The organism is Arthrobacter sp. 05T47 (assembly GCF_056395825.1).
This window is the reverse complement of the sequence record NZ_JBFTKG010000008.1, coordinates 1-57,671: the sequence shown is the minus strand read 5'-3', so window position 1 is coordinate 57,671 and position 57,671 is coordinate 1. Positions and strand designations below refer to the sequence as shown.

General features: G+C 67.2%; 51 protein-coding genes and 2 pseudogenes (1 of these 53 running past the window's edge). 15 read left to right on the top strand and 38 right to left on the bottom strand.

From position 1 onward, the window contains the following. The 6 genes in view from carB to pyrR are tightly spaced (at most 52 nt apart) and all read right to left on the bottom strand, a layout consistent with a single transcriptional unit that may run on beyond the window. Window positions 1–857, bottom strand: the 5' end (the start) of a protein-coding gene (carB, locus tag AC1DEY_RS08425; protein WP_476867554.1) for a carbamoyl-phosphate synthase large subunit. The gene continues 2,443 nt to the left of window position 1, outside the view; only the first 857 of its 3,300 coding nucleotides appear in the window; it begins with the start codon at window positions 855–857; its stop codon lies off the left edge, out of view. Next, entirely contained in the window at window positions 857–2,101 is a 1,245-nt protein-coding gene (gene carA / locus AC1DEY_RS08420; RefSeq protein ID WP_476867553.1) for a glutamine-hydrolyzing carbamoyl-phosphate synthase small subunit, read from the bottom strand. The genes carB and carA overlap by 1 nt, the downstream gene beginning before the upstream one ends. A gap of 52 nt (window positions 2,102–2,153) precedes the next feature. Next, the gene (locus tag AC1DEY_RS08415; RefSeq protein WP_476867552.1) at window positions 2,154–2,672 is read right to left on the bottom strand and encodes a PH-like domain-containing protein; all 519 of its coding nucleotides are present in this window, start codon (window positions 2,670–2,672) and stop codon (window positions 2,154–2,156) included. Next, window positions 2,672–4,042: a dihydroorotase gene (locus AC1DEY_RS08410; protein WP_476867551.1), complete on the bottom strand. Its 1,371-nt coding sequence runs from the start codon at window positions 4,040–4,042 to the stop codon at window positions 2,672–2,674. Before AC1DEY_RS08410 ends, AC1DEY_RS08415 begins: the two co-directional genes overlap by 1 nt. Beyond that, window positions 4,042–5,127 carry an aspartate carbamoyltransferase catalytic subunit gene (locus AC1DEY_RS08405; RefSeq protein ID WP_476867550.1) on the bottom strand — a complete coding sequence of 362 codons (1,086 nt, stop codon included), beginning with the start codon at window positions 5,125–5,127 and terminating at the stop codon, window positions 4,042–4,044. The genes AC1DEY_RS08410 and AC1DEY_RS08405 overlap by 1 nt, the downstream gene beginning before the upstream one ends. Beyond that, window positions 5,124–5,723 (bottom strand): bifunctional pyr operon transcriptional regulator/uracil phosphoribosyltransferase PyrR, encoded by a 600-nt coding sequence (gene pyrR, locus AC1DEY_RS08400; protein WP_441409020.1) that lies wholly within the window; start codon window positions 5,721–5,723, stop codon window positions 5,124–5,126. The genes AC1DEY_RS08405 and pyrR overlap by 4 nt, the downstream gene beginning before the upstream one ends. A gap of 136 nt (window positions 5,724–5,859) precedes the next feature. On the opposite strand from pyrR, the gene AC1DEY_RS08395 reads away from it, so the two are divergent. Next, entirely contained in the window at window positions 5,860–7,143 is a 1,284-nt protein-coding gene (locus AC1DEY_RS08395) for a PrsW family intramembrane metalloprotease (RefSeq protein ID WP_476867549.1), read from the top strand. Window positions 7,144–7,210: 67 nt separating this feature from the next. Here the strand turns inward: AC1DEY_RS08395 and nusB are convergent, their stop codons facing one another. From nusB to AC1DEY_RS08320, 15 genes are all read right to left on the bottom strand, one after another. Further along, entirely contained in the window at window positions 7,211–7,621 is a 411-nt protein-coding gene (nusB, locus tag AC1DEY_RS08390) for a transcription antitermination factor NusB (protein ID WP_476867548.1), read from the bottom strand. After that, on the bottom strand, window positions 7,621–8,184 hold the full coding sequence (gene efp / locus AC1DEY_RS08385; RefSeq protein ID WP_018773146.1) for an elongation factor P: 564 nt from the start codon (window positions 8,182–8,184) through the stop codon (window positions 7,621–7,623). Before efp ends, nusB begins: the two co-directional genes overlap by 1 nt. 154 nt (window positions 8,185–8,338) lie before the next feature. Beyond that, a complete protein-coding gene (locus AC1DEY_RS08380; protein ID WP_476867547.1) occupies window positions 8,339–8,857 on the bottom strand; it encodes a tetratricopeptide repeat protein in 519 nt (172 codons plus the stop codon). Beyond that, entirely contained in the window at window positions 8,857–9,948 is a 1,092-nt protein-coding gene (gene aroB / locus AC1DEY_RS08375; RefSeq protein ID WP_441409022.1) for a 3-dehydroquinate synthase, read from the bottom strand. Before aroB ends, AC1DEY_RS08380 begins: the two co-directional genes overlap by 1 nt. Next, the gene (locus AC1DEY_RS08370; RefSeq protein WP_476867546.1) at window positions 9,945–10,556 is read right to left on the bottom strand and encodes a shikimate kinase; all 612 of its coding nucleotides are present in this window, start codon (window positions 10,554–10,556) and stop codon (window positions 9,945–9,947) included. Before AC1DEY_RS08370 ends, aroB begins: the two co-directional genes overlap by 4 nt. Then, complete coding sequence (gene aroC, locus AC1DEY_RS08365) at window positions 10,556–11,755, bottom strand: chorismate synthase (protein ID WP_441409024.1); 1,200 nt, start codon at window positions 11,753–11,755, stop codon at window positions 10,556–10,558. Before aroC ends, AC1DEY_RS08370 begins: the two co-directional genes overlap by 1 nt. A gap of 26 nt (window positions 11,756–11,781) precedes the next feature. Then, complete coding sequence (locus tag AC1DEY_RS08360; RefSeq protein ID WP_441409025.1) at window positions 11,782–12,663, bottom strand: shikimate dehydrogenase; 882 nt, start codon at window positions 12,661–12,663, stop codon at window positions 11,782–11,784. Beyond that, entirely contained in the window at window positions 12,660–14,447 is a 1,788-nt protein-coding gene (gene mltG, locus AC1DEY_RS08355) for an endolytic transglycosylase MltG (RefSeq protein ID WP_476867545.1), read from the bottom strand. Before mltG ends, AC1DEY_RS08360 begins: the two co-directional genes overlap by 4 nt. Then, entirely contained in the window at window positions 14,444–15,028 is a 585-nt protein-coding gene (gene ruvX / locus AC1DEY_RS08350; RefSeq protein ID WP_476867544.1) for a Holliday junction resolvase RuvX, read from the bottom strand. The genes mltG and ruvX overlap by 4 nt, the downstream gene beginning before the upstream one ends. Window positions 15,029–15,039: 11 nt before the next feature. Next, window positions 15,040–17,718 (bottom strand): alanine--tRNA ligase, encoded by a 2,679-nt coding sequence (gene alaS, locus AC1DEY_RS08345; RefSeq protein WP_476867543.1) that lies wholly within the window; start codon window positions 17,716–17,718, stop codon window positions 15,040–15,042. Window positions 17,719–17,893: 175 nt separating this feature from the next. After that, on the bottom strand, window positions 17,894–18,160 hold the full coding sequence (locus AC1DEY_RS08340; protein WP_441409029.1) for a DUF6167 family protein: 267 nt from the start codon (window positions 18,158–18,160) through the stop codon (window positions 17,894–17,896). 20 nt (window positions 18,161–18,180) lie between these two features. Beyond that, window positions 18,181–18,555 carry a DUF948 domain-containing protein gene (locus AC1DEY_RS08335; RefSeq protein ID WP_390202822.1) on the bottom strand — a complete coding sequence of 125 codons (375 nt, stop codon included), beginning with the start codon at window positions 18,553–18,555 and terminating at the stop codon, window positions 18,181–18,183. Between the two features lie 164 nt (window positions 18,556–18,719). Then, the gene (gene rpsD / locus AC1DEY_RS08330) at window positions 18,720–19,346 is read right to left on the bottom strand and encodes a 30S ribosomal protein S4 (RefSeq protein ID WP_441409031.1); all 627 of its coding nucleotides are present in this window, start codon (window positions 19,344–19,346) and stop codon (window positions 18,720–18,722) included. A gap of 199 nt (window positions 19,347–19,545) precedes the next feature. Continuing rightward, window positions 19,546–19,944, bottom strand: a complete 399-nt coding sequence (locus AC1DEY_RS08325; RefSeq protein ID WP_441409032.1) for a cupin domain-containing protein — start codon at window positions 19,942–19,944, stop codon at window positions 19,546–19,548. 288 nt (window positions 19,945–20,232) lie between these two features. Next, window positions 20,233–21,759 (bottom strand): replication-associated recombination protein A, encoded by a 1,527-nt coding sequence (locus tag AC1DEY_RS08320; RefSeq protein ID WP_476867542.1) that lies wholly within the window; start codon window positions 21,757–21,759, stop codon window positions 20,233–20,235. 162 nt (window positions 21,760–21,921) lie between these two features. Between AC1DEY_RS08320 and AC1DEY_RS08315 the strand changes: the two genes are divergently transcribed. Then, entirely contained in the window at window positions 21,922–22,566 is a 645-nt protein-coding gene (locus AC1DEY_RS08315) for an acVLRF1 family peptidyl-tRNA hydrolase (RefSeq protein ID WP_476867541.1), read from the top strand. Window positions 22,567–22,654: 88 nt separating this feature from the next. Here the strand turns inward: AC1DEY_RS08315 and AC1DEY_RS08310 are convergent, their stop codons facing one another. Further along, window positions 22,655–24,355, bottom strand: coding sequence for an HNH endonuclease signature motif containing protein (locus AC1DEY_RS08310; RefSeq protein ID WP_476867540.1), 1,701 nt, complete (start codon window positions 24,353–24,355; stop codon window positions 22,655–22,657). An 815-nt stretch (window positions 24,356–25,170) separates the two neighbouring features. Here AC1DEY_RS08310 and AC1DEY_RS08305 point away from each other — a divergent pair. The 5 genes from AC1DEY_RS08305 (at window position 25,171) to AC1DEY_RS08285 (ending at window position 32,788) form a co-directional block, all read left to right on the top strand. Further along, window positions 25,171–27,684, top strand: coding sequence for a galactose oxidase-like domain-containing protein (locus AC1DEY_RS08305; RefSeq protein ID WP_476867539.1), 2,514 nt, complete (start codon window positions 25,171–25,173; stop codon window positions 27,682–27,684). Further along, entirely contained in the window at window positions 27,681–28,409 is a 729-nt protein-coding gene (locus AC1DEY_RS08300) for a hypothetical protein (protein ID WP_476867538.1), read from the top strand. Before AC1DEY_RS08305 ends, AC1DEY_RS08300 begins: the two co-directional genes overlap by 4 nt. A 126-nt stretch (window positions 28,410–28,535) precedes the next feature. Beyond that, window positions 28,536–29,825: a glycosyltransferase gene (locus AC1DEY_RS08295; RefSeq protein ID WP_476867537.1), complete on the top strand. Its 1,290-nt coding sequence runs from the start codon at window positions 28,536–28,538 to the stop codon at window positions 29,823–29,825. A gap of 37 nt (window positions 29,826–29,862) precedes the next feature. Then, the gene (locus tag AC1DEY_RS08290) at window positions 29,863–31,503 is read left to right on the top strand and encodes an ArnT family glycosyltransferase (RefSeq protein WP_476867536.1); all 1,641 of its coding nucleotides are present in this window, start codon (window positions 29,863–29,865) and stop codon (window positions 31,501–31,503) included. A 25-nt stretch (window positions 31,504–31,528) separates the two neighbouring features. Then, window positions 31,529–32,788, top strand: a complete 1,260-nt coding sequence (locus tag AC1DEY_RS08285) for a glycosyltransferase (protein ID WP_476867535.1) — start codon at window positions 31,529–31,531, stop codon at window positions 32,786–32,788. A gap of 19 nt (window positions 32,789–32,807) precedes the next feature. On the opposite strand, the gene AC1DEY_RS08280 is transcribed toward AC1DEY_RS08285, so the two are convergent. Together AC1DEY_RS08280 and aspS are read right to left on the bottom strand one after the other, a co-directional pair. Then, on the bottom strand, window positions 32,808–33,692 hold the full coding sequence (locus tag AC1DEY_RS08280) for a GNAT family N-acetyltransferase (protein WP_476867534.1): 885 nt from the start codon (window positions 33,690–33,692) through the stop codon (window positions 32,808–32,810). 92 nt (window positions 33,693–33,784) lie between these two features. Beyond that, window positions 33,785–35,569 carry an aspartate--tRNA ligase gene (aspS, locus tag AC1DEY_RS08275; RefSeq protein ID WP_476867533.1) on the bottom strand — a complete coding sequence of 595 codons (1,785 nt, stop codon included), beginning with the start codon at window positions 35,567–35,569 and terminating at the stop codon, window positions 33,785–33,787. A 143-nt stretch (window positions 35,570–35,712) separates the two neighbouring features. Here aspS and AC1DEY_RS08270 point away from each other — a divergent pair, with 143 nt between their 5' ends. After that, complete coding sequence (locus AC1DEY_RS08270) at window positions 35,713–37,071, top strand: APC family permease (RefSeq protein WP_476867532.1); 1,359 nt, start codon at window positions 35,713–35,715, stop codon at window positions 37,069–37,071. Between the two features lie 22 nt (window positions 37,072–37,093). Here the strand turns inward: AC1DEY_RS08270 and hisS are convergent, their stop codons facing one another. Further along, complete coding sequence (gene hisS, locus AC1DEY_RS08265) at window positions 37,094–38,437, bottom strand: histidine--tRNA ligase (RefSeq protein WP_476867531.1); 1,344 nt, start codon at window positions 38,435–38,437, stop codon at window positions 37,094–37,096. Between the two features lie 275 nt (window positions 38,438–38,712). Between hisS and AC1DEY_RS08260 the strand changes: the two genes are divergently transcribed. From AC1DEY_RS08260 to AC1DEY_RS08250, 3 genes are all read left to right on the top strand, one after another. Continuing rightward, window positions 38,713–39,519 (top strand): peptidylprolyl isomerase, encoded by an 807-nt coding sequence (locus AC1DEY_RS08260; protein ID WP_476867530.1) that lies wholly within the window; start codon window positions 38,713–38,715, stop codon window positions 39,517–39,519. A gap of 61 nt (window positions 39,520–39,580) precedes the next feature. Beyond that, window positions 39,581–41,365, top strand: a complete 1,785-nt coding sequence (locus AC1DEY_RS08255) for a DUF349 domain-containing protein (RefSeq protein WP_476867529.1) — start codon at window positions 39,581–39,583, stop codon at window positions 41,363–41,365. A gap of 260 nt (window positions 41,366–41,625) precedes the next feature. Further along, window positions 41,626–42,138, top strand: coding sequence for a hypothetical protein (locus tag AC1DEY_RS08250; RefSeq protein ID WP_476867528.1), 513 nt, complete (start codon window positions 41,626–41,628; stop codon window positions 42,136–42,138). On the opposite strand, the gene AC1DEY_RS08245 is transcribed toward AC1DEY_RS08250, so the two are convergent. The 9 genes from AC1DEY_RS08245 to pdxT form a co-directional block, all read right to left on the bottom strand. After that, complete coding sequence (locus tag AC1DEY_RS08245; RefSeq protein WP_476867527.1) at window positions 42,135–44,426, bottom strand: RelA/SpoT family protein; 2,292 nt, start codon at window positions 44,424–44,426, stop codon at window positions 42,135–42,137. The genes AC1DEY_RS08250 and AC1DEY_RS08245 overlap by 4 nt on opposite strands. A 298-nt stretch (window positions 44,427–44,724) precedes the next feature. Next, on the bottom strand, window positions 44,725–45,744 hold the full coding sequence (gene secF / locus AC1DEY_RS08240) for a protein translocase subunit SecF (RefSeq protein ID WP_476867526.1): 1,020 nt from the start codon (window positions 45,742–45,744) through the stop codon (window positions 44,725–44,727). After that, a complete protein-coding gene (gene secD, locus AC1DEY_RS08235) occupies window positions 45,745–47,520 on the bottom strand; it encodes a protein translocase subunit SecD (RefSeq protein WP_441409049.1) in 1,776 nt (591 codons plus the stop codon). It lies immediately after the preceding gene. A 105-nt stretch (window positions 47,521–47,625) separates the two neighbouring features. Then, window positions 47,626–48,048 carry a preprotein translocase subunit YajC gene (yajC, locus tag AC1DEY_RS08230; RefSeq protein WP_476867596.1) on the bottom strand — a complete coding sequence of 141 codons (423 nt, stop codon included), beginning with the start codon at window positions 48,046–48,048 and terminating at the stop codon, window positions 47,626–47,628. A 260-nt stretch (window positions 48,049–48,308) separates the two neighbouring features. Continuing rightward, window positions 48,309–49,457, bottom strand: a complete 1,149-nt coding sequence (gene ruvB, locus AC1DEY_RS08225) for a Holliday junction branch migration DNA helicase RuvB (protein WP_476867525.1) — start codon at window positions 49,455–49,457, stop codon at window positions 48,309–48,311. After that, window positions 49,450–50,103 (bottom strand): Holliday junction branch migration protein RuvA, encoded by a 654-nt coding sequence (ruvA, locus tag AC1DEY_RS08220; RefSeq protein WP_476867524.1) that lies wholly within the window; start codon window positions 50,101–50,103, stop codon window positions 49,450–49,452. The genes ruvB and ruvA overlap by 8 nt, the downstream gene beginning before the upstream one ends. Window positions 50,104–50,209: 106 nt before the next feature. Beyond that, window positions 50,210–50,788 (bottom strand): crossover junction endodeoxyribonuclease RuvC, encoded by a 579-nt coding sequence (gene ruvC / locus AC1DEY_RS08215; protein ID WP_441409052.1) that lies wholly within the window; start codon window positions 50,786–50,788, stop codon window positions 50,210–50,212. 34 nt (window positions 50,789–50,822) lie between these two features. Further along, the gene (locus AC1DEY_RS08210; protein ID WP_390202728.1) at window positions 50,823–51,578 is read right to left on the bottom strand and encodes a YebC/PmpR family DNA-binding transcriptional regulator; all 756 of its coding nucleotides are present in this window, start codon (window positions 51,576–51,578) and stop codon (window positions 50,823–50,825) included. Window positions 51,579–51,581: 3 nt separating this feature from the next. Continuing rightward, on the bottom strand, window positions 51,582–52,283 hold the full coding sequence (gene pdxT / locus AC1DEY_RS08205) for a pyridoxal 5'-phosphate synthase glutaminase subunit PdxT (protein ID WP_476867523.1): 702 nt from the start codon (window positions 52,281–52,283) through the stop codon (window positions 51,582–51,584). 103 nt (window positions 52,284–52,386) lie between these two features. On the opposite strand from pdxT, the gene AC1DEY_RS08200 reads away from it, so the two are divergent. From AC1DEY_RS08200 to AC1DEY_RS08185, 4 genes and pseudogenes are all read left to right on the top strand, one after another. Continuing rightward, window positions 52,387–53,676 carry a MurT ligase domain-containing protein gene (locus AC1DEY_RS08200; protein WP_476867522.1) on the top strand — a complete coding sequence of 430 codons (1,290 nt, stop codon included), beginning with the start codon at window positions 52,387–52,389 and terminating at the stop codon, window positions 53,674–53,676. Beyond that, window positions 53,673–54,470 (top strand): type 1 glutamine amidotransferase, encoded by a 798-nt coding sequence (locus tag AC1DEY_RS08195; RefSeq protein WP_476867521.1) that lies wholly within the window; start codon window positions 53,673–53,675, stop codon window positions 54,468–54,470. Before AC1DEY_RS08200 ends, AC1DEY_RS08195 begins: the two co-directional genes overlap by 4 nt. A gap of 5 nt (window positions 54,471–54,475) precedes the next feature. Next, complete coding sequence (locus tag AC1DEY_RS08190; protein ID WP_476867520.1) at window positions 54,476–54,964, top strand: GNAT family N-acetyltransferase; 489 nt, start codon at window positions 54,476–54,478, stop codon at window positions 54,962–54,964. A gap of 120 nt (window positions 54,965–55,084) precedes the next feature. Further along, window positions 55,085–55,390, top strand: a pseudogene (locus AC1DEY_RS08185) (methyltransferase family protein); the annotation flags it as partial. 70 nt (window positions 55,391–55,460) lie between these two features. Here AC1DEY_RS08185 and AC1DEY_RS08180 read toward each other — a convergent pair. The 4 genes and pseudogenes from AC1DEY_RS08180 to AC1DEY_RS08165 all read right to left on the bottom strand — a co-directional run. Next, window positions 55,461–55,889: a MarR family winged helix-turn-helix transcriptional regulator gene (locus AC1DEY_RS08180; RefSeq protein WP_476867519.1), complete on the bottom strand. Its 429-nt coding sequence runs from the start codon at window positions 55,887–55,889 to the stop codon at window positions 55,461–55,463. Further along, window positions 55,889–56,305: an SRPBCC family protein gene (locus AC1DEY_RS08175; protein ID WP_476867518.1), complete on the bottom strand. Its 417-nt coding sequence runs from the start codon at window positions 56,303–56,305 to the stop codon at window positions 55,889–55,891. Before AC1DEY_RS08175 ends, AC1DEY_RS08180 begins: the two co-directional genes overlap by 1 nt. A gap of 310 nt (window positions 56,306–56,615) precedes the next feature. After that, entirely contained in the window at window positions 56,616–57,455 is an 840-nt protein-coding gene (locus AC1DEY_RS08170; protein WP_476867517.1) for an alpha/beta fold hydrolase, read from the bottom strand. An 8-nt stretch (window positions 57,456–57,463) separates the two neighbouring features. Then, a pseudogene (locus AC1DEY_RS08165) lies at window positions 57,464–57,671 on the bottom strand (alpha/beta fold hydrolase); the annotation flags it as partial.

The following is a 57,671-nucleotide window of genomic DNA, read 5'->3' as shown; positions in this document are numbered from 1 at the left end:
AACTGGATGTTGCAGCCGCCGGTGTCGACGCCGACTTCGCGGATGACGGCGATGGAGATGTCGCGCAGCCGCTGGTATTCGCGGTCCGTCAGGGTCAGTGCCGGCGCGACGGTGATCGAGTCGCCGGTGTGCACGCCGACCGGGTCGAAGTTCTCGATGGAGCAGACCACCACGACGTTGTCGTTCTTGTCCCGCATCATCTCGAGCTCGTATTCCTTCCAGCCGAGGATGCTCTCTTCGAGCAGCACCTCGCTGGTGGGGCTGTACTGCAGGCCCTGACCGACGATCCGGCGGAGGTCAGCCTCGTCGTAGGCCAGGCCGGAGCCGAGGCCGCCCATGGTGAAGGAGGGCCGGACGACCATGGGGTAGCCGAGGTCCTCGGCCGCGGCGAGGGCCTCGTCGATGGTGTGGATGATGTGGCTGCGGGCCGATTCGGCGCCGCAGCGTTCCACGACGCCCTTGAACTTCTCGCGGTCCTCGCCGAGTTCGATCGCGGCGATGTTGGCGCCGATCAGCTCGACGTTGTACTTCTCCAGGACGCCGTTCTTGTCCAGTGCGATGGCCGTGTTGAGCGCGGTCTGCCCGCCCAGGGTGGGCAGGACCGCGTCCGGGCGCTCCTTGGCGATGATCTTCTCGACCACCTCGGGGGTGATCGGCTCGATGTAGGTGGCGTCGGCGAACTCGGGGTCCGTCATGATGGTGGCCGGGTTGGAGTTCACGAGGATGACCCGCAGGCCCTCCTCCTTGAGGACGCGCAGTGCCTGGGTGCCGGAGTAGTCGAATTCGGCGGCCTGGCCGATCACGATCGGACCGGACCCGATGACCAGGACGCTCTTAAGGTCAGTTCTCTTGGGCATTACTTCTTGTCCTCAGTCTTGGATTCGGTGGCAGTCGTTGTGCCGGTCTCTGTCTTTGAAGGAGCGTCCGCCGTCTTTGAAGAAGCGTCCGCCATCAGCTCGATGAAGCGGTCGAAGAGGTAGGCGGCGTCGTGCGGGCCGGCCGCCGCTTCGGGGTGGTACTGCACGGAGAAGGCCGGGATGTCGAGGCAGTTGAGGCCCTCGACGACGTCGTCGTTGAGGCTCACGTGGCTGACCTCCACACGGCCGAAGCGCTCCTCGGGCGCCTGCGTGGCGCCGTTGAGCGGGGCGTCGACGGCGAAGCCGTGGTTCTGCGAGGTGATTTCGACCTTGCCGGTGCGGCGGTCCATGACCGGCTGGTTGAGGCCGCGGTGGCCGTAGCGCAGCTTGTAGGTGCCGAATCCAAGGGCGCGGCCCAGGATCTGGTTGCCGAAGCAGATGCCGAAGTACGGGATCTTCTCGTCGAGGACCGAACGGAGCAGTTTGACCTGGTTGTCCGCGGTGGCGGGATCGCCGGGGCCGTTGGACATGAAGAAGCCGTCGGGGTTGACGGCCTGGACGTCGGCGAGGGTTGCGGTGGCGGGCAGCACGTGCACCAGGACGCCGCGCTCGGCGAAACGGATGGGGGTCATGCGCTTGATGCCGAGGTCGATCGCGGCGATGCTGAACCGCGGCTCGCCGTCCCAGCCGAAGTCCTTGGGCTCCACTGTGTACGCGGCGTCCACGCTGACTTCCTCGGCGAGCCGGGAGCCTTCCATGGGCGCGCTGGCCAGGACGGCGTCGAGCAGTTCCTTGTCCGTGGCGCGGGCGGCGTCGCCGGAGAAGATGCCGGCGCGCATGGTCTTGTGTTCGCGCAGGTGGCGGGTGATGGCCCGGGTGTCCACGCCCTGGATGCCGACGATCCCCTGTTCGACGAGCTCGTCATCGAGGGACCGTTCGGACCGCCAGTTGGAGGGCCGGCGGGCGGCGTCGCGGACGATGTAGCCGGCCACCCAGATGCGGCGGGACTCGGCGTCGTCGGTGTTGACGCCGGTGTTGCCAATGTGCGGCGCGGTCTGCACCACGAGCTGGCGCGCGTACGAGGGGTCCGTGATGGTCTCCTGGTAGCCGGTCATGCCGGTGGCGAAGACCGCCTCGCCGAGGGCGGTTCCCGTGGCGCCGTAGCTGGTGCCGCGGAAAATCCGGCCGTCTTCGAGTACGAGGACTGCTGGGGTGGATGCTGCTGCAGCGTCGTTTGCTGTCACTGTTTTTTCTGTCTCTGTCTTTTCTGAAACTGCGTTGGATTCCGTCACGTCGTTACTTTCCACTATCGGCTTCCGCCTGAGGGGCTGCGGAGATCAAATCTTTGAGGGTGGCCAGGAGCAGGTCCTTCTCATCCGCCCGGCGGGTCCGGAAGCCGGTGTCCAGCTCGTGGGAGCCGAGCATCCAGCTGACCACCAGGAGGCCGTCCTTTTCCACGAACTTTCCGGCCATGCCGCTTTCCTGGCGCACGCCCGTGAGGCGGGCAGCCGGGATGAACACCGGCCCGGCGCCTGCACGGTCGAAGAGCACACCGTCGGTGTGCACGCTGAGCGTGGCGTTGGTGCGGATGCCCAGGTGATGCACGGCAATGCGGTCAAGCCAGTCGCCGGCAGTGGTGGACGCGACGTACTGCCCGTCGGCCGTGGCCAGCGGAGCGCCAAGTTCGTCGGGGACCTCGGGCAGGGGCTCGACGTCGGACTGGCGGCGCAGGCGGTTGCGCCAGCCGACCGCGATGAGGATCAGCGCCACGGCCGTCAGGACCACCGTGAAGAGCAGGGAAAGGTCCTTGACCATCACGGGCGGCCCGCCGGTCCGGCGTCGAGGGCCTCGGCCGGCCACCGGTACGGGGTGTTTAGTTTGCCGTCGAGCACGGTCGGGTGGCCCTTGAAGAACGTCGCCACCACCTTGCCGGGGAGTTCCCGGCCGGCAAACGGAGAGTTACGGCCCATGGTTGCCATCTTAGAAGGGTCCACGGTCCAGCGCGCAGCCGGGTCCACGAGTGTGACGTTGGCGGGTTCGCCGGGCTCGAGCGGGCGGCCCTGGTCCTCCAGCCGGCCGATCGCGGCAGGGGCGGTCGAGGTGACGCGGGCGAAGTCTTCCCAGCCCATCAGCCCGGTTTCGATCATGGTGTGCTGCACTACGGACAGCGCGGTTTCCAGTCCGGTCATGCCCATGGCCGCCTGCGCCCATTCGCATTCCTTGTGTTCGCTCGGGTGCGGGGCGTGGTCGGTGCCGACGACGTCGATCGTGCCGTCGGCCAGGGCAGCGCGGAGGGCCTGGACATCGGCGTCGGTGCGCAGCGGCGGGTTGACCTTGTAGACGGGGTCGTAGCTGCGGGCGAGCTCGTCGGTGAGCCAGAGGTGGTGCGGGGTGACCTCGGCCGTGACGTTGACACCTCGGGACTTGGCCCAGCGGATGATTTCCACGGACCCGGCGGTGGAGACGTGGCAGACGTGCAGGCGGGAGCCGACGTGCTGGGCCAGGAGCACGTCGCGGGCGATGATGCTCTCTTCGGCGACGGCCGGCCAACCGGCCAGGCCCAGGACCGCGGAGACCTCGCCCTCATTCATCTGGGCGCCGGCGGTGAGGCGGGGTTCCTGTGCGTGCTGGGCCACGACGCCGTCGAACGCCTTGACGTACTCGAGCGCGCGCCGCATCAGCACGGGATCGTGGACGCAGATGCCGTCGTCCGAGAACACCCGCACGTGGGCGCGGGAGTCGGCCATGGCACCCAGTTCGGCGAGCTGCTCCCCCGCCAGGCCGACGGTGACGGCGCCCACGGGGCGGACGTCCACCCAGCCGGCGGTGCGGCCCAGGGTGAGCACCTGTTCGACGACGCCGGCGGTGTCGGCCACCGGGGTGCTGTTGGCCATCGCGTGGACGGCCGTGTAGCCGCCGAGGGCGGCGGCGCGGGTGCCGGTTTCCACGGTTTCGGCGTCTTCGCGGCCGGGTTCGCGCAGGTGGGTGTGGATGTCCACCATGCCGGGCAGGGCGACGAGGCCGGTGGCGTCGATGATGGTTGCGTCCCCGGCGTCCAATTCCCGGCCGCGCGCGGCGATGACGCCGTCACGGATCAGGAGGTCCTCGGCTGCTCCGCCCAGGATCGCGGCGCCGCGGATCAGGTAGGCGCCGCTGTTGTCTGCGTTCTGCTGCTGTTGGGCCATCAGTGGCTCTCCTGGGGGGAATAAGTGGCGTTCGGATGGGCGGGGGACGCGGCCGCGGAGGCAGATACAGCCACCCCGGCAAGGGAGGCCGCGGCGGGTGCGACTGGTGCGGCGGCCGGTTCGCGGTTCTCGCCGGAGAGCAGCAGGTACAGTGCCGCCATTCGGATGGAGACGCCGTTGCGGACCTGCGCCAGCACCGTGGAGCGGGGCGAGTCGGCGGCGGCAGCGGAGATTTCCAGGCCTCGGTTCATGGGACCGGGGTGCATGATGATGGTGTCCTTGAGCCCCAGGCTGTCGAGGGCCCGGAGCCGGTTGTCGTCGAAGCCCCACCGGCGTGAGTACTCGCGGGTGGTCGGGAAGAAGGACGCGTTCATCCGTTCGCCCTGGACGCGGAGCATCATCATGGCGTCCACGCCCTGGGCGAGGGTCTCGTCGAGGTCGAAGCTGACGGCGCAAGGCCATTTTTCGACGCCGATGGGCAGCAGCGTGGGCGGCGCGACGAGTGTGACCTCGGCGCCGAGGGTGCGCAGCAGCCAGACGTTGGAGCGGGCCACGCGGGAGTGCAGGACGTCGCCCGCGATGGCGACGCGCATGCCCTGCAGGTCCGCCCCGGCCGACGGCGYGCCGGCCAGCTTGGCCCAGTGCCGGCGCATGGTGAACGCGTCCAGCAGTGCCTGGGTGGGGTGTTCGTGGGTGCCGTCGCCGGCGTTGATGACGGCGGCGTCGATCCAGTCGGTGGCGGCGAGCCGGTGCGGGGCGCCGGAGGCCCAGTGCCGGATGACGACGGCGTCGGCGCCCATCGCGGCGAGTGTCTGGGCGGTGTCCTTGAGGGACTCGCCCTTGGAGACGGAGGAGCCCTTCGCGGCGAAGTTGATGACGTCCGCGGAGAGCCGCTTGGCCGCGGCCTCGAAGGAGATCCGGGTGCGGGTGGAGTCCTCGAAGAAGAGGTTGACCACGGTACGGCCGCGCAGGGCGGGGAGCTTCTTGACCTCACGCTCCCCGACGGCTGCCATTTCCTCGGCGGTGTCGAGGATGCGGATGGCGTTGTGCAGGCTCAGGTCTTCGGTGGAGAGCAGGTGCCTCATGCGGTGGCCTCGATAACCACTTCATTGACCGGGGCGCCGTCGACGCTGTCGGTTTCCTCGAGCCGGACACGGACCTTCTCGGAGGAGGACGTGGGCAGGTTCTTGCCGACGTGGTCCGCGCGGATGGGCAGTTCGCGGTGGCCACGGTCGATCAGCACCGCCAGGCGGACAATCCGCGGGCGGCCGAGGTCGATGATGGCATCCAGGGCTGCGCGGATGGTGCGTCCGGAGTAGAGGACGTCGTCGATGAGCACGACAACCTTGTTGTCGATCCCTGTGCGCGGCAGCTGGGTGGGGTACGGCGGCCGGGTGGGCTGGTGGGAGAGGTCATCGCGGAACATGGTGACGTCGAGCTGGCCGACGATCGCGGCGGCGTCCACGGTGGGGTCGGCGGCGGCGATTTTGGCGGCGAGGCGGACGGCGAGGGGGTAGCCCCGGCGCGGGATGCCCAGCAGGACGAGGTCCTGGGAGCCCTTGTTGGCCTCGAGAATTTCATGGGCGATACGAGTGAGGGCGCGGTCGATGTCAGCCTGGTTGAGGACAACCCTGGTGAGCACAACCTTCGCCGGACCCGGTGCTGAAGGCACAGAAGTCAAAGCTCGTCTCCCCTTTCCCCGCCTCACGGGACGGAATTAAAAAAGGATTATTTGCTCTTTCAAATTACCACAGCGGGGCTGGCGGCCCGTCGCCGCCCGAATGCGTTTAACCTCACACGGACATAGGCTCGAGTCCATGACGACGAACGAGCCGCGGCCGGGGCATGACCGGCCCGGCTACCCCGCTTCCGGCCGGCCGCCGCTGCCCCAGCAGGCCAACCCGACGTGGCTGGGGCATGTCCGGCCGCAGCACTACCAGCAGGCGCCGGCCAACAGCCGCGGCCACTTCCCGCCGGCGCTGCCACCCGCCGTTCCCGCGGGAGGCAGTTCCGGCTGGAAGGCCGGCAACAGCTCCGCCGGCGTTTTTGGACTTGTGCTCGCCGGCGGACTCCTGGCGTTCATCAGCCTCTTCCTGGTCCTGCCCTTCCTCCTGGACCGCACGGGAATCTCCGGCTTCGTGGTGGGCTTCATCGCCTCCCTGGTTCCCTTGACGACCGTGCTGTTGACGGTGCGCTTCATCGACCGCTGGGAACCCGAGCCCAGGGCGCTGCTGCTCTTCGCCTTTGCCTGGGGAGCCGTCGTCTCGATAGCGGTGACCATGCTTATCCAGCCCTATTTTTCGCTGCTGGCCGGGCCGGCCTCGGGACTGGACCATACGACGTTCGCAGTAACGGTCCAGGCGCCGGTGGTGGAGGAATTCGCCAAGTCCCTGGGGCTGCTGATGATCCTGCTCTTCGCCCCGAAACATTTCAACGGACCGGTGGACGGTGTGGTGTTCGCCTTCRCGATCGCGGCCGGCTTCGCGTTCACCGAGAACATCCTCTACTTCGGCCGCGCCATTGCCGAATCCAGCGACCCGGGCACGGACCTCGCGGTCGTGTTCTTCCTGCGCGGGGTCATGTCACCGTTCGCCCACGCCATTTTCACGGGTACCACGGGGCTGATCATGGGCTTCGCCGCGAGCCGCGGGAGCACCGGGCTGTCCGTGCTGGCGTTCCTGGTCGGCCTCGTCCCGGCGATGCTTCTGCACAGCGGCTGGAACAGCATGGGCCAGGACTTCCTGACCCAGTACGTGCTGGTGCAGGTGCCGATCTTCCTGCTGGCGGTCCTGGTCATTGCCCTGCTGCGGGTGGCGGAGCGCAGGCTCACGCGCCAGCGGCTCAGTGAGTACGCTGCCGCGGGCTGGTTCACCGCGGCCGAGGTGGACATGATGGCCACCCCCGGCGGACGGCGCTCCGCACTGCGCTGGGCCAGGTCCGTGGGGCGGGACGCCCAGATGAAGGCCCTGCTCCATGCGGCCACCGAGCTTGCCTTTACCCGGCAGCGGATCCTCGGCGGCCGGGACGTGGCCGCGCATCAACGCGATGAGCAGCGCCAACTTGCCGAGATCGCCGCCCTCCGCGCCGCCGTCGTCGGCTAACGAAAGAACCCCGCCCGGAGTCCCGGGCGGGGTTCTTTGTGGTGCTGGGTTGTTGTTCCCGAACGACCTAGGCCAGCAGCGAAGGCTTCAGCTGCTGCAGGCGGCCCAGCAGGCCGTTGATGAACGACGGCGACTCGTCAGTGGAGAGCGTCTTGGCCAGGGCCACAGCCTCGCTGACAGCCACGCCGTCGGGCACGTCGTCGTTGTAGAGCAGTTCCCACGTGCCGATCCGCAGGATGATGCGGTCCACGGAGGGCATGCGCTCCAGGGTCCAGCCCTGCGAATAGGTCTCCAGGAATTCGTCGATGGCGGCCTGGTGGGACACCACGCCTTCGACAATTTCCAGGGTGTACGGGTTGACGATCTGGTCTGTCTGCTCGCGGCGGGACTTCAGTACGTCGAAGGCCGAGGCGGAGCGCTGCTCGGCCTCAAAGAGGACATCGAGGGCCCGGYTCCGGGCCTTACCGCGTGCACTCACTAGTCGTTGACCCGGCCGAGGTAGGAGCCGTCGCGGGTGTCGACCTTGACCTTGGTGTTGTTCTCGACGAACAGCGGAACCTGGATCTCGTACCCGGTTTCGAGGGTGGCGGGCTTGGTGCCGGCCGAGGAGCGGTCGCCCTGCAGGCCCGGCTCCGTGTAGGTGATCTCGAGGACGACGCTCGGGGGCAGTTCGATGTAGAGCGGGTTGCCCTCGTGGATGGCGATGTTGACCATCTGGTTTTCGAGCATGAAGTTGGTGGCGTCGCCGACGGTGGCAGCCGAAACGGTGAGCTGGTCGAAGTCCGAGGTGTCCATGAAGACGAAGTCGGCGCCGTCTTGGTACAGGTACTGGTAGTCGCGGCGGTCCACCGTGGCGGTCTCGATCTTCAGTCCAGCGTTGAAGGTCTTGTCGACGACCTTGCCGGACATCACGTTGCGCATCTTGGTGCGCACGAACGCGCCACCCTTGCCGGGCTTGACGTGCTGGAACTCGATGATGTTCCAAAGCTGGCCCTCAAGCTTAAGGACGGTTCCGTTCTTGATGTCGTTAGTGGTTGCCACAGTATCCTCTTAGTTTCTCGATGGTTCCATCAGGCCGGTGCTAGCGGCCAGACGCTTATGCCGGGCCGGCATGCCAAGCGGCCCGCCAGCGCGTATTTGTCAAAAATCCAAGATCTATTCTACCGGTTCCGGCCGACCACTGGCTGACGGGGCCTCAGGACTGCTGTTCCAGCACGTCCCGGGCGCGTTGCAGCGCCACCGCGGAGGCGTAGACCAGGGCCGCGTCGGCGGAGCCGGCCACGCGCAAATCCAGGGCCTTGGCGAAGGACTCGACGGCGGCGCCGACGTTGCCGCCGGCGAAGTAGGACCGGCCCAGGTGCTGCCGCACGGCCGCCTCTTCCAGGGTGCCCTGGGTCTCGGCGAGGAGCTGGCGGAACACCTCGACGGCGCGGTCGAACCGGTTGGAAACCCGGAGCACGTCCGCCTCGAAGATCCGCAGCCGGAGCGAGCCGGGGTCCTTGTACCGGGCGTCGGCAAGGAGTTCGGCGGCTTCGGCCGCGTGCCCTTCGACGAGCCTGAGGAGGATCAGGTCGCCCGGGTCGGTGGAGGCCGCCAACGCCTCGGCCAGGACCTCGTCGTTGACGATCTGGGGCATGAGGCTTTGCGGGTTGATCCGGATTCCGGGAACTCCCGCGTCGGGCCACTCGGTGGTGCCGCCCTTCACCGTCATCATCAGGAGGCAATCTCCTGGTAGGCGGCAAAGAGCAGTGACGTGTCCGGGACGTCAAGGATGCCGGGCCGCCCGACGCCGTCGAGCACCACGAATCGCAGCAGGTCACCACGGGATTTCTTGTCCCGGCGCATGCCGTCGAGGAGGGCCTGCCAGCGGTCGCGGCGGTAGGTGATGGGAAGCCCCAGGCTTTCGAGGATGCTCCGGTGCCTGTCGGCGTCGGCGTCGCTGAGCCGGCCGACGCTGCGGGCGAGCTCGGCGGCGAACATCATGCCGACGGAGACGGCGGCACCGTGACGCCAGGAATAGCGTTCCGCGAGTTCGATCGCGTGGCCCAGGGTGTGGCCGTAGTTCAGGATCTCGCGCTGGCCGGTTTCCTTCAGGTCCTCGGAGACCACCTTGGCCTTGACGCTGATGGCTCGTTCGATCAGTTCGCGCAGGACCTCCGAGCGCGGATCGGAGACGGCGGTGGGGTCCTTTTCGATCAGGTCCAGGATGGCCGGGTCGGCGATGAAACCGCATTTGATGACCTCGGCCATGCCGGAGATGATCTCGTTCTTCGGCAGCGTCTCCAGGGTGTCCAGATCCGCGAGGACGCCGGCGGGCGGGTGGAATGCGCCGACGAGGTTCTTGCCCTCGGCGGTGTTGATCCCGGTCTTCCCGCCGACGGAGGCGTCCACCATGCCCAGCAGGCTCGTGGGCATGTGGATGACCTTTACGCCGCGCAGCCAGGTCGCGGCGACAAAGCCGGCTAGGTCCGTCACGGCGCCGCCGCCGACGGCGACGATGGCGTCGGAGCGGGTGAAGTCGTTCTGCCCCAGCACCTGCCAGCAGAAGGAGGCCACCTCAATGTGCTTGCCCTCTTCGGCGTCCGGGATTTCTGCGGTCAGCGCGGTGAAACCGGCGGCGGCCAGCTCTTCGCGGACAGTGTCGCCGGTGAGCCGGAGCGCGCGGGGGTGGATGACCAGGACACGCTTGACGCGTTCGCCCAGCAGGCCCGGCAGGCTCGCCAGCAGGCCGCGGCCCACTACGACGTCGTAGTTCTCAGCGGGCGTTTGTCCGGTGACTTTGATGACGGTTGATTCGGTACTCACTTTTCAACTTCCTTTGTTGACGCCCGAGTGGGCACTGCCGCGGACTTGGCCACGGCGCGCTCCCCCAGCGCTTCTTCCAGACGGTGAGCCAGCTCCGCAACGTTGCCGCTCCGGACATCGAGGACGAGGTCGGCGAGGCGTTCGTAGACCGGCTGCCGGGTGGCGAACAGGGCCCGCCACCTGCCCATGGCGTCGCCGGCCAGGAGTGGCCGGCCGGAATTCTTGGCAATGCGTTCCGCCACGGTCTCGGCGTCGCATTCGAGGTACACCACGGTACAGCGGGCCAGCAGCTGCTGCGTCCCGGAGTCCAGGACGGCCCCGCCGCCAAGGGAAATGACACTGGTGCCGCCCCGCGCCTCGTCGATGGCCTGCGCTACGGCCCTGGCCTCCAGCTCGCGGAAGGCGTGCTCGCCGCGGCTGGCGAAGATCTCGGCGATGGTCCCGTGCTGGGCCACCACGAGGGCGTCGGTGTCGGCGAAGGCGCACCCGAGGTGCTGAGCGAGCTGCTGCCCGATCGCCGATTTACCCACGGCCATCGGTCCGATCAGGACCACCGGGCCAATGTGGCGTGCCGCGGCGGAGAGCGCTTCGGTATTCCCCACCGGCACTAGTGGCCGATCGAGTCCAGGGACGCCGGAATGCTGTCCAGGTAACCCTTGATGTTGCGGGCGGTCTCCTGCACGGAGTCACCGCCGAATTTTTCCGCGACCGCTTCGGCGATCACGAGGGCCACCATGGCCTCGGCCACCACGCCGGCGGCCGGGACGGCACAGACGTCGGAGCGCTGGTGGTGGGCCTTGGCGGCCTCGCCGGTGCTGACGTCGACCGTCTTGAGCGCGCGCGGCACGGTGGCGATCGGCTTCATGGCGGCACGGACACGCAGGACATCGCCAATGCTCATGCCGCCCTCGATCCCGCCTGCGCGGTTGGAGGTGCGGATGATCTTGCCGTCCGCGTCCTTGACGATCTCGTCGTGGGCAGCCGAGCCGCGGCGCGCGGCCGTGCGGAAGCCGTCGCCGACCTCGACGCCCTTGATGGCCTGGATGCCCATCAGGGCCGCCGCCAGGCGCGAGTCAAGGCGCCGGTCCCAGTGGACGTAACTGCCGAGTCCCGGCGGGAGGCCGTAGGCCAGCACTTCAACGACGCCGCCGAGGGTTTCGCCTTCCTTGTGTGCGACGTCGACCTCGGCCACCATGGCGTCCGAGGTTTCGCGGTCGAAGCAGCGCAGCGGGTCGGCGTCAAGGGCGATCACATTGCCGGGGCGGGGCAGCGGCCGGCCTTCCGGCACGGCAACGCTGGCGATGGACACGGTGTGGGAGACGAGTTCGATCCCGACCTGCTTGAGGAACGCTGCGGCGACCGTGCCGAGCGCCACCCGGGTGGCCGTCTCGCGGGCGCTGGCACGTTCCAGCACCGGACGGGCCTCGTCAAAGCCGTATTTCTGCATGCCGGTGAAGTCGGCGTGGCCGGGCCGCGGCCGTGTCAGCGGGGCGTTCCGGGCCTGGTCGGCCAGGATTTCCGGCTCCACGGGATCGGAGGACATGATCTGTTCCCACTTGGGCCACTCGGTGTTGCCGACCTGGATGGCGACGGGGCCGCCCTGGGTCAGGCCGTGGCGGACGCCGCCGAGGATCGTGACCACGTCCTGCTCGAATTTCATCCGGGCACCGCGGCCATAACCTAGCCGCCGGCGGGCCAGCGCCTCGCTGATGTGGGCGCTGGTGAGTTCAACACCGGCGGGCACGCCTTCAATAATTCCGACCAGTGCCGGGCCATGGGATTCACCGGCAGTCAACCAACGCAACATACAATCCATCCTGCCATGTCGGGCACTTAGAACACCCGTCGGGGTGCCCCGACTGCGTCACACATCACATCTATGACTCCGGCCGGCAGGGCCTCTCCCAGTCCGGTGAAATGCCGCACCTGCTCCACTGCCTGGTAGATGAGCATTTCAAGACCAGGGACCACTGTGCCGCCGGCTTCCTGCCAGGCCGCGGCAATCCGGCTGGGCCACGGATCGTAGGCGACGTCCAGGAGGACGCCCGGGTGGCCCGAGGCTGCTGCCAGCCCGGCAGCGATTTCGGCGGCAAGCCCATCTGCCGCGCGGGGCGGGAAGGTGGAGATGACGACGTCGGCCGTGGCGACGGCGGCGGCCGCACCGTCGAGGGGAAGCACCTGGACGGGGAGCCCCACGGCGGCGGAGGCGGCGCGGGCCTCGCTGGCCCGGCTGACGTCGCGCACGAACACTTCGGCGGACGCCGCACCGAGTTCCTTGAGGGCTGCGATGGCTGCCGCAGCGGTCCCGCCCCCGCCGAGGACCACGGCGGTGGGTGCCGCGGCCGCCCCGGCGTGCCGGAGCGCGTTGACGATCCCGGCGACGTCGGTGTTGTAGGCAACCAGCCGGGTTGAGCCGCCGTCGGATTCGAAGGCAACAGTGTTAACGACGCCAAGCGCACCGGCCACGCCCCGGACCTCGTCCACTTCCGCCACCATGGCGGATTTGAGCGGCATGGTGACCGAAAGCCCGCGCCAGGACCCCTCAGCGCGGACCTCGCCCCGGACCTGCCGCATGAAGTCCGGCAGGTCGGCCTCTGTCACATCAATGGCGGAGTAGGCGATGTCCACGCCCAAGAGCGCGTAGGCGGCCCTATGCAGCGCCGGAGACTTCGAATGGCTGATGGGATGCCCGAGGACGGCCGCCCGCAGCGTCATACGCAACGTCCCGGGTTCGCCTCGCACCAGGAGTTGTACTGCTCCACGTAACCGAGGTGTTCGGCCAGGGTCTTGGAGAACTTGGTCTCCTTGGTGTCCAGGTTGATGGTGACCCAGTACAGGTAGTTGTTGGTCTTGGGCTTGGCGGCGGCGTCAATGGCCGTCTTGCCCGGCGAGCCGATGGGTCCGGCCGGCAGCCCCTGGTTGGCGTAGGTGTTGTACGGGTTCGACTTGTCGGCCTTCTGGCCCTCGTCGATGTGGAAGCTGCGGATGCCCAGGCCATAGGTGACGGTCGCATCGGACTGGATGAGCCCGTTGGTCTCGGTGTTGTTGGGCTTGAGGCGGTTGTAGATAGCGCCGGCAACGTCCCCGTATTCGGCCTGGCCGCCTTCTGCCTGGACGATGCTCGCTACGGTGAGGACGTCGTATTGTTTGGCGGGATCGGTGACGCCCTGGGCCTTGAGCTCATCCTGGGTACTGCCGACCAGCTGCTGCAGGATGTCCTTGGCGGAGGAGCCCAGCGGGAAGCGGTACTCTCCCGGAGCCAGGTAGCCCTCCAGGTTCTTGGCCTTGGCCGGGACGCCGAACTGCGCGGGCGCATCGCTGAGCGCCTTCAGGTCCGGAACCGGGATCCCGGTTCCCTCGGAAATCGCCTGCAGGGATTCGCTGATCCGCAACCCGGCGCTGAGCGCAAAGTACATGACCTTGCCCTTGTCCTTGTTGAGCAGGATGTCCACGGCATCCGAATTCTTCATTTCCTGGCGCATCGAGAACGTGCCCGGGTTCAGGGCACCGCCGGACGCGGTGAACGCCTTGAGGAACGTGTCCGCGTTCGCCACAACCTTCTTCGACTCCAGCTCGGTGGCCACGGACCTCGGTCCGTCGCCGGGCTGGACTACGATGCTGACCTCGCCGGTCCCGGGGCCGGGGTAGTCCGCCTTGGTGTCCCCGCCCAGGAGGGGCTTGAGGAACTGTGCGCCCACCGCGATGGCGACAACGAAGACCGTCAGGGTCAGCACCAGGGCCAGGACGCGGCGCCGGCGGCGGACCTTCTTGGTCGGGACCTTGTCGTAGCGGACGGCTCCGGCCATCAGATCGTGAGCTGGTTCGGCGTGGTACTCGGCCTCAGGGTGCACCTGGGGGTCGACGGAGTCGTCGTAAGCATGGTGAGCCTCGTCGTGGGGGTGCAGGGCATAGCCATCATGGGCGGTTGCATCCTGGCCAGCGGCATCGTGGTGGGTCTGGTGGCCGTACTGCCCGGCCGYGGCATAAACGGCGTGGTGATCTACCGCGTCGTGGGCTGCGGCCTCATGATCTGCGGCATGGYGGGCGGGCTCATCGTCGGCGGGGTCGTGGGAAGGGACGCCGGGGACCGGCATCATCCGGGTGAAGTCATCGCGGACGGGCTCTGCCTCAGCGGGGACTTCGTCCAGAGGTTCGTCATGCACACGTTCTTCATGCACAGCGTCGTGCACGGGTTCGACGGGAAGAGCGTCGTGCACGGGTTCTTCAAACAGAGGCTCTTCGTGCAGCGGTTCTTCGTGCACGGTGGGTGCCGCTTCGGGGATCTCCGGAGCTGCCTGCGGCGGCTCGTTGGCCGGCCGGGCTTCCGAAGGCGCCGCCGCCGGGACATCCTGTCCCGTCTCGAATGCCTGCGGCGGGATCACGTTGTGCCCCTGGGTCGCCAGGAGCTTCTCCCGGGCCCTGATCTCCTTGCGCGTCAGCGGTCGGCTGGCACCACCGAGGTCGTCACCGGAGGAGTCATCACTGTTGACCGGGCTCACTGTAGCCTTCCATGTTCTGAAGAGTGCGTCTGTACTGCCGGGCCGGTCTGTGCGCCGTCTCCGGTCGGCCCCGGCGCAGACTCCGCGTAGACGCGGTTTCCGACCTCCGTTCCCCTGGCCTTTTGCATATCAATCGCATGCTGCAGAATACCTGCCGCCGCAACCTGATCAACAACTGTACGGTGATTCCGGCTGCTCATGCCAGCTTCGTGCAGGTTGCGGTGGGCCGTCACGGTGCTCAGCCGCTCGTCAACCAGCCGCACGGGCATGTCCGATCCGGCGGCCTGCAGGGCCCGGGCCAGCAAGTGTGCGTACTCCGTCGCCATCCTGGCCGAGGCGTGCTCTTCGCCCTTCATGGTGCGCGGCAGGCCCACGAAAATCTCCACGGCGTCCAGCTCCACGGCCAGAGCGGCCAGGATACGCACGTCAGTGTTCTTTTTCACGTTCCGCTGCAGCGTGCGCAGCGGGGTCGCCAGGATTCCGTCGCGGTCGCAGACGGCCACACCCACACGGACGGTGCCGACGTCCACCCCGAGCTTCACACCCCGGGGATAGACGCCGGCCACAGCAGCTTCAGACACGTATGGTTCCGCTATCGCCGGGTAATCGCGTCCACGACGGCGCTGAGGGCAGCTCCGACCTGGGCGGCGTCCGTGCCGCCGCCCTGCGCGACGTCGTCCTTGCCGCCACCGCCGCCGCCGAGGACACCGGCGGCGAGGCGCACCAGGGCACCTGCCTTGACGCCGGCTGCCCGGGCGGCCTCGTTGGTGGCGATCAGGATCACAGGACGGTCGTTGCTGACACCGGCCACCGCGACGGCGGCGGGCTCGGACCCCAGACGCGTCCGCAGGTCCAGGGCCAGCCCGCGCAGGTCATCGGCGCCGCTGACCTGCCCGGCGTCGTGGGCAATGACCTTGACGCCGGCGGCGTCCTTGGCGGTGCCGACCAGCTGGGCGGCGGCAGCGGTGAGCTGTTCCTTGCGCAGGCGCTCAAGTTCCTTTTCGGCGGTCTTGAGCTTGGTCAGCGTGCTGGCGATCCGGTCCGCGAGGAGTCCCGAGGGTACCTTCAGCATTTCGGTGAGCTCGGTGACGAGGGCGCGTTCGGCGGCGAGGTGCCGGAAGGCGTCCATGCCCACGAAGGCCTCGACACGGCGGTTTCCCGAGCCAACGGACTGCTCTCCGAGAAGGGACAGGCTGCCGATCCGCGACGTGTTTTCGACGTGGGTGCCGCCGCAGAGTTCGCGGGACCACGCGCCGTCGATCTCCACGACCCGGACTTCGTTGCCGTAGTTCTCGCCGAACAGCGCCATGGCGCCGAGTGCCTTGGCCTCAGCCAGTCCCATGATCTTGGTCTCCACCCGGAAGTTGTTGCGGATGGMGATGTTGGAAACTTCCTCGATCTCGGACCTGGTGGCGGCGCTCAGGCCCTCGCCCCAGGCGAAGTCGAAGCGCAGGTAGCCGGCCTTGTTGAAGGAGCCGCGCTGCAGGGCTTCCGGGCCGAGGATCTGGTGCAGGGCCGCGTGCACAATGTGCGTGCCGGTGTGGGCCTGTTCCGCGGCGTGGCGGCGTTCCCGGTCGACGGCGGCCTGGACCAGGACATCCGTGCCGATTTCGCCTTCGCGGACAATCGCCTTGTGCACGCTCAGGCCCTTGAGCGGGCGCTGGACGTCCAGGACTTCGACGACGAAGCCGTCGCCGGTGATGAGTCCGGTGTCGGCGGCCTGGCCGCCGGCCTCGGCGTAGAAGGGCGTCTCGGCCAGGACCAACTCGATTTCATCGCCGGTGGAGGCCTGGGAGACCTTGCGGCCGCCGGCCAGGATGCCGCGGACCTTGGATTCGCCCTGCAGGTCGGTGTAGCCGGTGAAGACGGTCTCGCCCTCGGCCAGGAGCTCCTGGAACGCACTGAGGTCGGCGTGGGCACCCTTCTTGCCCTTGGCATCGGCCTGGGCGCGCTGGCGCTGTTCGAGCATGAGCTTGCGGAACTCGGGCTCGTCGACCTTGAGTCCGGCCTCCTCTGCCATCTCCAGGGTGAGGTCGATCGGGAACCCGTAGGTGTCGTGCAGGGCGAAGGCATCGGCGCCGGAGAGCGGCCGGCCGGCGGACTTGGACTCCTTGACGGCGTCCTCGAGCCGTGCGGTGCCGGAGGCGATGGTGCGCAGGAATGCCTTTTCTTCGGCGTAGGCGATCCGGCTGATCCGCTCGAAGTCGGTCTCCACGATCGGGTAGACGCCCTTCATGGCGTCCCGCGAGGCCGGCAGCAGCTCCGGCAGGCAGGCCTTTTCGACGCCGAGCAGGCGCATGGAGCGCACGGCGCGGCGGATCAGGCGGCGCAGGACGTAGCCGCGGCCTTCGTTGGAGGGCGTGACGCCGTCGGCAATCAGCATGAGGGCCGAGCGGATGTGGTCGGCAACGACCCGCATGCGGACGTCGTCGGTGTGGTGCGGGTCTTCAGCGGACTCCGCGGACGTGTATTCCCGGCCGGAGAGTGCCGCGGCGCGGTCGATCACCGGACGGACCTGGTCCGTCTCGTACATGTTTTCGACGTCCTGCAGGATCATCGCGAGGCGTTCCATGCCGAGGCCCGTGTCGATGTTCTTCTTGGGCAGTTCACCGGTGATGTCGAAGTCCACCTTGGAGCGGACGTTGTCGATCTGGTACTGCATGAACACGAGGTTCCAGATCTCGACATAGCGGTTTTCGTCGGCGATGGGGCCGCCCTCAACGCCGTAGGACGGGCCACGGTCGTAGTAGATCTCCGAGCAGGGACCGGCCGGGCCGGGCTGGCCGGTGGACCAGTAGTTGTCCGCCTTGCCCATGCGCTGGATGCGCTCGGCGGGCATGCCCGTGTTCTTCAGCCACAGCTGCTCGGCCTCGTCGTCCTCTTCATAGACGGTGACCCAGAGCCGCTCCGGCGGCAGTCCGTACCCGCCGTCGTCCACGCTGGTGGTGAGCAGTTCCCACGCGAACTTGATGGCGTCTTCCTTGAAGTAGTCGCCAAAGGAGAAGTTGCCGCACATCTGGAAGAAGGTGCCGTGGCGGGCGGTCTTGCCGACTTCCTCGATGTCACCGGTCCGGATGCACTTCTGCACGCTGGTGGCCCGCTGGTAGGGGGCTTCCTCACGGGCAGTCAGGTACGGGATGAACGGCACCATGCCGGCCACGGTGAACAGCAAGGAGGGGTCGCTGGAGACCAGGGAGGCGGAGGGCACGGCGGTGTGTCCCTTGCTGACAAAAAAGTCGATCCAGCGCTTGGTGATCTCCTGCGACTTCATGAGCTGATTTCTTACCCTTCAATATTCACTGCGTTATGTGGCCCGCGTCTGTGCTGCGCGGGACAAGCTGAGGACCGGCACTGATCCGGGCCCCGTCGAACGGGGTCTCTTTTTAGGAGGTTCGGACATGCCGGCACGCCCTTAACGGGCACCGTACTTACTAATTCTCTCCCGGCTAGCGCCGGACCGCATCCCGGCGGGCAACGGCGCCGCCGGCAGCGATATCTGCTGCCGTGTCGATGCCAAGGGCAGTGCGGAGTTCGGCTTCCCGCTCCCCCATGCCTTCGCGGACGGCGTCGGCGAAGTCGAACAGTCCGTCCGCCAGCCGTCCCACGGCCCGGTTGAGCCCCTCGGGGCCGAGCGCGGACTGGGCTTCGGTGACCTTGCGGAAGGCGATGACGCCGATCGCGACGCCGATTCCCATCCAGATAATTCTGTTCATTTCAGGTTCTCCTGGCGGGCTTAGCGGCTGCGCCGGCCGGTGGCGGGCTTTTTGCGGGCGGAGAAGGCGGAGCGTACGCCGTAGCTGAAGGCAGCGACTTTGATCAGCGGCGATCCCACGGTGGCGGCCACCAGCGAGGACAGCGCCGAAATGTTGGCGGACGCGTCCGAGACGTTGGAGGAAATGCCGTCGACCTTCTTCAACTGCTCGTTGGTGGTGGTCACCGTGGCGGTGACCTCGTCCATGAGCGGGGTGGCGCCGTCGCTGATTGACCGGATGGAGGTCCGTACTTCGTCGAACACTCCCCCGAGCTTCAGGATCGGCACGGCGAGCAGCAGGACCAGGAGTGCAAACACCCCTGCCGCGATCAGGCCGGCAATATCGCCACCAGACATAGACACTCATCTCCTTGAACTGCAGTGGATAGCTGCTCGTTGTGTGCCCGGACGGATTCAACCGACGGACAGAATCAGCTCCCGGGGAACTCCCCCCAGTACCTTACATACAAAGAAGCCCGCGGCGCTTGCCACGGGCTTCTTTGTAGGTGTTGCCTTTTGAACTAGCGTGCGTAGAATTCCACGACGAGCTGCTCTTCGCAGGTCACGGGGATCTCGGAACGCTTGGGGCGGCGCACCAGGCGGGCCTGCAGGGCGTCAAGCTTGACGTCCAGGTAGGCCGGAACGATCGGCAGGACGTCGCGGTGGGCGCCGGCTGCTGCAACCTGGAACGGAGGCATGGTCTCGCTGCGGCTGTGAACGTGGACCAGCTGGCCCTCGGCGACGCGGAAAGACGGGCGGTCAACGCGGATGCCGTCAACGAGGATGTGGCGGTGCACAACCAGCTGGCGGGCCTGGGCGATGGTGCGGGCGAAGCCKGCACGCAGCACGAGGGCGTCGAGACGCATTTCGAGCAGTTCGATCAGGTTTTCACCGGTCAGGCCCTTGGTGCGGCGTGCTTCTTCGAAKGCACGGGTCATCTGGGCTTCGCGGATGCCGTACTGGGCGCGCAGACGCTGCTTTTCGCGCAGACGTACGGCGTAGTCGGAGTCCTGCTTCTTGCGGGCACGGCCATGCTCACCGGGGCCGTACGGGCGGCGCTCCATGTACTTGGCGGCCTTGGGGGTCAGAGCGATGCCGAGTGCGCGCGAAAGGCGTGCGGTACGGCGAGCACGAGTGTTGTTAGCCACTTGTGTCCTTCCAATATCTGCGGTGTGTCAGTGTTACTGGCCTCCACGATGGAGAGCATCGGCCAACCGCTGCCTTTTGCTACTGGGCACAGGGCAACCCTCATCAAATGCGGGATTCAATGGATTGTGCGTCCGTGCCTTGCCAGACAACGAACTAGCCTACCATGAGCGGGCCCATGGCCCGAAGCCAGTACCGAATTCAGACTCTGGCGTGCACTCCCCTGGCGCCGCTGCGCCCGAAGGACGCCGCACCCAGGAATTCCACGGCCACGAACGGCTTCGGGCCCACCACCCATTCGTCATGGCCCGGCGGAATCGCGTAGGTGTCGTTGGCGTGGATCGTGGAGTGCAGCCCTTCGGCCGATTCGACTTCCATTTCACCGGAGATGCAGACGCCCAGATGGTGGTGCTGGCACACGTCCGTCTGTTCGTAGGGTCTGGTGTTCTCCGACCACCGCCAGCCCGGGCCCAGGATCAGCCGTGCCACCGAGTAGTCGTTCACAGTGCAGAGATCGAATTCGGCCTTATCCGGGCACCGCTTCTTGTCGGGCACATCGAAGGACTTCACTGCCATGGCGGTAACGAAATTAATACTCATGGGACACTACCTGGGGACGGGGCGGGGACGTTCGCGCTGGATGAGCTGGAAGGGGGTGAGGCCGGCTGCGTTTGGGGGTCCGCGTATCAAGCCGGCGACGATAGCCGCGCTGTCCCCTGCGCCGCACAGGTAGTCAGCAGATCAATGCTGACGTAATTCCACGTTAGACCTCTTGGCCCCTATGTCAACGGCGGTTTCCGGCGCCGCATGGGCGCGGCGGAACAACCGCAGGCCAGCGGGGGGCCAGCCGCGAACCAGCCACAAACCAGCCGAGAACCGTGGTGCCGTTCACGTGCCGCGAATGATCTTCCGGAGCCGCTCGAGCCGCGTGGCGATGTCCCGTTCGGCTCCGTTGGCGGTGGGGACGTAGTAGTTACGTCCGACAAGGTCATCCGGCGGATACTGCTGCGTGGCCACGGCATGCGGTGCGTCGTGGGCGTACTTGTAGCCCTTGCCGTGACCGAGCTGTTTTGAGCCAGGATAGTGGGCGTCGCGCAGGTGGGCCGGTATGCCGTTGCCGAGGCCGGCGCGGACGTCGGCGATCGCCTGGTTGAGGCCCATGTACGCGGCATTGGACTTCGGCGCGGTGGCCAGGTGCACCACTGCCTCGGCCAGGACGATGCGGCCTTCCGGCATTCCGATCAGCTGGACGGCCTGGGCCGCCGCGACGGCGGTCTGCAGCGCCGTCGGGTCCGCCATGCCGACGTCCTCGGCCGCCGAGATCACGATCCGGCGGGCCACGAACCGCGGGTCCTCCCCCGCTTCCAGCATCCGGGCGAGATAGTGCAGCGAGGCGTCGACGTCGGAGCCCCGGATCGACTTGATGAACGCGCTGGCGACGTCGTAGTGCTGGTCCCCGGCCCGGTCGTAGCGAACGGACGCGACGTCCAGGGCCCGCTCCGTGTGCCGCAGCTGGATCGTGACGGGCTCCGCCGCTCCCGCGCCGGCTGTGTCACTGTCGGCTGCGTCGGTACTCCCTGTGTCCTTATCCGCAGTGTCATTGACGACCGCGTCGGCGTCGTCAGCGTCACCAAAGGCGACGCCGGCGGCCGCCTCGAGTGCGGTCAGGGCCCGCCGGGCGTCGCCGCCGGAGAGCCGGACCAGGTGGGCCAGTGCCTCGGCGCTGAGGACGGCTTTGCCGTTCAGTCCGCGGACATCAGCAACGGCGCGCTGCAGCAGGCCCTCGACGTCGGCGTCGGTGAGCGGTTTGAGGGTCAGCAGCAGCGAGCGGGACAGCAGCGGGGACACGACCGAGAACGAAGGGTTTTCGGTGGTGGCAGCCACCAGCACCACCCAGCGGTTCTCGACGCCGGGAAGCAGCGCGTCCTGCTGTGCCTTGTTGAAGCGGTGGATCTCATCGAGGAAGAGCACGGTGGTGGTCTTGTAGAGGTCGCGCGCAGTCAGGGCCTCATCCATCACGCGGCGGACATCCTTGACGCCGGCGGTGATTGCGGAGAGTTCGACGAATTTCCGGCCGGGTCCCTTGGCAATCACGTGGGCAAGGGTGGTCTTGCCGGTGCCCGGCGGACCCCAGAGGATAACCGAACTCGGTCCGGCGGGGCCGGTCGCGTTGGAGCCGGCGGCCAGTTGGCGCAACGGTGAGCCCTGGCCGAGCAGGTGCTGCTGGCCCACTACGTCATCCAGGGTGCGCGGCCGCATCCGGACGGCGAGCGGGCTGCGCGGCGAGGCCACCCCGGCGCCGGATCGCGGTGCCGACCCGGCTCGCCCGGATTCCTCCGCGTCGCCGTTGTCGTCCCCGCCGGCGTCGTCGCTTCCGTCGGCGTTGTCCCGCCCTGCGCCAAAGAGATCATCCACATAGATAGGCTACTTCTAGTTCCTGCCCGTCCTGTCACTCCTCCATCACGCACGTGGCACCCCTCGCCCCGCGCCGACCCCCTCATCTCGCCGCTCATCTGAACCGGCACCTGACCCCGCAAACTAAACCCGCACCTGACCCTGCAACGAAAGAGCCCTGCCATGCCCAGCCCCGAGACCCGTGTGGCCTTTGTCTCCGGAGCCCGGCTGCCGGGCTGGGTGGACCGCTTCACCGCGAGCCACGGCGCACTCAGCGAGGAGGAGACCGACGCCGGACTGGAGCTGCGCGCCGCGGACGGCGCTGTGGCCGTGCTGCGGGCGCCCTGGCCCGTGGACGGCCGGCCCGGGAGCGGCCGCGACGCCGTATCCCGGCTGGCCTCCCTGGCCGGCCAGCCGCGGAGCCTCGGTGCCGTACTGGTCCGCCGCGGCGGATATTCGGTGGCTGTGGTCAGTGGCGGCACTGTACTGGCGTCCAAGACCGGCACGCGCCACGTTCAGTCCCGGACGGCGGCCGGCGGCTGGTCCCAACAGCGCTTTGCCCGACGGCGCGCCAACCAGGCCGATGCCCTCGTCGAAGCGGTCGCCGAGCACGCCGCAAGGATCTTCGCCGAGCACCGGGTCGAATACCTGGCACCGGGCGGCGACCGGACACTGGCCGAGCAAGTGCTCGCCGAGCCCGTGCTGAAACGCTACGCCGGACTAACACGGCTGGCGTTCCTGGACGTCCCGGACCCGCGTGCCACCATCTTGAAGAAGGCCGCCACGGACCTGTGTTCGGTGCGGATCCTCGTGACCGACCCGGAGTAGCTGTCCCCGCTGCGTGGTTCCCGCCCTGCCGTCACCCGTTACGTTCGGGGCCGGCCGCCACTGGAATGGTGGGCACGCAACGGGTCGATCAGGCGCATTGGAGCAGGAAACTCTCCGGGAACGGGTCATCGGGTGGCACTGGCCGCCACGGATCGGTCGTATCTGCCACTGGCGTTGAACACGCGGCGGTAATTTCATGCCAGTCCGGGAACGGATCCGGGGGCAGTTCCAGGCTTAAATCGTCGCCGGGGTCAGGGCAGGAGTCCGGGCCCGGGTCCGGGCCGGGGTCCCCGGTGAGCGCCGGATCCGGCTGGTGTCCTGGATCGGTGGGCAGGTGGTGGTCGGCGATTGCGTCCGCGGTCAGGACGTGTTCGGGCCAGGACTCAGGCCACAGGGGTGGTTCCCAATCCTGGTGCTCGCTGGGGTAATGCCGGCCGGACGGTGATGTCCACCCTGGAGGGTTGTCCTTGCCGGCTCCGGTTGGTGTCCAGGCGGAGCCGTGTTTAAGGCGGTGGTGTTTCGGGCAGGGCTGGCCCAGGTTGGAGATGCCGGTGGTGCCGCCCTCGGCCCAGGCCAAGAGGTGGTCTGCCTCGTTGTCCAGGGACTGGTTGCTGCAGCCGGGGAAGGGGCACTTGCCGTCACGGAGGCGCAGCCAGCGGCGCTGGGCCTTGGTCAGACGGTAGCTCGTCCGTCCGATTTCCAGCGGGGCGCCGTCACGGGGGTCGGTCAGGACCCGGTAGAACGATCCGGCGCTTTCGCCGGCCAGTCGGCGGGCCATGGACGGCGGGATCGGCCCGTAGCCGTCCAGGACGGCGGGTTCCTCGGTGGCCCCCAGCAGCGCCAGGACGGGGACTGTGATCAGGACCTGCGCCCGCGGGGACGGAACGCCCCCGCACGCGCCGGGACCGCCGGCGGCCGTTCCACCCTGGGTGCCGGTGCGGGTGCGGGTGCCGGTGAGGAGCCAGGTGGCGGCAACGTCGGCGCGGAGCTGGCCGAGGTCCCGGGTCTCGGCCGGGCCCTGGAGGGCGCGGGCCGCGGCAGTGGTCCGTTCCCAGATTCCTGCGGCGGTATCGGCCGGGAGGTAGGCGGAGAGCCACGCCATGCCGTCCCGGTCCGGGAGGAAATCGATCCGTCGGTCCGCGGCGCACCTGGCGTGGCGTTTCTCGATGCTGACCGGGTGGTGGCGTTCGCGCCAGGCGCGGGCCTTGGCCCGGAACCTTGACGCCACGAGGTCCCCGGCCCGGCACCCGCGGGCGGGGTTCGGCGCGGCGGGATCCAGGAAATGCGCCTCCAGCCCGGCCGCCCCGGCCCCCTCCAGGCCGGCGGTTTCCTCGACGATGATCCGGGCGTGTTGCCATGAGATCGTCCCGGCCTGCAGGGCGGCCAGGGTCAGCGGCAGCGCCGTAGTCAACGCCACGGCATCCGAGAGCAGTGCGCCGGCGGTTCGTTCGCTGACTGTCAGGACACAGCCGACCTCGGCGACCAGCGCCATGGCCTGCGCGGCACGGTCCTGCGGGGATGCCTCCGGCGAGACCAGTGCCCCGGCGGCCCGGGCATAGCCGGCGGCCAGCTTCGCCTTCAGCGCGGCCGTCCGGGCCTCCAGCCGGGCTACCTCGGCCAGCCCGTTCAGGCAAGCATCCGCCATACAACGCAACGGATCCGCGCTGCGCAACTCGTCCGCGCCGGACTGAACTGTGCGGGCCGAAACCGTGCGGGCATGAACAGTGCGGTCAGCCTCGTCGCCCGCGAGGGCAATACACGCCGCGGCAGATGCGGCGACGGCCTCCACGGCCTCCCGAAGTTCCCCGCTCCAGCTTTCCGCGCTGCAGGTTTCCGCACTGCAGGTTTCCGCACTGCAGGTTTCCGCACTGCACGTTGCCGAACTGCAGGTTTCTGCGCTCCTGCTTCCTGCACTCTGCGCTGTTGCGCTTTCCATACCCAAAGCATCGCAGGAGGCTATGACACTTTTGAGTTGGTCAGGATGCGGGGCAACTCCGCGACTGGCTGTTTGTCCGTCCGACGGCGGCGGGCTCACCGCCGTCGTCCCCCAACACCGCTTACACAGACACACAGACGATCATGTCTCGAGAACGCCGCTGGCCACATCGAGACAGACCGCCCCCACCGCCAATGGAGGGCCTCCGGCCCCGAGATCCGCGTCGCCTCCCGGTTCCCGCGCTGACGGAAACCGACACTTTGCCGCAGTTTCTGCCATTTTCGCTGCGTTCCCGCCGTTTTGCTGCGCCCCGGCCGTTCCCCGCCGTTGCGCTGCCCGCCAACGCCTTCCGGACGCCGGCCAGCCGGACCGGCCGCTGACCTTGGCCTCCACAAAATATCCAAGTAGTTCAGCAGCTTCGGCCGCCACCACCTGAGTACCCGCCGCTGTCCGGCGCCTCGGGAATTCGAGTAATTCCTACTCGTTTCCCCTGCTTTTTGCCGCCCATAGACTCGGGCACATCCCTTGCCACTGACATCAATCGCTATTGGGGAATTCAATGTGCAACATTGACCAACCGGTTCCCAGAATGACAAATACGGAATCACCACCCGCCGCAACCCGCATCGGCAACAGAAGAATATGCAACGCACAGAATGCGACCGACGGTGGATAACCAAAAAAGCCCCCGGCGATTCATTGCACTCATCCTGGCGCTCCTTATTCCCCTGAACTTCTTAGTGGGCGCCGTTGCCGTGGCGGCAGACGCCGTCAACCTCGTGAAGAACCCGTCTCTGGAGGAGGGTACCGTGGACGCGACTTGCTTCAAGCGGGCCGGCTGGGGAACTGAAGGGAACTGGAATTTCGTCGCCGGGCGGCTCGGCGGCCGGGCGGCCTCTGTCACGCTCCAGGGCCACACTGCAGGCGACCGGAAGCTGCTCCAGGAGGAAAGTGCCCAGTGCGCTCCCTCCGTGGTCGCGGGCCACGGCTACACCATTCAGCTCTGGTACAAGTCCACGGCACCCGCGTCACTCACGCTGTTCCGTCATTCCGCCCAGGGATGGAGCTACTGGGGCGACATCGCGCAACAGGCACCGGCAACGGACTGGACGCTGGCCGCTGCCCCAACACCCGCAATCCCGGACGGAACGGACTACATAAGTTTCGGGCTTTCACTTGGAACCGACGGAACCCTGGCCACGGACGACTATTCCCTGACTGAAATTCCTGCACCGACACAAAACACCAGCGAATTGATAATAAATGGAAATCTCGCCGACGGCACCCCAACACCGGATTGTTTTATGCTCGCCGGCTGGGGAAACCGACAAATAGCGACCTCACTCTCAAATGATGTTCCGCCAAATTCATCCGCCGGAACCAGGTCCTTCGCCATTAATGTCACGAATTATCAGTCCGGGGACGCAAAACTAATCCAGTCGGACGCGCCGGGTTGCGCACCCGCCGTCACGCCAGGGGAACAATACGACCTAAAAGTCGACTACAAGTCCACCGCGGCGGGCCCCTCCGGCCTGACTGTCTTCAGCCACACCGCCGCCGGCTGGCAGTACTGGACCGACCTCAAGGAACTGCCGCCCGCCTCCGGCTGGACCACGGGACAGGCGCGAACGCCTGCGATCCCCAGCGGCGTCGACCGGATTTCCTTCGGGGTATCCATCGCAGGCAACGGCACGGTCTCGACCGCTCACTACTCGCTGGTCAAATACGACGCAGCAGGACCGCCCCCTACCGGCGGCCCGGACGCCGTCGGATCCTGGGAGACCCTTTCCTCGCAGCTGCCCATCCGGGCGCTTCACTCGACCCTGCTCCACGACGGACGCGTGCTGCTGATCGCCGGTTCGGGCAACAACGAGCCGAACTTTAACGCGGGCACCTTCCGGGCCGTGGTCTGGTCGCCCACCACCAACGTTTTCAAAGACATCCCCGTGCCCTACGACATGTTTTGTGCCGGACACGTGACCCTGCCGGACGGGAAAGTCCTCCTGGCCGGCGGTACCCAGGCGTACCCCACCTCCAACGCGGGGCCCACGACCTTCCAGGGATCCAAGAAGAGCTACTACTTCGACCCCGCTGACGACACCTTCCATCCGCTCTCCGACATGGCCGGCGCGCACTGGTATCCGTCGCTGACGAAGCTGGGCAATGGCGATATCTGGTCCGCCGGCGGGCTCGATGAAAAGGCCCAGGGCACCGTGTTGACCGAGATGTTCGACACCTCGGCCATGAGGTGGCTGCCGCAGAACCAGGTGCCGCAGACGTGGAGCTTCTGGGGCACCTACCCGCACATGTTCCTGCTCGAAAACGGCAGGATGTTCTACTCCGGTGCCCACACTTTCGGCAACGGACTGCCGGGGACGGGATCGTCGATCTACGACTGGACCACCGCGCAGATCTGGGACGTTCCCGGGCTGCGGCAAAAGGATCTCAGGGACCAGGCCGGCTCCGTGTTCATTGGTCCGGTCCAGGACCAGAAACTCATGATCGTGGGCGGCGGCAACGCCGACGGCAACACGCCCGGCATCAACCTCGTGGACCTCATTGACCTCAAGCAGCCCAGTCCGCACTACGTGCCCGGACCGGACCTCCCCGGACCCGGCAAGATGTACGTCAACGTCCTCAACCTTCCCGACCGTACCGTGCTGGCCGCCAACGGCGCACAGCTGAACCGTTCGGGGAACATTCAGACCGCGGCCATCTACACGCCGTCGACGAACTCCTGGAAGACTGTGGCGGCGGATCCTGTTGGCCGGAACTACCACTCGACATCCATCCTTCTGCCGGACGGCCGTGTGGCGGTCCTGGGCTCCAATCCGCTGGATAATTCCTTCGAGGCCAGGATCTCGGTCTACAGTCCCCCCTACCTGTTCAAGGGTGCCCGTCCCACCATCACCGCGGCCCCCAGCCAGATTGGCTACGGCCAGAATGTGCAGATCGGTGTCACGGGCAATGTCACGGCCGCCTCCCTCATACCGCCAATGTCCCAGACGCATCAGACAGACACCAACGCGCGCGTCGTGGATCTGCCCCTGGCGGGCACAGGTGCGAACCGCACCGCCCAAATTCCCAGCAATCACAATCTCGTGCCGCCAGGGCCGTACATGCTCACTGTCTTGTCCGCCGACGGAATCCCGAGCGTCGCCCGTTGGGTGTGGGTTTCATGAAACGCGTCACCGAGGCCACGGCAGGCTCAGCACGGGGAGGACGCGGGGCACGCCTCGTCGTCGCCCTCACAGCGGCGGGCCTGGCAGCGACGGCGGCCATGGTGTGGGGCGGGATGTCCGCGATCGCCACTGTCAGCGCCGTCAACGCCGGTCCGCGCGTGAGCCAAGGGCCATCGGCCGCCGAACAGGCCGCCGGGTACGCAAGCGCCCGGCCGGGGCAATCCGCTACAAAGGACGCCACAAAGGACTCCCCCAAAGACGCCGCCGGCTCAAGCAAAGCGCCGCAGCTTGGGCCCATGCCGGCTCCTGCGAACCAGGCGTCCGCGGCAGCGGGCGACACACCGGAAGTCTCCCTGGCGGAGGCGGCGCGGACACAAACCGGTTCGGCCGCCACGTCGCCGGAGGGCGGCAATTCCACGGGCCTCAAGCAGCGGGGCCCCGTTGACCCGGCGGCGGTGCTGTCCGGCGCGAGCGTATCCCTGGGCGGCTGTCTCCCCCAGTACGGCGCCGACGGACAGTGCCTTCCCGCCATTCCGCCGAGCATGAGCCGGCATCTGAAGGAGATGAAAGACGCGGGCCTCGATCCCGGGTCCATGCCACATTCCTGGACCTGCACCGAGGTCCGTACTTACTTCAAGGGCGGACTGCCAGTGCGCAAAGCGCATGTAGATCCGCAAAGGCTCGACGCCAACCATGACGGCGTCGCCTGTGGCGCGGCCGACTAACCGCCCGCCAGATCCCGGACGCTCCCACGGTCCGGCTGACTATCTACCCGGCTGACTATCCACCCGACTGGGGATCCCGCCCGCTTAGGCGATCCCCTGCGTCCGCCCACCCATTGGAGCTCCGACATGTCCGCTACGTTGCTGGCCAGCGCCCTGGTCCTCATCATCGCCATGGCGCTCTTTGCCATCGCTGTGTCCACCCTCTACCTGAACACCTACGCGTGGTGGGACCCCCAGACGCAGGTCAGGACCTCCTACTCCGGCCTTCAGTCGACAGAGGGGTATTCGTTTTCCCTGATCATGCCGTGCCGCAACGAACGCGAAGACGTCATGCGTGCCACGCTGGCAGCGCTCCTGGCACAGACGCATTCCAGCAAGGAGATCATCATCTCGGTCGGACATGACGACACCGAGACGGTGGGGATCGCGCACAAGCTTGCGCGGGAGTTTCCGGAGTTCGTGCGGATCAGCGTCGACGTCAGCGAGAAGAAGAACAAGCCGCGGCAGTTGAACAAGGCGCTGTCGATGTGCCGCAACAGCGTGGTTGGAGTCTTCGATGCCGAGTCGATCGCCGCCGAGGAGTTGCTGGCCCATATCGACAGTGTCTTCACCACCAAGAACGCCGACGTCGTCCAGGGCGCCGTGCAGCTGATCAACTACAAGGACACGTGGTACTCACTGCGGAACTGCCTGGAGTACTTCACCTGGTTCCGGTCCAGGCTGCACGCCCATTCCCGGCAGGGATTCATTCCCCTCGGCGGGAACACCGTGTTCATCAAGCGTGAACTGCTCACGGCCGTGGGCGGCTGGGACGGCTCCTGCCTCGCCGAGGACTGCGATCTCGGGGTGCGCCTGTCCACACTTCGCAGGAAGATCGTCGTCGCTTACTCGCCCCAGCTGGTCACGCGTGAGGAAACGCCGGACAGCCTTTCCGGGCTGATCCGGCAGCGCACCCGCTGGTCCCTCGGCTTCATGCAGGTCTTCGCCAAGGGCGACTGGAAGGCCCTGCCGTCCCGGCGGATGCGGACCATCGCCTGGTGGACACTGATGCAGCAGCATTTCATGGCGCTGGCCGGGGTCTGCATCCCCCTCGCAATCGCCGCCGCGATCTGGGGCAAGTTCCCCCTGGTGGTCACGCTGGTCACATTCCTTCCGCTGATTCCCACGCTCGTGACGGTCGCGTTCGACGTCTGCATGCTCCACGAATTCGGCCGCGACCATAAGTTCGCCATCAGCTGGTACGACTACTTCCGGCTGATTGCCGGCACTCCCCTGTACCAGATGGTCCTGGCCTTCGCCGCCCTGCGGGCCCTGTTCAAGTTCGTGCGGCGCGACTTTGCCTGGGAAAAGACCGATCATTCCGGATCCCACTTGGCCTACCTCCTCCCCGGTGCCGCCGAGCCGGCCCGGCAGTAGCAAACACTTTCGTTTCAACAGCCCCTAGGAGGCAGTCATGGCAGCCACGGAACTGAAACCTGGTCCACGCACAGCACCCACAGCGCCACCGGCATCGGCCGGCCAGTCGGATACTTCGGCCGTACGGACCCCCAAACACCGCGGCACGGCGCATGGCGCTCCGTTCAACGTGAGGTACCTCCCGCTGTGGGACCGGATTGCCCTGGCTGCGCTCACCGTCACCGCGGCCGTACTCAGCCTGTGGAATCTCGATGGGGCGCCAAGCTACCAGGACGACGAGGGCACCTACACCTCCCAGGCCTTCGCCGTGCACTCCGGCTCCCTTGCCCCGTACACGTACTGGTACGACCACCCGCCGCTGGGCTGGATCCAGATCGCGGCGCTGAACTGGCTTCCAGGTCTCCTCAGGCTCGGCGACGGCACCACCATCGGCGCCACCAGGTACGTCATTTCGGTGTACTTCGTGGCCAGCGCAGTGCTGCTCTACATGGTGTCCCGCCGCATGAACCTGAGGATTCCATTCGCCGCACTGACCACAGTGCTCTTTATCCTGTCACCACTCTCGCTCGTGCTCGGGCGGCAGATCTACCTCGACAACATCGGCGTGCCCTGGCTCCTGCTGGCCTTCTACCTTGCACTGTCATCGCGGGACGCGCTGTGGCACCACGTGGGCGCCGGGCTCTGCTTCGCGATCGCGGTCCTCTCCAAGGAGACCCTGTCCATCTTTGGCCCCGCCCTGCTGCTCGCCCTGATCTACCGGCCCAAATGGAGCAACAGGTCATTTTCGGTGGTTGGCTTCCTCACCGCCGGCGGACTGCTGCTGGCCTTCTACCCGCTGTCGGCGCTGCTTCGCAATGAGCTGCTCTCGGGACCCGATCACGTCTCGCTCCAGGACGCCCTCGCCTACCAGCTCCTGAACCGGTCCGGCTCCGGCACCATCTTCCAGGCCGGTTCCAGCCGCGCGGAGCTGCTCTCAGGCTGGCTCTACTTTGATAAGTACCTCATCGCCGCCGGGCTGGCCGCCGCTGTCGTCTGCCTGCTGCGCAAGCGGTCCCGGATCCTGTTTATCGCCATTGCCTCCTTCGCCACCCCGATCGTGCTGGGCCAGGGCTATCTCCCCGCGATGTACATCATCGGCGTGATCCCGTTCCTGGYGCTGGCATGCGGGTCGGCCGTGGACATCGCCTGGAGCGGCGTGGAAAGACTCGTGCACCGCGCGCAGCGCCTGGCCCGGCCCCTGCGGGCGGGGTTCGTCGCCGTCCTCTCGGCATCACTGCTCCTGATGTCCCTGCCGCAGTGGTTTGAGCAGGACAGAACGCTCCTCACCGCCGAGACCAACTCCAACTGGCGCAGCACCATGACCTGGGTCCAGCAGAACGTCTCACGCAGCGACGTCGTCCTCGCCCCCTATTCCATGTGGCACGACCTGAATTCCAGCGGCTGGAACAACGCATGGACCATGATCGCCACGGAGAAACCCGACCTCGACAAGCAGTTCGAGATCGAACGGCCAGGCGGGTGGAAGGAAATCCGCTGGATCATCGTGGGCCCGTCCGTCACCGCCAACATCGATTCCCTGGGGCTGACCCGGGTGAAGATGGCCCTGCAGAACTCCGAGCAGGTCCAGACCTTCGGCGAATGGAGCGTACACCGCGTCATCAGTCCCCCGTCCACCTAGGACGCAGACCAACAGGACGGCAGCCATGAAGCTTTCAGTCATCGTCCCCACCCGCAATGAGGCCCCGAACGTCCAGCAATTAATCGGCCGGGCCGCCGAGGCCTGCCGCGACATCGACGCAGAGCTCGTGTTCGTTGACGACTCAACGGACAACACCCCGGAAGTCATTGCGGCCGCCGCGGCATCGCAGCCCATGCGCATCCGGGTGATTCACCGCGAGGCCCCCACCGGTGGCCTGAGCGGCGCCGTCGTGGACGGCGTGCGTTCCAGTGCCGCCGAGTTCTGCATGGTGATGAGCGGCGATCTCCAACATCCACCCGAGCTCATCCCCGTCCTGCTTGCGAAGCTTGAAGGCAACGACGCCGACGTCGTTGTCGCCTCGCGCTACGGCGCCCGCGGCACATACGACGACGGCGGTAACGACGGCGCTAGACCCGCCGACGGCGGTAAGGACGACGGCGGTAACGACGGCGGCGGCGGCGCGGCCACCTGGTCCCGCCGGGTTGTCTCCGTCGGGGCCACGCGCATCACGCTGGCTCTGTTTCCGCTGCGCCTGCGGGGCTGTTCGGACCCCATGACGGGGTACTTTGGCCTGCGGCGCTCCGCCATCGAGTGCAGCGCGCTGCGTCCCAGCGGGTTCAAGATCCTGCTGGAAATCCTCGCCCGGCACCACCTCACGGTGTCCGAGGTTCCGTTTACGCCCGGGCCGAGGACCGCGGGCAGGTCCAAGGCGGGCGTAGGCCAGGGACTGCGTTTCCTCCGGCAGCTCGGCGAGCTGCGCGCGGGAACGGCCATGCTGTTCGCCGGGGTGGGGGCTGTGGGCGCCGTGCTGAATCTTTTGATCATGGCGTTCCTGCTCTCCACCGGCACCAACTTCGTCGCGGCGGCCATCGTTGCCGCGGAGCTGACGATTGTCTCGAACTTCCTGATGCAGGAAAACATTGTCTTCGGCACCCTGCCGCAGAAGGCCAACGGGTTTCGGACCCGGTTTGCCCAGTCGTTCTGGTTTAACAACCTGGAGGCCCTGGCCCGGCTTCCCGTACTGATGCTTGCCGTCAACGTCCTGGTCATCGACGCCGTCCTGGCGCAGGCTGCGACGCTCGTGGCGGCGTTTGTGGTGCGGTATTTGTACCACTCGAGGATCGTMTACTCGGCCASGCCGGCGCCTGCACCCGGYGCAGCACCGGCCGCGAACGGCGGCTTGGGGTTCGSCSGCGGCCGCATGCGCCTCCKCCGGCAGCTCGCGCGCAGCCTCGGGACAGGCCGGCCCGGAACGGGAACCTGACGGCTGCCGGCCGGCCCGGTTAGCAGCCGGTCAGGTGCCGCTTCGGCTTTTCCTGCCGGTAGAGGTACCGGCCGGCCTCGCGGAAGCCGGTGTGGGCGTACAGTTCCCGGGCTCCGTCGTTCGACGCCATCACCAACAGCCAGTACACCGTAACGCCGCGGGCGCCGCCCTCGCGCAGCAGGGCCCGGACTATCCGGCCACCGTAGCCCCGGCGCCGGGCATCCGGACGGGTCGCCATGCAGTACAGGCCACCCCAGCGCGGACCCGTGGGGCCCGTGTCCGGCAATGCCAGCCGGGCGACGGCGGCGGGCGCACCGCCGTCGTCGCGCACCAGGGCGTACAGGGCCGGGCAGCCCTCGAGGATGCGGCGGGCCACGGCGAGCTCGGCCGCTCCGCCACGGCCGTCGACGCTCCACCACAGCTCCAGCCATTCAGCCGACGGAGTGGCCGAGACTTCCACGGCAGGATCGGCTGGTCCGGGTTCTGAGGCGGGTGCTGCTCCGGGTTCGTCCCCGTCCCGACGGACCAGGACCAGGGTTTCGGACTGCCGGGTGAATCCTTCTTCGTCGAGCACAGCATGCAGTGGTGCATGGCCCGGGCCGTCGAAGATCTGGAAGATCAGCGGCAGCCGGCGGTTCCGGTACCAGAGCCGCGCTTCCCGGAGCGCCGCCAGCTGCCGGTGCGGGTCAACTTCAACGCCGGGGTCCCGCACCCAGACCGAGTTCGCCCGCTGCGTCACGCCGGAGGCGGCCCGCAGCACCCAGCCGCCGGACTCTTCCCGGTCGGCGGCGGGCCACGCGGCATCCATCAGGGCCTCCAGCCCGGGGATGGCTTCGAAGTTGGCGTCGGGATTAACTGCAGGGCTCGATTTGGGGTTCGCTGCGTGGCCCGGATTCAGGTCCATCAAAGTCTCTCCGTCCCGAACATGATGCGGCCGATTATGACAGCAGGGGCTCTCCGGTTGCCCGGGGAGCCCCTGCTGCTGATGCTGTCAGGCTAGTTTTTGCCGTCCGAGGCCTTCTTGGCCTCGGGCTTGAAGTCGACGCCGGCTTCCTTGCGCTGGTGCGCCGTGATGGGAGCGGGAGCCTGGGTCAGGGGGTCGTAGCCGCCGCCGGACTTCGGGAAGGCGATGACGTCGCGGATGGACTCCACGCCGGCCAGCAGGGCAACCACGCGGTCCCAGCCGAAGGCGATGCCACCGTGCGGCGGGGCGCCGAACTTGAAGCCCTCCAGCAGGAAGCCGAACTTGGTCTGGGCGTCCGCCTTGTCCAGGCCCATGAGCTCGAACACCCGCTCCTGGACGTCGCGCTCGTGGATACGGATCGAGCCGCCACCGATTTCGTTGCCGTTGCAGACGATGTCGTAGGCGTAGGACAGTGCCGACTCCGGATCCTTGTCGAAGGAGTCCATGAACTCGGGCTTGGGCGAGGTGAACGCGTGGTGCACGGCGGTCCACTGGCCCGCACCGACGGCGACGTCACCGGAGGCGACTGCGGCGGCGGCCGGTTCGAACATCGGCGCGTCAACGACCCAGCAGAAGGCCCAGTCGGCGGGGTTGATGAGGCCGGTACGGTGGCCGATCTCCACGCGGGCGGCGCCGAGGAGCGCGCGGGACGGGGTCTTCTCGCCGGCTGCGAAGAAGATGCAGTCACCGGGCTTGGCACCGACGGCGTCGGCCAGGCCCGCACGCTCGGTGTCGGTCAGGTTCTTGGCCACAGGACCGGCGAGCTCGCCGTCTTCCTTGTACAGGACGTACGCCAGGCCCTTGGCGCCGCGCTGCTTGGCCCATTCCTGCCACGCGTCCAGGGCGCGGCGGGCCTGGGAGGCGCCGCCGGGCATGACGACGGCACCGACGTAGGGTGCCTTGAAGACGCCGAAGTTGGTGTCCTTGAAGAATTCGGTCAGCTCGGTCAGCTCCTGGCCGAAGCGCAGATCCGGCTTGTCCGAGCCGTAGTGTGCCATGGCGTCGTGGTAGGTGATGCGCTGGATCGGCGTCGGGATCTCGACGTCGATCAGCTTCCACAGGGCCTTGACGATGTTTTCGCCCAAACTGATGATGTCGTCCTGGTCCACGAAGCTGGCTTCGATGTCCAGCTGAGTGAATTCCGGCTGGCGGTCCGCGCGGAAGTCTTCATCGCGGTAGCAGCGGGCGATCTGGTAGTACTTTTCGAAGCCGCCCACCTGCAGGAGCTGCTTGAACAGCTGGGGGGACTGCGGCAGCGCGTACCAGGAACCCGGCGCGAGGCGGGCCGGGACCACGAAGTCGCGGGCGCCTTCCGGCGTCGAACGGGTCAGCGTGGGGGTTTCAATCTCCACGAAGCCGTCCTGGTGCAGCAGCTCGCGGGCCACGCGGTTGGCCTCCGAACGCAGGCGCAGGTTGCGGGCGGGGCCGGGGCGGCGCAGGTCCAGGTAGCGGTGCTTCAGGCGCGCTTCTTCGCCCACCTCAACGTGCTCGTCGATCTGGAACGGCAGCGGATCCGAAGTGTTCAGGATGGTGACCTTTTCGGCCATGACCTCGATCTCGCCGGTGGGCAGCGCCGGGTTCTCGTTGCCCGCGGGGCGCTGGGATACGGTGCCGACGATCTGCAGCACGTACTCATTGCGCAGCCCGTGGAAGACCTCTTCTTCGCGGACCACAACCTGGGCGACGCCGGACGCGTCGCGCAGGTCAACGAATGCGACACCACCGTGGTCACGACGCCGGCCGACCCAGCCGGCGAGGGTTACGGTTTGTCCAATGTGCTCGGAGCGAAGAGACCCGAGGTCATGTGTGCGCAGCACAGCATTCCTTTCAGCGGAAAATCAAAAATGACGTTCAAATAATCGATCTTCAAAATATTTCGAAGTTCAAGCATTTAGGTTCAATAGGATCGCTACAGGAACGATCCCGTTCGAGTTTACCCGGTGGAAAGGCCCCTCCTGCCATGGCAACCCGGCACAACGGAACCCGGCCCGGTGACCGCCGCGGCCGGGCGCCCGGTCACAGGCGCGGTCAGCGGCCCGTCCCGCAGCGGCCCGACCGGCGGCTGCAGCGGCGGCTCGGCGTGTTTGATTCCACGGCCATCGGCCTGGGTTCCATGCTCGGCGCCGGCGTGTTCGTCGTGTTCTCCCCCGCAGCGGCCCTGGCCGGGCCGCTGCTGACACTGGCGGTCGCCGTGGCCGGCGCCATCGCGTACTGCAACGCCGTCGCGTCGGCGCAGCTGGCGGCGAAATACCCCGACAGCGGCGGCACCTATGTGTACGGGCGCCGGCAACTCGGCGAGTGGCCCGGCTTCATTGCGGGCTGGGGCTTCGTGACGGGCAAGACGGCGTCCTGCGCGGCGATGGCCTTGACGTTCGGGCACTACGTTGCACCCGCGTACGCGACGCCGCTGGCGGTCGCCGCCGTCGTGGTCCTCACCGGGGTCAACCTCCTCGGGATTACCCGGACCGCGCTGCTGACCAGGGTCTTGCTGGCCGTGGTGCTGGCCACGCTCGTATTCGTCGCCGCGGCGTCGCTGCTGGGCCCGCACCCGGCCGGCGCCCCCGCCGCCCACGGGGCAACAACGCCCCTGGCGACGCCGGCCGGCGGCTGGGGCGTCCTGCCGGCGGCGGGGCTGATGTTCTTTGCCTTCGCCGGCTATGCGCGGATCGCAACCCTGGGCGAGGAGGTCAAGGACCCCGCGCGCACTATCCCGCGGGCCATCCTGGCCGCACTGGCCGGCGCCTTCGTGATCTATCTGGGTCTGGCCGTGCTGCTGCAGTGGCACTTACCGCCCGAGCAGCTGGCGGGCTCGACGGCGCCGCTGCTGGACGCGGTGGAGGCCAGCGGCCTCAGCGGCGGCGTCCCGTTCGTCCAGGCGGGAGCGGCGGCCGCCTGTCTTGGCGCATTGCTGGCGCTGATCACCGGCGTTGGCCGGACCACCCTGGCCATGGCGCGGGAACGGGACCTGCCCGGCCCGCTGGCCAGGGTGGGCCGGGCCCACACGGTCCCGTTCATCGCGGAGCTGGCGGTCGCCGCCGCCGTCGTCATCCTGCTGCTAAGCACCAACGTGCTGACCGTGGTCGGATTTTCCAGCTTCGGCGTGCTGATCTATTACGCCGTGACCAATGCCGCGGCCTTCACACTGGCCGGCCGGCCCTGGCACGCGCCGCGCTGGCTCAATGTGCTGGGCTTCCTCGGCTGCCTGGTCCTGGCCGCCACCCTGCCGCCGGCCTCCGTGCTGGTTATGGCCGCGGTGCTGGCCGTCGGTGTGGCCGGGCGGTTCCTCGTCGTGCGGTCACGCAGGGCGCCCACGCAATAAGAGAAGTCCCGGGACCGGCCAACTACCTGGCGGCGGTTACGCGCACGTGCAGGTCCTCCTCGGAGGGCATCCACGTGTCCGGGTCGGCGTCGTACTGCTCGCCCGTGCGGATGTCCTTGACCTGGTGCTTGCCGTCGTCGTCGGTGAACCAGACAAACGGAATGCCGCGCCGGTCGGCGAACTTGATCTGTTTGCCGAACTTCTCGGCCTTCGCGGCGACCTCCGTGGCGATGCCGCGGCTGCGCAGCTGTGCCGCGACATCCTGCGCCGCGCCCCAGCTGTCGTCGTTGTTGAGCGTCACCAGCACGGCCGTGGGCACGGAGCGTGTGGCCTTGGCAAGGTCCTGGCTCAGGATCCGCGACACCAGGCGGGTCACGCCGATCGAGAGGCCGACGCCGGGGAACTTGCGGTTGCCCTTGCTGGCCAGGGCGTCGTAGCGGCCGCCCGAGCAGATGGAGCCCAGCTGTTCGTGTCCTACCAGGACGGTTTCCACCACGGTGCCCGTGTAGTAGTCCAGGCCGCGGGCGATGCTCAGATCTGCCACCACCCGCCCGGGAGCGTGCAGGACGGCGGCGGCAATGACCTGTTCCAGCTCGTTCAGGCCCTCTTCCAGCAGCTCATTGGTGACGCCGAGCGCCCGGACCTGCTCCACGAAGGACGTGTCCGTGGTGCTGATGCCGGCGAGCTTCAGGGCAGCCTGAGCCTGGTCGTCCGTGGCGCCGAGCTCTTCCTTGAGCAACTCGGCGACCTTCGCGGGCCCGACCTTCTCGAGTTTGTCGATGCTGCGCAGGACACCGGGGGTGTCTGTGAGCCCGATGCCGGTGTAGAAGCCCTCGGCCAGYTTGCGGTTGTTGATCCGCAGCAGGAAATCCGGGATGGGCAGCGCGTTGAGCGCCTCGGCGATCACGAGCGCGATTTCAACGTCGTAGCGGAACGGCAGCTCGCCGTCGCCTACGACGTCGATGTCCGCCTGGGTGAACTCTCGGGCGCGCCCTTCCTGGGGACGTTCGCCGCGCCAGACCTTCTGGATCTGGTAGCGGCGGAACGGGAACGCCAGGTAGCCGGCGTTCTCCACGACGTAGCGGGCGAAGGGCACGGTGAGGTCGAAGTGCAGCGCCAGGGCATGCGGGTCGGCCTTGGCGGCGCTGTCCCCCTCGTCGTCCTGGAGCCGGCTCAGGCCGTAGACCTCTTTGTCGATTTCGCCCTTGCGGAGCAGCTGCCCCACAGTTTCCACGGCGCGGGTCTCGATCGAGGAGAACCCATGGAGTTCGAATGTCCGGCGCAGCGTGTCCAGCACATGGAGTTCCACCAGCCGCTCCTCGGGAAGCCACTCGGGGAATCCTGACAGGGAGGCTGTGCGTGCCATGGTGAAATTTTCTCCTCTGGTTACCACTGCAGTACTTGGTTGCTACTGCAGTATCTTCGGGCGCAGGCGTCACGCGGCATTCTCTGTCGAAACGTAACGAAGATAAGCGGCAGACCGGCCAGTCGTGCATAAACTGTGTGCGGCAGTCAGTTTATGCGTTCGGCGCCCGCTTCTTCCAACGGAGGCGGCCCGGCGGGACTGCCGGCAGCTTGCTGCTGCTGCCGCGACGACGCCTCCGGCCCGTCACGGCCGCGGCCATACAACCAGGAGGACCATTGGCGGCCAGTTCACGCAGCGCACGTGAGGCGAAGCGGCGCGTCCAGCAGATGGAGGCCAGGCGCGGCCTGCGCCGTGACCAGGACAAGCGCCGCAAGCGCGATAACGTCATTGCCATCAGCGCCGGCACAGCGGCGATCGGCCTGGCCCTGGTCCTGCAGCTCACCGTCTTTGCGTCCAACCCGACCGAAGAACAGTTCGCGGCCGTGCAGGAGGGGTTGCAGACCCCCTCGGCGTCCGCCACACCGACCGCTGCCCCCACCAATGCCGCGAACATCCCCAAGCCCGAAACCGCCGCGGGCAAGACGTTCACCGGTGAGCTCAAGCTGAACCGCGGCACGCTCGGCGTCGAGCTGGACGGCACGAAGGCCCCGCAGGCCGCGGCCGTCTTCAAGTCCCTGGCCGACCAGAACTTCTACAACAACGTCAGCTGCCACCGGCTGACCACGGCCGATAACTTTGGGGTCCTCCAGTGCGGCTCCAAGGCCGGGGACGGCAGCACCGACCCGAACTACACGTGGGGCCCGCTGGAAAACACCCCGGCAGACAACAAGTACCCTGCCGGAACGATCGCCGTGGCCCGGACCGGCGGGAACGCCAACGGCAACGGCACGCAGTTCTTCATTGTGTACAAGGACACCGTCATTCCGGCGGATGCTGCCGGCGGCTATACGGTGGTGGGCAAGGTGACCTCGGGGCTCGATGTGGTGAGCGGCATTGCCGCCGCCGGACTGAAGCCCGGCGGCAACGCCACCGACGGCGCACCTGTGGAACCAGTCACGATAGACTCGTTCTCACTGAAGTGACCAGCCGCGGCCCTGAAGGCCGTGGTCCCGGTATTTCCCTCCAAGCGAAAGACTTCTAGCGGTGACAGACAGTCAGAAATCCGACGAAACATTGGCAGCATCAGCTGCCAACGAAACCGAAGCCGAGGCAACCCCGGCCCAGAGTGCCGGCAATGCCGTAGACGCGGCCGGCGACACGGCCGTATCCGCAGCCCCGGCTGCGGCAGGCGAGGACGCCGCCGAATCAGCAGAGCCCGCGGCATCCGCTGAGCCGACGGAGCCCGCCGTGGCGCCGTCGGAAGAGACACCGGCCGAACCTGCCGCTGAGGCGGTTGCTGAGACCGTGGCCGAGGCCGCACCCGTGGAGATCCCGGCCGAGCCGGCGACTGAGGCAGTTGCTGAGACCGCTGCTGAGGCAGTCGTCGAGCCCGTCGCCGAGCCCGCCGCCGGGGCAGTCGTCGAGACCGTGCCCGCTGCTGCCCCGTCGCCTTCACCGGCTCCCGCGCCGGCCGCCCGGCCTGCGCCGAGCCCGGCCGCATTTGCTGCCCGGCCGAAGGCCAAGCCCTCTGCTGCCGCCCCGGCCCCCGCTCCGGCCGCCGTGTCCTCAGCCGCCTCACTGGCGGAAGCGGCCCGCTGGGGCCGCGTCGAAGGTGACGGCCACGTCTTCCTGACCGTAGACGGCACGGAATATCCCGTTGGCCAGTACCCGGGCGTCAGCGCCGACGAGGCCCTGGGCTACTTCGCCCGGAAGTTCGAGGACGTCGTGGCCCAGATCGACCTGCTTGAACAGCGGGTGAGCTCCAAGGCGCCCACCACGGACATGCAGAAGACCGTCACGCACCTGCGCGAGCAGCTCGCCGAACGCAACATGGTGGGCGACTTCCGTTCCGCCGAGGCCCGGCTGGACGCACTGGTGACCCAGATCGGCGAACTCGAAAAGGCCGAGAAGGCTGAACACGACGCCGTCCGGGCAGCTGAGCTTGCCGCCCGCGAGGCCATCGTGGCCGAGGCCGAGGAAATCGCCGGCCACGATCCCGCGCAGATCCAGTGGAAGACCTCCAGCGCCCGGATGAACGAACTCTTCGAGAGCTGGAAGACCGCGCAGAAGAGCGGCGTCCGGCTCGGCCGCAGCAACGAGGACGCGCTGTGGAAGCGGTTCCGCGCCGCCCGCACCGTTTTCGACCGGCACCGCCGCGCCTACTTCTCGCAGCTGGACAGCAACAACTCAGCAGCCAAGGCCGCCAAGGAGAAGCTGATCGCCGAAGCCGAGGCCCTTTCGTCCTCGACCGACTGGGGATTTGCCGCGGGCGAGTACCGCCGCCTGATGGATGAATGGAAGGCCTCCCCGCGCGCCAGCCGCAAGGACGACGACGCCCTGTGGGCCCGCTTCCGCGCCGCGCAGGATGTCTTCTTCACCAACCGGCAGGCAGCCAACGACGAGATCGACCAGGAATACGGTGCGAACCTGGTGGTGAAGGAAGCGCTACTCGTGGAGGCCAACGAGCTCCTGCCGATCAAGGACCTCGCGGCCGCCAAGAAGGCGCTGCAGTCCATCCGGGACCGCTGGGAAGAAGCCGGCAAGGTTCCGCGCGCGGACATGGGCCGCATCGAGGCCGGCCTGCGGAAGGTGGAGGACGCCGTCCGCCACGCCGAGGAAGAAAACTGGAAGCGCTCCAACCCGGAGACCAAGGCACGCACCAACAGCGCCCTGACCCAGCTCGAAACCGCCATCGCCGGCCTCAAGGAAGACCTGGCCAAGGCGGAGAAGGCCGGCGACGAGCGCAAGATCAAGGCAGCCCGGGAGGCCCTCGAGGCACGCCAGGCCTGGCTGGAGCAGCTCGAGCGCTCGGCGAGCGAACTCTCCTAGCCATCCGGCCCACCAGCAAGCCTGTCCAGGCCCCGTTTCGGTTATCCACATGACCGGAACGGGGCCTGTTCTATGCCCGCGGAACGGGCAACGATGGCTGAATGGTACTCACGCCCCGCACTCCCGGCGCCTTTCCGGGACCGCCTGTACAGGGGCCGCCTGTTTCGGGGCCACCTGTTCAGGGGCCGCCTGCGCGGGGACCGGAGCCCGGCGAACTCTACTCTCCCGGCACCCTGTTCTCATGGCCGGAGCTGCAGGCCATGGCCGCCGACGGCGTGCTCACACAGCTCTATCAGCGCGGCTACCTGCCACCTGGGGCCCACGCCAGTCCGCAGCTCCGTGCCCGCGCCGCGTCCCTGGCGGTGGCGCCGGCGATCAGGCAGCGCGTGGTGGCAGGGCGGATGACCGCGGCGTGGATCTACGGATGCGCGGCAGAGCCGGACCGTCTGGCCCTGCTGGTTGACGCCAACCGGCGGATTTCCAGCCTGAGGTCCGTGCGCGGCTGCACGTTCCACGAAGTTCGGTTGGGGCCGTTCGACGTCGTCAGCATGGGCGGCCTGATGGTCTCCAGCCCGCTGCGCACTGCCCAGGACATAGCGCTGCACGTTGACGCGGACCGGGCCGTGCCGGCCCTGAGGGCCCTGTTGGCCCGGCCCGAACTGGGCGTGCGCCTCCGGCTGCTCAGGCTTGCGGTCGACGCGAGCCCGCGCCTGCCGCACAAACGGGCGGCGTTGGCGAAGCTCGCCGCACTCGCTGCGCCGCCGGAGGGCTAGCTGCGGCGGCGGTTTCCGGTGGTGCGGTACACGTCGAAGACGCCGTCGATCCGGCGAACAGCGCTAAGCACGTGGCTGAGGTACTTCGGGTCGCCCATCTCGAAGGCAAACTTGGAGATTGCCACCCGGTCCGTGGACGTGTGGACGCTCGCCGCCAGGATGTTGACGTGGTTTTCGGAGAGCACCCGGGTGACGTCGGAGAGCAACGACTTGCGGTCCAGCGCCTCGACCTGGATCTCCACGAGGAACACGCTGGACTGCGTGGGCGCCCAGTCCACTTCGACGATCCGGTCCGGCTGGTCCATCAGGCCGCTCACGTTGGTGCAATCGGTCCGGTGCACGGAGACACCGGAACCGCGCGTGACAAACCCGAGGATCGGGTCCGGCGGGACCGGAGTGCAGCATCGAGCCAGCTTCACCCACACATCGTCCACGCCGCGGACAACAACACCGGAATCGGAGAAACGGGCCTTGCTGACCTGGGTGGGGATGGACACCTCGGCGAGGTCATCGTCCGGTTGTTCGTTCCCGCCGAGGCTCTCCACCAGGCGTTCCATGACGGACTGCGCGGAGGTGTGCCCGTCGCCCACGCCGGCGTAGAGTCCGGAGATGTCGGCATACTTGAAGTCTTCCGCGATCGCCGCGAGGGCGTCGTGGGTCATAAGCCGCTGCAGCGGGAGATTCTGCTTCCGCATCGCCTTGGTCAGCAGGTCCTTGCCGCGGTCGATCGCTTCCTCGCGGCGTTCCTTGCTGAACCACTGCCTGATCTTGTTTCGGGCCCTGGCGCTTTTGACGAAGTGCTGCCAGTCCTGGCTGGGGCCGGCGCCTTCGGCCTTGGAGGTAAAGATCTCAACCCAGTCGCCGTGGTTCAGTTCGCTGTTGAGCGGGACAAGCTTGCCGTTGACGCGGGCGCCAATGGTCCGGTGGCCTACCTCGGTGTGCACGGCGTAGGCGAAGTCCACGGGCGTGGATCCTGCCGGGAGGGCCATGACCTCGCCCTTGGGGGTGAAGACAAACACTTCGCGGGCGTTGATTTCAAACCGCAACGAGTCGAGGAACTCGCCGGGGTCCGAGGTCTCCTGCTGCCAGTCCACGAGGGAGCGCAGCCAGCCCATGTCGCCGTCGCGCGGGCTTCCGGGGCCGGCGGCCGTCCGGTTCGGCTGGTCCTTGTACTTCCAGTGCGCGGCCACGCCGTATTCGGCGCGCCGGTGCATTTCATGGGTGCGGATCTGGATTTCCACCGGTTTGCCGCCCGGACCGATCACCGTGGTGTGCAGCGACTGGTACATGTTGAACTTGGGCATCGCGATGTAGTCCTTGAACCGCCCGGGCAGGGGGTTCCAGCGCGAGTGCATCGCGCCCAGGGCCGCGTAGCAGTCCCGGACCGAGTCGACCAGGACGCGGACGCCCATGAGGTCGTTGATGTCGTCGAAGTCTTTGTCGCGGACGATCATCTTCTGGTAGATCGAGTAGTAGTGCTTTGGCCGCCCGGTGATGGTGGCCTTGATCTTCGCCGCCCGCAGGTCCTCGGTGATCTGGTTGCGGATGACGGACAGGTTCTTTTCACGCTCCGGGGTCCGGTCCCCCACCATGCGCACGATTTCCTCGTACACCTTCGGATACAGCGCGGCGAAGGACAGATCCTCCAGTTCCCACTTGATGGTGTTCATGCCGAGCCGGTGGGCCAGGGGTGCGAAGATTTCCAGGGTTTCGCGCGCCTTGCGGGCCGAGGACTCCGCCGAGACGAAGCGCCACGTCCGGGCGTTGTGGAGCCTGTCGGCGAGTTTGATCATCAGGACCCGGATGTCCTTGGCCATGGCGACGACCATCTTGCGCACGGTCTCGGACTGGGCCGCCTCACCAAAGCTAACCTTGTCCAGTTTGGTGACACCGTCCACCAGCATGGCCACTTCCGGGCCGAACTCGGCCTTCAGGTCAGCCAGCGTGTAGGAGGTGTCCTCGACCGTGTCGTGCAGCAGGGCTGCGGCCAGCGTCGTGCCGCTGAGGCCGAGCTCGGCGAGAATGGTGGCGACCGCGACCGGGTGCGTGATATACGGGTCCCCGCTCTTGCGCTTTTGGCCCCGGTGGCAGCGCTCGGCAACCACGAAGGCGCGCTGGATGAGGTCGAAGTCCTCTTTGGGGTTGTTGGCACGGACCGTGCGCAGCAGCGGTTCAAGAATCGGTGAGTATGCGGGGGCGCCGCGGCCCGTCAGCCGGGCGAGGCGTGACCTCGTGCGTTCGCGCCGGCCCGGAAAGGTCGGCCGGGCGCCCGAATTGTCGACCGGCACAGGAACATCGGGACGTCCGTGAACCACAAGGTCAGTCTGAGAACCCTGGCCTTGGGCCTTGTCCGCTGGCGCCTCCGGCACCGGCGTCGAACGTTCTTCCAATGGAGCACCTCTCGCGACGGTCAATTATTCAAGTGTATTCCCGCAGCAGGATACTTCGATAACCGGCCGTGATACGGCGACGGGCCGGAGTCCGTCACAAAGGACGGTCTCCGGCCCGCCTGCTGTCCGCTCAGGACAGTCCAGGCATTGGTTCCGGCATCACCGAGGCATCACAGCATTGCGGTAGCGCCTGCGTTCAGGCTGTGGCAGGCGACGCCGGGGACGTGGCCTTCGCTGCCGCGTCGGCGCGACGCTGTTCCACCCGCTTGGCCTGCTTGAGCAGGTCAGGTTCGCCCTGCCGCAGGGCGGCGTACAGCGGCGCCGCGATGAAAATCGTGGCCGCCGTGCCCACCAGGATGCCCACAAACAGCGCCAGGGACAGGTCCCGCAGGGTTCCGGCGCCCAGCAGCCCGGCACCGATGAAGAGGATCGCGCCGACCGGGAGGATCGCCACCACCATGGTGTTGATGGAGCGGACCAGGGTCTGGTTGATGGCTAGGTTGACCTCTTCGGCGAAGGTCCGCCGGGTGGAGGCCTGGATCTCCGAGGTGTTCTCGCGGATCTTGTCGAACACCACCACGGTGTCGTACAGCGAATAGCTGAGCACCGTCAGGAAGCCGATGATGGCCGACGGCGTCACTTCGAAGTCACTGAGGCCGTAGACACCGGCGGTAATGAACATCGTGACGGCCATGCCGACAAGTGCCGAGACGGACATCTTCCAGGTCCGGAAGTACAGCGCCATCAGGACGGCGGCCAAGCCCACGAAGATTGCCAGGCCCATCAGTGCCTGCTTCGTGACGTCAGCGCCCCAGGTGGGGCCAACAAAGGTCGACGTCACTTCGTTATCCGTCACGCCGTAGGCCGTGGTGAGGCCTTCCTTGATCTGCAGCGTCTCGTCGTCGCTGAGCTTGTCCGTCTGGATACGCATGGTGGTGCCGGCGACGTTGGCCACGCGCGGCACAGACCCCGCCACGACGTCCTTTACGGCCTTCTCGCCGAGGGACGCGTCGGTGGTCTTCACGTTGGAGACTGTGAACTCGGACCCGCCACGGAATTCGATGCCGAGGTTGAAGCCGCCCTTGGCTATCGGGATCAGGATCGAGAGGGCCACGGCAATTCCGGCAATCAGGAACCAGATCTTCTTTTTAGCGACAAAGTCGTACGAGCGCTTGCCCGAATACAATTCATTGCCGAACGTTGAGAAGTTGACCATTTACTTGCCCTCCTTGGACGCGCTCTTGGAGGAACCGGCGAGCTGCTCCTGTTGTGCCTGCTCCTGCCTTTCGGCGAGACGGCGTTCTGCAATGGTCATCCGGCGCTCGGCCTCGGCGGCGGCGCCGGTGTTCTTTGCGCGCACCACCGCCACGGGCTTGTCTTCCGGAGTGCGGACCCGGCCGGCTCCGCGGTACAGCGGGACGGCTCCCAGGCGCTTCGGGTCCAGACCCGAGAACCGGTGGCCTTCGCCGAAGAACTTGGTCCGGGCCAGCAGCTGCAGGGTCGGGTGGGTGAACATGAAGACCACGATGAGGTCGGCGATCGCTGTTAGGCCAAGGGTGAACGCGAAGCCGCGGACGTTGCCCACAGCCACGAAGAACAGCACCACGGCCGCGAGGAGGTTCACGGCCTTGGAGGCGAGGATGGTGCGCTTGGCCCGCTTCCAGCCGTTTTCGACGGCCGAGACCAGGCCGCGGCCCTCACGGAGCTCATCACGGATGCGTTCGAAGTAGACGATGAACGAGTCCGCCGTTTGGCCGATGGCCACGATCAGGCCGGCCACGCCGGCGAGGGACAGCCGGTAGTTCTCCGTCCACCCGAGGATGGCGATCGCCAGGAACGTCAGCACACCGGCAATCACGAGGGACGCCACGGTCACCAGGCCAAGGGCCCGGTACTGGAACAGTGAGTAGACGACCACCAGGAGCAGGCCGATCAGGCCTGCGAGCATACCCATGCGCAGTTGCTCCCCACCGAGGGTCGCAGAAATCTGCTGCTCACTTTGGATCTCGAAGCTGATCGGCAGGGCACCGAAACGCAGCTGGTCGGAGAGGGCCTTGGCGGATTCCTCGGTGAACCCGCCGGTGATCTGCGGCCGGCCGTCGGTGATGACGGCGAGCGAACGCGGGGCGGAGATGACCTGGTCGTCCAGGACAATCGCGAACTGGGCCTTCGGGTCGGAGCCGCTCTGGCCGCCGCCGGCGGCATAGAACTGGTAAAGGCGCTCGGTGACTTCCTTGAACTTGGCGGTGCCGGCGTCGTCGAACTGGATGTTGACGGCCCATTCATTGGTCACGGCACCCTGGGCGCCGCGCTGCAGCTGGAACGAGGAGGACTTGATGTTCGAGCCCTTCACCTCAACCGGACCGAGGATGTACTTGATGGCCGGCGATTTCGCTGTCGCGGGCTCACAGGTCACCAGCGGCTTGGTCGGGTCTGAACGCTTCTGCTTGTCCTGGGAAGGGTTGTCGCAGTCGAGGGCCTGAAACTGCTTGTAGACCTCGGGGGTAATCCAGTTCTCGTCGCTGCTGTTGGCCGGCGCGGCCGTCGGCTTGGGCAGCTGGGCGTCCGGGGTCCGGGACGCCTCGGGGACGGCTGCGCCGGCGCCCGTCTGGATCACGGGGCGGAAGTTCATGTCGGCGGAGGCCTGGATCAGGGCGCGGGTTTCTTTGGCGGGAGTTCCCGGCAGGCTGACCACGACGTTGCGGCCGGACTGCGTGCTGATTTCCGCTTCCGCGACACCCGAGCCGTCCACGCGCTGACGGATGATCGCTACGGCCTGGTTGAGCTGGTCTTCGGTGATGCCCGAACCGCCCTCAACCTTGGGCGCCAGGATCATCTGGGTGCCGCCTTCCAGGTCCAGCGCGAGCTTTGGAGCCCAGCTGGCCTGGCCGGCAATGGTGCCGCCCGCTAGGACGGCCGTCATGGCGGCGATGAGTACGCCAAGCCAGACCAGCATCCTGATGGCTGAGTTTTTGGGGCCAGTTCGTGCCATTGTCGATCTTTCTTTTATTTGCGGCGGATCCGCCGGCGCTGGCTCTGGGCCCCCGCCGGCGGATGCCCGCAACCGTTGCTTCGCGGGATAGCTCAGGTAGGCAGACTAGCTGTCTTTTTTACCTTCGTCATTGAGGCGGCGCAGGGTTTCCTCGGGAGTTTCATTGCGGGGTGCGTCGCTGAGCGGGGCGGTGCCCTCCGTGCCCTCGGCGCTGAGCTTGTCGGCGGTCAGCGAGGACGCGTCGTCGGGAACAACGGTCGGCTCCTCGGCAGCGACAACCGGCTCCACAATTTTGGTGACGGCCTGGCGGTGCACGGTGGCCGTGTTGCCGGGGGACAGTTCCAGGGTGACCTTGTTCTCCGCTTCATCGATCTCGACGATCCGGCCGAACAGGCCAAAGCTCGTCATGACCTCGACACCAGTTTCGAACTTGGACTGGAGCTGTGCCTGCTGCTGCTGGGTCTTCTTGTTGCGGCGGAACATCATGAAGACGAAAAGTCCGAGCAGGACGAAGAGGAGAATCGTCATGATGTCGATGCCGCCGCCGGCCTGCGGCTGGGTCTGGGCAGAAATAAGTCCGAACACAGGGATTGTTCCGTTCTGTACTTGCATAGCTGTTTTTCAGCAACGTCCGTTTGCTCCGGGCGGCGCGGGCAGGGGTCTGCGCCGCGAGCCGGCAGAGAGACCATCCCCAGCCGCCGGCGGCTACCTGCTCTCCGCCCACGGAAACAAAACCCGAACGTGCCGAGCGTCATTCCAGTCTAAAGGGAAAAGCTGAAGGAAACGTGCTAGCGGCCGTTTCGGATCCACTGGGGACTGGTTTCTTCACCGAGATCGCCGCCGGACCCGCCCGGCTGGCCCTCGCTGGGCTCATCCTGCGGGTCCCCGCCCAGCTCATCGGCCTGGAACAACTCCAGCGGATCCTGCCCGAAGACGCCGGCCGGGACGGCGAAGCCGAGATGGGTCCACGCCGGTGCCAGGGCAATGCGGCCCCGCGGGGTCCTGCCCAGCAGCCCTTCACGCACCAGGTAAGGCTCGGCGACCGTTTCCACGGTCTCCGTTTCCTCACCGACGGCGATCGCGAGGGTGGACAGGCCCACGGGCCCACCGCCGAATTTGGTGATGAGGGCTTCGAGGACTGCACGGTCCAGCCGGTCCAGGCCGCGCTTGTCTACCTCATACATGTCCAGTGCCGCGGACGCCGCCCGGGCATCAATTTGCTCGATACCGTGAACGAGCGCCCAGTCCCGGACCCGGCGCAGGAGCCGGTTGGCGATGCGCGGCGTGCCCCGGGAGCGTCCGGCGATCTCGCTGAATCCCGCCGAATTGACCTTCAGATCCAGGAGGCCGGCCGAACGGCGCAGGACCAGTTCCAGCTCCTCCACGGAGTAAAACTCCAAGTGGCCGGTGAAACCGAACCGGTCCCGCAGCGGCCCGGGGAGCAGGCCGGCCCGCGTGGTGGCGCCCACCAGCGTGAAGGGCGGCAGTTCCAGCGGGATAGCCGTGGCGCCGGCGCCCTTGCCGACGACGATGTCGACGCGGAAGTCCTCCATCGCCATGTACAGCATTTCCTCGGCTGGCCGGGACATGCGGTGGATTTCGTCCAGGAACAGGACCTCACCCTCCGAAAGGGAGGACAGGATGGCTGCGAGGTCGCCGGCGTGCTGGATGGCCGGGCCACTGCTGATCCGCAGCGGGACGTTCATTTCGGCCGCGATGATCATGGACAGCGTGGTCTTGCCCAGGCCGGGAGGGCCGGAGAGCAGCACGTGGTCTGCGCTGCGCCCGCGCATGCGTGAGGCCTCCAGGACGAGGGAAAGCTGCTTGCGGACACGGTGCTGGCCCACGAAGTCGTGCAGGTTCTTGGGCCGGAGTGCGGCTTCGATGACGCGCTCCTCCGGCTCCTCTCCCCCGGCGACGATCGACTGCTCAGCCACGCGCGCCTACCCGGTTACCGGCGCGGGCGCCGTCCTGGCCCAGCCAGCGCAGGGTTGCGCGGAGGATTTCGGCCACGTTGCCGTTCTCGGCCAGGTCCGGGGAATCGGCCAGGGATTTCTCGATGCTGGCGGTGGCGTCCTTTTCGGACCAGCCAAGGCTGGTCATCGCGGCGACGACCTGCGGCTTCCAGACGGATTCCGCGGAAGCCAAAGGGAGCGGCGCGCCGGACGCACCAGCAGTGCCGTGCGGGACGAGTTTGCCGGCGAGCTCCAGCACGATCCGGCCGGCCACCTTCGGCCCGATTCCGGGGACCTTGGTGAAGGCCTTGCCGTCGCCGGAGTGGGCGGCCACCCGGATGGCTTCCGGTTCGTGGACGGCAAGCACAGCCAGGGCGAGGCGGGGACCGACACCGCTGACGCTGAGCAGCACGTCAAACACTTCGCGCTCGTCGTCGCTGCCGAAGCCGAACAGGGTCAGCGAGTCCTCCCGCACGATCAGCGAGGTGAAGAGCTTCCCCTCTTCGCCCACCCGGAGCCCGCTGAGGGTCTGCGGCGTGGCATTGACGCTCATGCCGGCACCGTTGAGGTCGATCACGGCGGAGGACAGGCCAACATGCGCAACGGTTCCGCGAAGAAAACTAATCAAGGCCGGGCTCCTGGGTCTGCAGCCGGCCAAAACACAGATGGCAAGCCGGCTATCCGAACATATCTACGAATACCCTACCAAGCCCAGCGGCGGCACAGGCGGACATTCAGCGCGCACGGCGCGCTTTTGCCTCCGCGTCCGCCCATGCCCGCTGCGCCGGCGTGAGCGACTGGCTGCCCGGCCCCGTCGTCGACACAGCGGCGCCGCTGCCGGCCCGCCAGGCGTGGGTGATTGCCAGCGCCAGGGCGTCGGCGGCGTCGGCGGGGCGCGGTGGCGCATCCAGCCGGAGGATCTTCGTTACCAGTTTGGTCACGGCGTCCTTGTTCGATGTTCCGCTGCCCGTGACGGCGGCCTTGACCTCGGACGGGGTGTGCAGCGCCACCGGGATGCCGCGGCGCGCGGCGGCGGCAATCACCACGCCGGAGGCCTGCGCCACCCCCATGACCGTGCTGACGTTGAGCTGGGAAAACACCCGTTCCACGGCGAGGACGTGGGGTTCGTACTTGTCCAGCCATTCATCAATGGACGTGGCAATGACCAGCAGCCGCTGGTCCAGGCTCTCCTCGGGGGAGGTTCCCACGACGCCGAAGGCCACCATGGTGGCCCGCCGGTTCTTTTCGACGTCGACGACGCCGATCCCGCAACGGGTGAGGCCCGGGTCAACCCCCAGGACGCGCAGGGTCAAGACCGGGCCTCAAAATCACGGCTAGGTGAGCGTGTCACTCGGCTTCCAGTGCGGCCTGCACTTCGTCGCTGAGATCGGCGTTGCTGTAGACGTTCTGGACATCGTCGAGCTCTTCCAGGGCGTCCACGAGCTTCATGAACTTCTTGGCGGCGTCGAGGTCCAGCGGCACCTGCATGGACGGCACGAACTCGGCCTCATCGGTGTCGTAGTCGATTCCGGCTTCCTTGAGCGCGTCGCGGATGGCCTGGAGGTCGGTCGGCTCAGAGTGGATCTCGAAGGTGTCTCCGTTGTCCTTGACTTCCTCGGCGCCGGCGTCGAGCACTGCCATCAGGACGTCGTCCTCGCTCAGGCCGTTCTTGGGCAGGGACACGACACCCTTGCGGCTGAAGAGGTAGCTGACCGAACCGGGATCGGCGATCGTGCCGCCGTTGCGGGAGATGGCGAGCCGGACCTCAGAGGCGGCACGGTTCTTGTTGTCCGTGAGGCACTCGATCAGCAGCGCGGACCCCTGCGGGCCGCGGCATTCGTACATGATCTCGGTGTAGTCAACGACCTCGCCGGTGAGGCCGGCGCCGCGCTTGATGGCGCGGTCGATGTTGTCTGCGGGCACCGAGGTCTTCTTGGCCTTGGTGACAGCAAGTTCCAGGCTCGGGTTGCCGGAAAGGTCCGGGCCGCCCATGCGCGCGGCGACTTCGATGTTCTTGATCAGCTTGGCGAACGACTTGGCCCGGCGGCTATCAAGGATGGCCTTCTTATGCTTGGTCGTCGCCCATTTGGAGTGGCCTGACATGCTTTACGCTTCTCCTCTGATCATTCGAATAAACAGTTCATGCACGCGCTTTTCCCCCGTCACTTCCGGGTGGAAGGAGGTGGCCAGCAGCTTGCCGGAACGCACAGCAACAATTCTAGCCGTCCCGTCCAATGATTCGGGGTGGCCGGCTTTGGACGGTTCCACCTGGGCGAGGACTTCCACACCGTTGCCGACGCGCTCCACCCAGGGCCCACGGATGAAGACGGCATGGACAGGCGCCACGACGCCGGCGTCGGCGCTGAAGCCGAGCCCCCGGAAATCAAGGTCCGTCTCGAAGGACTCGCGCTGCCGGCCAAAGGCGTTGCGGCGCACGGTGATGTCCAGCCCGCCGAACGTCTGCTGCGGGTTGCCGGCAAGGTCCGTGGCCGCGTCCGCGATCTCGTCCGCCAGCAGGATCATGCCGGCGCACGAGCCGTAGACGGGCAGGCCGGCCTGGATGTGTTTACGCAGCGGATCCCGGAGACCGAAGATCCTGGAGAGCTTGTCGATCGTGGTCGATTCGCCGCCGGGGATGATCAGGCCGTCCAGGCCGTCAAGTTCGGCGGGGCGTCGGATCCCGACGCCGGTTGCACCGGCGGCTTCGACGGCGTGCAGATGCTCCCGGAAATCGCCCTGGAGCGCCAGGACGCCGATCCGGAGGCCCGAACCCACGCGGGATTCAGGGAGGAAAGAGGGGGTGGTCATCCCCACAGCATAATGCTCTGCGCCCGCGCGGTACGCATGGAGATCGCATGCACAGGCCCCCTGCGTCCGGGTTCCATGCCTCTGCTGGGATATATTACAGAGCATGCTTTACTTCAGCGTTCCGCTCGGCAAGCTCGTCCGCCGGGTCTCCCGGCTCAGGGGCGGAGGCTCGGCCCTTCCCGGGCTTGTGGTCGAAAAAATCGATCCCGGTTTCATGCAGCGGACACTGTCCGAGCTGCCGCTGGGGGTCGCCGTCGTCAGTGGCACGAACGGAAAGACGACCACCACGAAAATGGTGGTGGAGCTGCTCGAGAGCCAGGGGCTGAAGGTCTTCACCAACCGTACCGGGAGCAACTTCACCCGCGGCGTCGCCGCGGCACTCCTGGGCGAGGTGGACTGGCGCGGCCGGCTCGATGCCGACGTCGCGGTCCTGGAACTGGACGAGGCGCATGCGGTGCACTTCGTCAACAAGGTCCCGCCGCGCTACAGCCTCCTGCTCAACGTCCTCCGCGACCAGCTGGACCGTTTCGGCGAGATCGACAAGACCGCCGACCTGCTCCAGCACATCGCGTCCAAGACCACCGGGACCGTGGTCCTGAACCGRGAAGACCCCCGCGTCGCCCGGATCGCCCAGGCCCTGGACGGGCCCGAGGTGCTCTACTTCGGGCTGGACGATTCGCTGCTGAGCACCTTCCCCAACGATGACGACATGCGCGCGGCGCCGGGGAGCCCGGTGCCGGTAGCCCCCGCCCGGGCGGACGCCGACGTCGTGCTGCGCCGCGTGGGTGCCGATGACGCCGATTTCGAGTACGACGGCGCGACGGTCACCACGGCCATGAAGTTGCGCGGTGTCTACAACATCTTCAACGCCGCCGCCGCACTGACCCTGGCGCGGGCGATCTCTGGTGCCCGCGGCACGGGCACCGACCAGGCGGGCCTGCTCACGGCGCTGTCCAAGGTGGCGCCGGCGTTCGGCCGCGGCGAAAGCCTGGTGGTCGACGGCCTGCCGCTGGAGCTGGTGCTGGTCAAGAACCCCAGCGGTTTCCGGCTCGGCCTGAAATCCTTCCCGGCGGCCGGGTACGCCACGATGATCGCGATCAACGACAACTATGCGGACGGCCGGGACATGTCCTGGCTCTGGGACGTCGAATTCGACACCCTCCGAGACGACGGCGTGGACCAGCTCACCGGTTCCCGCGCCTACGACATGGCGCTGCGGCTGCAGTACGACGACGTCGCCATCGGCGCCGTCGACACCGAGATCGCGCCGGCGCTGGCGGCGTTCATCCGCGGCGGCCAGGGCAAGCCGAAGAGGATCTTCTGCACCTACACGGCCATGCTCGCCATCCGCCGCGAGCTGTCCAAAATCACCACAGTGGAGGTGGTCTCATGACCCCCCGGTCCCCCGCAGCCCCGCACGAGCCCTCCTTCGGGCACGAGCTTCCGCCCGAACATTCCGCGGCCCCCGGCAAGGGAACCATCCGGGTCCTGCAGCTCTACCCGCGGGACATGAACATCTACGGCGACTGGGGCAACGCCCTGGTCCTCGCCCAGCGGCTGCGCTGGCATGGCTACACCCCGGAACTGCTCGAATACAACGTTGGTGACGAGTTCCCGGCGGACGTTGACCTCATTGTCGGTGGCGGCGGGCAGGACAGCGGTCAGCTCGTCATCCAGGACGATCTCCTTTCGCGCGAGTCTGCGCTGAGGCAGCTTGCGGATGACGGCACGCCCATGCTCGTGATTTGCGGGCTGTACCAGCTCTTCGGGAAGTTCTTCAAGACCCGGCTCGGCTCGGTCCTGCCGGGCATCGGCATCCTGGACGTGGAGACCCACGGCACCGACGAGCGCCTGATCGGCAACGTCACCGTCTCCTCCCCCGAGTTCGGCAGCATCCTGGGCTATGAGAACCACAGCGGGCAGACCACGCTGGGACCCGGCGTCCAACCGCTCGGCACCACCGCCAAGGGCACCGGGAACAACAGCACCGACGGCCAGGAAGGGGCCCGTTACAACAACATCGTGGCGAGCTACCTGCACGGGTCGTTGCTGCCCAAGAACCCGGCCCTCGCGGACTTCCTGATCCGGACCGCCGTCGAACGCAAATTCGGCAGCTTCACGCCGGGCGCCCCGGACGATTCCTACGCTGTGCTGGCGCGGGAACATGCCGCCCGCCGGCCCCGCTGATCCGGATGGCAGGCACTCCTGAAGGCACGATCCTGATCGGGCGCGACACCCCGGAGCGTCCGGACGTCCTGCAGCTTCTGGACGAGCACCTCGCCGACATGTACGCGACCTCCCCGCCGGAGAGCGTCCACGCCCTTGACCCCGCGGCACTGGCCGGGCCGGGCATCAGCTTCTGGACCGCCCGGGGTGAGACGCGGCTGTTGGGCTGCGCAGCGCTGAAACACCTCGCTCCCGGCGACGCCGAGATCAAGTCCATGCGCACTGCGGCAGCAGCCCGCGGGCGCGGCGTTGCCTCGGCACTGCTCCGCCATCTCCTGGCCGAGGCCCGGCACAGCGGGTGCCGGCGGTTGTTCCTGGAGACGGGGAGCCAGGAATTTTTCGCTCCCGCCCGGCGGCTCTACGAGCGGCACGGCTTCGTGGAGTGCCCGCCGTTCGCCGGCTACCGGCCCGACCCCAACAGCGTCTTCATGACCCTGGAGCTCGACGCCGGATAACTGCGCGGTACCTGGCCGCCGGCCCAGTGGCGCTGCCTAGCGCCCGGACACCGTCCGGATATCCAGCCCGTCGTCGGGCCCGGGGGTTCGAAGATGCGGGCCAGGTGCCGGACAGAGCTAGGAGATGGCACGCCGTTGCCATCGGCGATGCCCAACCGTCTGGTCATTGCAGGTCCGTATCGCTGGATCCGCAATCCGATGGCGGTCACGGGCATTGTCCAGGGCGCTGCGATTGGCCTCATTCTTCAGTCACGGCTTGTCATCGCCTACGCAGTCGTGGGCTCGCTGGTGTGGAACTACGCCGTCAGGCCGCTTGAGGAATCTGACCTCAAAGAACGGTTTGGCGAAGAATTCCAGCAATACCGCGACACGGTGCGCTGCTGGATTCCTAAAGTATCGAAGAGCCAGAGTTCTCAGTGGCGCTGACTGTGTCACTTTGGAGAGCTTCTGCGCCCGTATGCGTGACCGGATTCTGCGGATGCCCCGTGAGGGTGTTTCAGGTTTCGGGATGAGCCAGGCGGCCCAACAGGGTTACCGCGTCGTTGAGGGGCACCGGCCGGAAGAACTGTTCGTCTGCGAGCTCGACCGCGGCAATTGCGCGGGGCGCCAAGTCGGCTCCGGCGTCGGTGACGCGCAGCCGCTTGGCGCGGGTGTCGGCCGGATCGACTTCACGCTCGATGAGTCCTTTGTCTTCCAGTGTGCGTAAAACCTGGGAGGTCATCTTGACGTCGGTGCCGGCTTGGCGGGCCAGGGCCAGCTGGTTGGGATGCTCACCCTGGGTGTTGAGCCACCAGGCGCAGGCGAGCAACACGAACTGCACGTGGGTGATACCAAGCGGGGCCAAGGCTGTGGCGATGTCGCGTTGCCAGCGCAGAGTGGCGTGCCAGAGCAGGAATCCGGGGCTGTCGCCGGGGCTGAGGGGCATTAGCCGCGAGCCATCCTTACCAGGGCAGTCATCGTGTCGGGCCAGTCGGCGGTGATGCCCGGACCAATCTCAGGCCCGGTCTCGTCGGCGCCGTCACCGGTGATCTCCATCCGGTACACCACCCGGATCCGGCCCTGATCGATCCGGTCGATGCGGTGGGTGGTGCGGAGCAGGAGACCGTTGAAGCGGGCCTCGTCGACAAATAGTTCGTCCTCGACCGCCTCGGCGATGAGCAAGAGTATCGGATCCTCCCCCGGGGGTGTCATCGCGATCTGTGTGCCTGCGGTGAATGGACCGCTGAATTCGATCTTCTCGATCTCGGCGTTCCAGGCGCCCCAATTCCCAACGTCGGCCCAGAGCCGCCAGACCGCCTGGGGCGTGGCGCTGGTCTCGATCCTGTTTTCGTATTCCCACATGAGATGCCTCCTCCACTGGATAATCCATACAGAAATAATCTCTACAGAGATTATCTGCGCAGAGACTATGTTTGTCTAGTGCCTCCCTTGCTGACACGATCGTCCGCCCAAACCACTAATCGTCAATGGCCGCGAGGCCGCGGCGTTTCATCTCGGCGAGGCCATCTCGCATGGCCTGCAACTGATCGGGCGAGTGTCCTACCCAATCCACGAGTTCACCGACGACTTCCACCGGCTCCCGGGTCAGGTAAGGGTGGGATTGCCGGTTCACCCTGTGCGGCAACAATGCTTGCCTGGGCCCAGTGTGCCATCAGCGGGACCGGACAAAGGCCAGGACGTCCCGCGGTACCCGCCGGCTGGATCCCGCCCGGACGTGCCCCCACCGCTCATAGATGATCAGGGTGCAGTCCGGAATCAGCCGGGCCGTCTCCTCCGCCACTGCCCTCGGGAAGAACGCGTCCCGGCCGCCGCAGAGCAGCAGGACGGGCGGCCGGATGAGCGGCAGGACCGACCGAGCGTCGAAGGCCAACCCGGCCCGGGCTTCGGTGAGCACGTCCGCGGCCGGGCAGCCGGGCCGCCCCAGCACGCGCCTGCCAACGACGAGTCCCAGCAGCTCCCGAAGCCAGCGGGTCCGCTGACCCGGGAGGACGTACTCCGTCAGGGCGGTCCCGGCGCGGCTTGGGTCTCCGGCGGCGACGGCGGCGGCCATCCGGTGATCCACGTCCTTGCCCCACGGGCTGAGCTCGGCTGCCGTGGCCACTAGGGCGATGTGCCCGAAGGATTCCGGATGGCGCGCGGCCAGGCACTGCCCGATCATCCCGCCGAAGGACTTGGCCAGCACCAGATCGATCCGGCCGCCGAACTCCTCCGCAATCAATTGGGCGTAGTCCTCGGCCATGTCGGCGCTGGTGTGCGAGGCCGGCATGTTCCGCCGGCGGGTGACAATCCAGATGGCGTAGCCGGCCTCCAAGTAGGCATCAAACTCCCGGCGGAACAGTTCCCCCAGCAGCCCGTGCGGCACAACGCTCCCCGGGCCGCCCTGGACGTAGAGCAGGGACTTGGCACCCCGGCCCCACGTCACGTATTCCATCCCGTTGCGGAATACCCCGCTCCGCACGGTCTGGTCCAACCCGGCTACCCGCGCCACCATAACCTGGCCTACGGCGTGGTCTGCGGCTGCCGGAGCAAGGCCGCAAAGTCGGCCGGCCGGGTGGCCGGCCACCAGTGGCCGCTGTCAACCCTGGTGATGGTCACATCGTCCACCCACGTTTCGAGCCCCTCGACAAGAGCGGGCGCGAGGAACGGATCCTTCAGGGGCACCACCACATGGACAGGCACGGTCACCCGGCCCGGGGCGGGCCGGGTG

What these genes read in the sequence shown, in the direction of transcription:
- AC1DEY_RS08210 (WP_390202728.1), bottom strand. Translation starts at nt 51,578, where the DNA reads ATGTCAGGCCACTCCAAATGGGCGACGACCAAGCATAAGAAGGCCATC.
- AC1DEY_RS08410 (WP_476867551.1), bottom strand. Translation starts at nt 4,042, where the DNA reads ATGGCCCAACAGCAGCAGAACGCAGACAACAGCGGCGCCTACCTGATC.
- secD (WP_441409049.1), bottom strand. Translation starts at nt 47,520, where the DNA reads ATGGCACGAACTGGCCCCAAAAACTCAGCCATCAGGATGCTGGTCTGG.
- AC1DEY_RS08280 (WP_476867534.1), bottom strand. Translation starts at nt 33,692, where the DNA reads ATGGACCTGAATCCGGGCCACGCAGCGAACCCCAAATCGAGCCCTGCA.
- AC1DEY_RS08250 (WP_476867528.1), top strand. Translation starts at nt 41,626, where the DNA reads ATGGCCGCCGACGGCGTGCTCACACAGCTCTATCAGCGCGGCTACCTG.
- AC1DEY_RS08190 (WP_476867520.1), top strand. Translation starts at nt 54,476, where the DNA reads ATGGCAGGCACTCCTGAAGGCACGATCCTGATCGGGCGCGACACCCCG.
- AC1DEY_RS08175 (WP_476867518.1), bottom strand. Translation starts at nt 56,305, where the DNA reads ATGTGGGAATACGAAAACAGGATCGAGACCAGCGCCACGCCCCAGGCG.
- AC1DEY_RS08335 (WP_390202822.1), bottom strand. Translation starts at nt 18,555, where the DNA reads ATGTCTGGTGGCGATATTGCCGGCCTGATCGCGGCAGGGGTGTTTGCA.
- secF (WP_476867526.1), bottom strand. Translation starts at nt 45,744, where the DNA reads ATGGTCAACTTCTCAACGTTCGGCAATGAATTGTATTCGGGCAAGCGC.
- AC1DEY_RS08340 (WP_441409029.1), bottom strand. Translation starts at nt 18,160, where the DNA reads ATGAACAGAATTATCTGGATGGGAATCGGCGTCGCGATCGGCGTCATC.
- AC1DEY_RS08315 (WP_476867541.1), top strand. Translation starts at nt 21,922, where the DNA reads ATGCCCAGCCCCGAGACCCGTGTGGCCTTTGTCTCCGGAGCCCGGCTG.
- AC1DEY_RS08380 (WP_476867547.1), bottom strand. Translation starts at nt 8,857, where the DNA reads ATGATGACGGTGAAGGGCGGCACCACCGAGTGGCCCGACGCGGGAGTT.
- AC1DEY_RS08170 (WP_476867517.1), bottom strand. Translation starts at nt 57,455, where the DNA reads ATGGTGGCGCGGGTAGCCGGGTTGGACCAGACCGTGCGGAGCGGGGTA.
- AC1DEY_RS08415 (WP_476867552.1), bottom strand. Translation starts at nt 2,672, where the DNA reads ATGGTCAAGGACCTTTCCCTGCTCTTCACGGTGGTCCTGACGGCCGTG.
- AC1DEY_RS08360 (WP_441409025.1), bottom strand. Translation starts at nt 12,663, where the DNA reads ATGACGCTGCGGGCGGCCGTCCTCGGGCATCCCATCAGCCATTCGAAG.
- AC1DEY_RS08270 (WP_476867532.1), top strand. Translation starts at nt 35,713, where the DNA reads ATGGCAACCCGGCACAACGGAACCCGGCCCGGTGACCGCCGCGGCCGG.
- pdxT (WP_476867523.1), bottom strand. Translation starts at nt 52,283, where the DNA reads ATGACCACCCCCTCTTTCCTCCCTGAATCCCGCGTGGGTTCGGGCCTC.
- aroC (WP_441409024.1), bottom strand. Translation starts at nt 11,755, where the DNA reads ATGTTGCGTTGGTTGACTGCCGGTGAATCCCATGGCCCGGCACTGGTC.
- AC1DEY_RS08195 (WP_476867521.1), top strand. Translation starts at nt 53,673, where the DNA reads ATGACCCCCCGGTCCCCCGCAGCCCCGCACGAGCCCTCCTTCGGGCAC.
- AC1DEY_RS08180 (WP_476867519.1), bottom strand. Translation starts at nt 55,889, where the DNA reads ATGCCCCTCAGCCCCGGCGACAGCCCCGGATTCCTGCTCTGGCACGCC.
- yajC (WP_476867596.1), bottom strand. Translation starts at nt 48,048, where the DNA reads ATGACGATTCTCCTCTTCGTCCTGCTCGGACTTTTCGTCTTCATGATG.
- AC1DEY_RS08295 (WP_476867537.1), top strand. Translation starts at nt 28,536, where the DNA reads ATGTCCGCTACGTTGCTGGCCAGCGCCCTGGTCCTCATCATCGCCATG.
- AC1DEY_RS08325 (WP_441409032.1), bottom strand. Translation starts at nt 19,944, where the DNA reads ATGAGTATTAATTTCGTTACCGCCATGGCAGTGAAGTCCTTCGATGTG.
- AC1DEY_RS08300 (WP_476867538.1), top strand. Translation starts at nt 27,681, where the DNA reads ATGAAACGCGTCACCGAGGCCACGGCAGGCTCAGCACGGGGAGGACGC.